62 protein-coding genes, 1 pseudogene and 1 riboswitch (1 of these 64 running past the window's edge) are annotated in these 53,093 nt (G+C 64.3%); of the genes and pseudogenes, 24 read left to right on the top strand and 39 right to left on the bottom strand.

Annotated elements, in window-relative coordinates; genetic code table 11:
- Positions 1 to 362, bottom strand: the 5' portion of a protein-coding gene (locus I6F35_RS24110) for a bifunctional riboflavin kinase/FAD synthetase (protein ID WP_225120146.1). It extends 610 nt beyond the left edge of the window; 362 of the gene's 972 nt are visible here — the first part of the coding sequence; its start codon is at positions 360 to 362; the stop codon falls past the left edge of the window.
- Positions 363 to 694: 332 nt separating this feature from the next.
- On the opposite strand from I6F35_RS24110, the gene I6F35_RS24105 reads away from it, so the two are divergent.
- Positions 695 to 1,090: a response regulator gene (locus tag I6F35_RS24105; protein WP_016844467.1), complete on the top strand. Its 396-nt coding sequence runs from the start codon at positions 695 to 697 to the stop codon at positions 1,088 to 1,090.
- Between the two features lie 157 nt (positions 1,091 to 1,247).
- Here I6F35_RS24105 and I6F35_RS24100 read toward each other — a convergent pair whose 3' ends face one another.
- The 10 genes from I6F35_RS24100 to uvrC all read right to left on the bottom strand — a co-directional run bounded on the left by I6F35_RS24100 (position 1,248) and on the right by uvrC (position 11,668).
- On the bottom strand, positions 1,248 to 2,102 hold the full coding sequence (locus I6F35_RS24100; RefSeq protein ID WP_225120145.1) for a TIGR01459 family HAD-type hydrolase: 855 nt from the start codon (positions 2,100 to 2,102) through the stop codon (positions 1,248 to 1,250).
- Positions 2,103 to 2,117: 15 nt separating this feature from the next.
- Positions 2,118 to 3,617, bottom strand: a complete 1,500-nt coding sequence (locus I6F35_RS24095) for an EAL domain-containing protein (RefSeq protein WP_225120144.1) — start codon at positions 3,615 to 3,617, stop codon at positions 2,118 to 2,120.
- Between the two features lie 248 nt (positions 3,618 to 3,865).
- Positions 3,866 to 4,972 carry a YihY/virulence factor BrkB family protein gene (locus I6F35_RS24090; protein ID WP_225120143.1) on the bottom strand — a complete coding sequence of 369 codons (1,107 nt, stop codon included), beginning with the start codon at positions 4,970 to 4,972 and terminating at the stop codon, positions 3,866 to 3,868.
- Position 4,973: 1 nt separating this feature from the next.
- Positions 4,974 to 5,570: a phage holin family protein gene (locus I6F35_RS24085; protein WP_225120142.1), complete on the bottom strand. Its 597-nt coding sequence runs from the start codon at positions 5,568 to 5,570 to the stop codon at positions 4,974 to 4,976.
- 130 nt (positions 5,571 to 5,700) lie between these two features.
- On the bottom strand, positions 5,701 to 7,047 hold the full coding sequence (locus tag I6F35_RS24080; protein ID WP_225120141.1) for an aspartate aminotransferase family protein: 1,347 nt from the start codon (positions 7,045 to 7,047) through the stop codon (positions 5,701 to 5,703).
- A 140-nt stretch (positions 7,048 to 7,187) separates the two neighbouring features.
- On the bottom strand, positions 7,188 to 8,159 hold the full coding sequence (gene prmB / locus I6F35_RS24075; RefSeq protein WP_225120140.1) for a 50S ribosomal protein L3 N(5)-glutamine methyltransferase: 972 nt from the start codon (positions 8,157 to 8,159) through the stop codon (positions 7,188 to 7,190).
- Positions 8,159 to 8,626 (bottom strand): molybdenum cofactor biosynthesis protein MoaE, encoded by a 468-nt coding sequence (locus I6F35_RS24070; protein WP_225120139.1) that lies wholly within the window; start codon positions 8,624 to 8,626, stop codon positions 8,159 to 8,161. Before I6F35_RS24070 ends, prmB begins: the two co-directional genes overlap by 1 nt.
- A 7-nt stretch (positions 8,627 to 8,633) precedes the next feature.
- Complete coding sequence (gene moaD / locus I6F35_RS24065) at positions 8,634 to 8,885, bottom strand: molybdopterin converting factor subunit 1 (RefSeq protein ID WP_225120138.1); 252 nt, start codon at positions 8,883 to 8,885, stop codon at positions 8,634 to 8,636.
- Positions 8,882 to 9,496, bottom strand: coding sequence for a CDP-diacylglycerol--glycerol-3-phosphate 3-phosphatidyltransferase (gene pgsA, locus I6F35_RS24060; RefSeq protein ID WP_225120137.1), 615 nt, complete (start codon positions 9,494 to 9,496; stop codon positions 8,882 to 8,884). The genes moaD and pgsA overlap by 4 nt, the downstream gene beginning before the upstream one ends.
- A gap of 90 nt (positions 9,497 to 9,586) precedes the next feature.
- A complete protein-coding gene (uvrC, locus tag I6F35_RS24055; RefSeq protein WP_225120136.1) occupies positions 9,587 to 11,668 on the bottom strand; it encodes an excinuclease ABC subunit UvrC in 2,082 nt (693 codons plus the stop codon).
- A gap of 225 nt (positions 11,669 to 11,893) precedes the next feature.
- Between uvrC and I6F35_RS24050 the strand changes: the two genes are divergently transcribed.
- The gene (locus I6F35_RS24050) at positions 11,894 to 12,514 is read left to right on the top strand and encodes an outer membrane protein (RefSeq protein WP_225120135.1); all 621 of its coding nucleotides are present in this window, start codon (positions 11,894 to 11,896) and stop codon (positions 12,512 to 12,514) included.
- Between the two features lie 173 nt (positions 12,515 to 12,687).
- Here I6F35_RS24050 and I6F35_RS24045 read toward each other — a convergent pair whose 3' ends face one another.
- The 4 genes from I6F35_RS24045 to I6F35_RS24030 form a co-directional block, all read right to left on the bottom strand.
- Positions 12,688 to 12,903, bottom strand: a complete 216-nt coding sequence (locus I6F35_RS24045) for a cold-shock protein (protein ID WP_027581161.1) — start codon at positions 12,901 to 12,903, stop codon at positions 12,688 to 12,690.
- 259 nt (positions 12,904 to 13,162) lie between these two features.
- On the bottom strand, positions 13,163 to 14,023 hold the full coding sequence (rlmJ, locus tag I6F35_RS24040) for a 23S rRNA (adenine(2030)-N(6))-methyltransferase RlmJ (RefSeq protein WP_225120134.1): 861 nt from the start codon (positions 14,021 to 14,023) through the stop codon (positions 13,163 to 13,165).
- 172 nt (positions 14,024 to 14,195) lie between these two features.
- The gene (locus I6F35_RS24035) at positions 14,196 to 14,879 is read right to left on the bottom strand and encodes a ribonuclease T2 (RefSeq protein ID WP_225120133.1); all 684 of its coding nucleotides are present in this window, start codon (positions 14,877 to 14,879) and stop codon (positions 14,196 to 14,198) included.
- A gap of 110 nt (positions 14,880 to 14,989) precedes the next feature.
- On the bottom strand, positions 14,990 to 15,460 hold the full coding sequence (locus tag I6F35_RS24030; RefSeq protein ID WP_225120132.1) for a hypothetical protein: 471 nt from the start codon (positions 15,458 to 15,460) through the stop codon (positions 14,990 to 14,992).
- A 171-nt stretch (positions 15,461 to 15,631) separates the two neighbouring features.
- Between I6F35_RS24030 and I6F35_RS24025 the strand changes: the two genes are divergently transcribed.
- Positions 15,632 to 15,922 carry a hypothetical protein gene (locus I6F35_RS24025; RefSeq protein ID WP_027581157.1) on the top strand — a complete coding sequence of 97 codons (291 nt, stop codon included), beginning with the start codon at positions 15,632 to 15,634 and terminating at the stop codon, positions 15,920 to 15,922.
- 25 nt (positions 15,923 to 15,947) lie between these two features.
- A complete protein-coding gene (locus I6F35_RS24020; protein ID WP_225120131.1) occupies positions 15,948 to 16,487 on the top strand; it encodes a DUF3617 family protein in 540 nt (179 codons plus the stop codon).
- Positions 16,488 to 16,718: 231 nt separating this feature from the next.
- On the opposite strand, the gene I6F35_RS24015 is transcribed toward I6F35_RS24020, so the two are convergent.
- From I6F35_RS24015 to I6F35_RS24005, 3 genes are read right to left on the bottom strand one after another with little or no spacing between them, the layout of a single operon-like run.
- Complete coding sequence (locus I6F35_RS24015) at positions 16,719 to 18,104, bottom strand: ATP-binding protein (RefSeq protein WP_225120130.1); 1,386 nt, start codon at positions 18,102 to 18,104, stop codon at positions 16,719 to 16,721.
- 11 nt (positions 18,105 to 18,115) lie between these two features.
- Entirely contained in the window at positions 18,116 to 18,811 is a 696-nt protein-coding gene (locus I6F35_RS24010) for a response regulator transcription factor (RefSeq protein WP_225120225.1), read from the bottom strand.
- Between the two features lie 41 nt (positions 18,812 to 18,852).
- Positions 18,853 to 19,407: a MarR family winged helix-turn-helix transcriptional regulator gene (locus tag I6F35_RS24005; protein WP_225120129.1), complete on the bottom strand. Its 555-nt coding sequence runs from the start codon at positions 19,405 to 19,407 to the stop codon at positions 18,853 to 18,855.
- 100 nt (positions 19,408 to 19,507) lie between these two features.
- On the opposite strand from I6F35_RS24005, the gene I6F35_RS24000 reads away from it, so the two are divergent.
- From I6F35_RS24000 to I6F35_RS23980, 5 genes are all read left to right on the top strand, one after another.
- A complete protein-coding gene (locus I6F35_RS24000; RefSeq protein WP_225120128.1) occupies positions 19,508 to 19,678 on the top strand; it encodes a hypothetical protein in 171 nt (56 codons plus the stop codon).
- Positions 19,679 to 19,733: 55 nt separating this feature from the next.
- Complete coding sequence (locus I6F35_RS23995) at positions 19,734 to 20,813, top strand: branched-chain amino acid aminotransferase (protein ID WP_225120127.1); 1,080 nt, start codon at positions 19,734 to 19,736, stop codon at positions 20,811 to 20,813.
- Between the two features lie 73 nt (positions 20,814 to 20,886).
- Positions 20,887 to 22,386, top strand: coding sequence for a histidine--tRNA ligase (gene hisS / locus I6F35_RS23990; RefSeq protein ID WP_225120126.1), 1,500 nt, complete (start codon positions 20,887 to 20,889; stop codon positions 22,384 to 22,386).
- A 114-nt stretch (positions 22,387 to 22,500) separates the two neighbouring features.
- Positions 22,501 to 22,704 (top strand): tautomerase family protein, encoded by a 204-nt coding sequence (locus I6F35_RS23985; protein WP_225120125.1) that lies wholly within the window; start codon positions 22,501 to 22,503, stop codon positions 22,702 to 22,704.
- Positions 22,705 to 22,759: 55 nt separating this feature from the next.
- Positions 22,760 to 23,155 (top strand): hotdog domain-containing protein, encoded by a 396-nt coding sequence (locus tag I6F35_RS23980; RefSeq protein ID WP_225120124.1) that lies wholly within the window; start codon positions 22,760 to 22,762, stop codon positions 23,153 to 23,155.
- A 12-nt stretch (positions 23,156 to 23,167) separates the two neighbouring features.
- On the opposite strand, the gene proC is transcribed toward I6F35_RS23980, so the two are convergent.
- Together proC and I6F35_RS23970 are read right to left on the bottom strand one after the other, a co-directional pair.
- Positions 23,168 to 23,989, bottom strand: a complete 822-nt coding sequence (gene proC / locus I6F35_RS23975) for a pyrroline-5-carboxylate reductase (protein ID WP_225120123.1) — start codon at positions 23,987 to 23,989, stop codon at positions 23,168 to 23,170.
- A 172-nt stretch (positions 23,990 to 24,161) separates the two neighbouring features.
- On the bottom strand, positions 24,162 to 24,659 hold the full coding sequence (locus I6F35_RS23970; RefSeq protein WP_225120122.1) for a YbjN domain-containing protein: 498 nt from the start codon (positions 24,657 to 24,659) through the stop codon (positions 24,162 to 24,164).
- 453 nt (positions 24,660 to 25,112) lie between these two features.
- Positions 25,113 to 25,264: riboswitch (FMN riboswitch) on the top strand.
- Between the two features lie 75 nt (positions 25,265 to 25,339).
- On the opposite strand from I6F35_RS23970, the gene I6F35_RS23965 reads away from it, so the two are divergent.
- Entirely contained in the window at positions 25,340 to 25,927 is a 588-nt protein-coding gene (locus I6F35_RS23965) for a 6,7-dimethyl-8-ribityllumazine synthase (protein WP_225120121.1), read from the top strand.
- 127 nt (positions 25,928 to 26,054) lie between these two features.
- Here I6F35_RS23965 and I6F35_RS23960 read toward each other — a convergent pair whose 3' ends face one another.
- The 6 genes from I6F35_RS23960 to I6F35_RS23935 form a co-directional block, all read right to left on the bottom strand.
- Positions 26,055 to 27,008 (bottom strand): ribose-phosphate pyrophosphokinase, encoded by a 954-nt coding sequence (locus I6F35_RS23960; RefSeq protein WP_225120120.1) that lies wholly within the window; start codon positions 27,006 to 27,008, stop codon positions 26,055 to 26,057.
- A gap of 167 nt (positions 27,009 to 27,175) precedes the next feature.
- A complete protein-coding gene (locus I6F35_RS23955) occupies positions 27,176 to 27,781 on the bottom strand; it encodes a hypothetical protein (protein WP_225120119.1) in 606 nt (201 codons plus the stop codon).
- A 123-nt stretch (positions 27,782 to 27,904) separates the two neighbouring features.
- The gene (gene pgeF / locus I6F35_RS23950) at positions 27,905 to 28,672 is read right to left on the bottom strand and encodes a peptidoglycan editing factor PgeF (protein ID WP_225120118.1); all 768 of its coding nucleotides are present in this window, start codon (positions 28,670 to 28,672) and stop codon (positions 27,905 to 27,907) included.
- Entirely contained in the window at positions 28,669 to 29,730 is a 1,062-nt protein-coding gene (locus tag I6F35_RS23945; protein WP_225120224.1) for an SAM-dependent methyltransferase, read from the bottom strand. Before I6F35_RS23945 ends, pgeF begins: the two co-directional genes overlap by 4 nt.
- 68 nt (positions 29,731 to 29,798) lie before the next feature.
- On the bottom strand, positions 29,799 to 30,641 hold the full coding sequence (gene lgt / locus I6F35_RS23940; RefSeq protein ID WP_225120117.1) for a prolipoprotein diacylglyceryl transferase: 843 nt from the start codon (positions 30,639 to 30,641) through the stop codon (positions 29,799 to 29,801).
- Between the two features lie 11 nt (positions 30,642 to 30,652).
- Entirely contained in the window at positions 30,653 to 31,387 is a 735-nt protein-coding gene (locus I6F35_RS23935) for a dienelactone hydrolase family protein (protein WP_225120116.1), read from the bottom strand.
- 177 nt (positions 31,388 to 31,564) lie between these two features.
- Here I6F35_RS23935 and I6F35_RS23930 point away from each other — a divergent pair, with 177 nt between their 5' ends.
- The 4 genes from I6F35_RS23930 (at position 31,565) to ychF (ending at position 34,570) form a co-directional block, all read left to right on the top strand.
- A complete protein-coding gene (locus I6F35_RS23930) occupies positions 31,565 to 31,819 on the top strand; it encodes an accessory factor UbiK family protein (protein ID WP_130583256.1) in 255 nt (84 codons plus the stop codon).
- Between the two features lie 249 nt (positions 31,820 to 32,068).
- Complete coding sequence (locus tag I6F35_RS23925) at positions 32,069 to 32,776, top strand: 50S ribosomal protein L25/general stress protein Ctc (protein WP_225120115.1); 708 nt, start codon at positions 32,069 to 32,071, stop codon at positions 32,774 to 32,776.
- Between the two features lie 21 nt (positions 32,777 to 32,797).
- Entirely contained in the window at positions 32,798 to 33,403 is a 606-nt protein-coding gene (pth, locus tag I6F35_RS23920; RefSeq protein ID WP_225120114.1) for an aminoacyl-tRNA hydrolase, read from the top strand.
- Positions 33,404 to 33,472: 69 nt separating this feature from the next.
- A complete protein-coding gene (ychF, locus tag I6F35_RS23915) occupies positions 33,473 to 34,570 on the top strand; it encodes a redox-regulated ATPase YchF (RefSeq protein ID WP_225120113.1) in 1,098 nt (365 codons plus the stop codon).
- Here the strand turns inward: ychF and I6F35_RS23910 are convergent, their stop codons facing one another.
- Positions 34,571 to 34,864 (bottom strand): DUF4282 domain-containing protein, encoded by a 294-nt coding sequence (locus I6F35_RS23910; RefSeq protein WP_225120112.1) that lies wholly within the window; start codon positions 34,862 to 34,864, stop codon positions 34,571 to 34,573.
- 206 nt (positions 34,865 to 35,070) lie between these two features.
- On the opposite strand from I6F35_RS23910, the gene I6F35_RS23905 reads away from it, so the two are divergent.
- The 3 genes from I6F35_RS23905 to I6F35_RS23895 all read left to right on the top strand — a co-directional run bounded on the left by I6F35_RS23905 (position 35,071) and on the right by I6F35_RS23895 (position 36,302).
- Positions 35,071 to 35,532 carry a MaoC family dehydratase gene (locus I6F35_RS23905; RefSeq protein WP_225120111.1) on the top strand — a complete coding sequence of 154 codons (462 nt, stop codon included), beginning with the start codon at positions 35,071 to 35,073 and terminating at the stop codon, positions 35,530 to 35,532.
- 5 nt (positions 35,533 to 35,537) lie between these two features.
- On the top strand, positions 35,538 to 36,017 hold the full coding sequence (locus I6F35_RS23900) for a MaoC family dehydratase (RefSeq protein ID WP_225120110.1): 480 nt from the start codon (positions 35,538 to 35,540) through the stop codon (positions 36,015 to 36,017).
- Positions 36,018 to 36,158: 141 nt separating this feature from the next.
- Positions 36,159 to 36,302: a hypothetical protein gene (locus I6F35_RS23895; protein ID WP_225120109.1), complete on the top strand. Its 144-nt coding sequence runs from the start codon at positions 36,159 to 36,161 to the stop codon at positions 36,300 to 36,302.
- A 58-nt stretch (positions 36,303 to 36,360) separates the two neighbouring features.
- On the opposite strand, the gene I6F35_RS23890 is transcribed toward I6F35_RS23895, so the two are convergent.
- From I6F35_RS23890 to I6F35_RS23845, 10 genes are all read right to left on the bottom strand, one after another.
- Positions 36,361 to 36,498: a hypothetical protein gene (locus tag I6F35_RS23890; RefSeq protein WP_165435628.1), complete on the bottom strand. Its 138-nt coding sequence runs from the start codon at positions 36,496 to 36,498 to the stop codon at positions 36,361 to 36,363.
- 234 nt (positions 36,499 to 36,732) lie between these two features.
- Positions 36,733 to 37,155, bottom strand: a complete 423-nt coding sequence (locus I6F35_RS23885) for a hypothetical protein (protein WP_225120108.1) — start codon at positions 37,153 to 37,155, stop codon at positions 36,733 to 36,735.
- Positions 37,156 to 37,309: 154 nt separating this feature from the next.
- Entirely contained in the window at positions 37,310 to 38,248 is a 939-nt protein-coding gene (locus tag I6F35_RS23880) for a hypothetical protein (protein WP_225120107.1), read from the bottom strand.
- A gap of 254 nt (positions 38,249 to 38,502) precedes the next feature.
- Complete coding sequence (locus I6F35_RS23875; RefSeq protein WP_225120106.1) at positions 38,503 to 38,943, bottom strand: nuclear transport factor 2 family protein; 441 nt, start codon at positions 38,941 to 38,943, stop codon at positions 38,503 to 38,505.
- 186 nt (positions 38,944 to 39,129) lie between these two features.
- Positions 39,130 to 39,396, bottom strand: a complete 267-nt coding sequence (locus I6F35_RS23870; RefSeq protein WP_225120105.1) for a hypothetical protein — start codon at positions 39,394 to 39,396, stop codon at positions 39,130 to 39,132.
- A 1,023-nt stretch (positions 39,397 to 40,419) separates the two neighbouring features.
- Positions 40,420 to 40,635, bottom strand: a complete 216-nt coding sequence (locus I6F35_RS23865) for a hypothetical protein (RefSeq protein ID WP_225120104.1) — start codon at positions 40,633 to 40,635, stop codon at positions 40,420 to 40,422.
- Positions 40,636 to 40,908: 273 nt separating this feature from the next.
- Entirely contained in the window at positions 40,909 to 41,115 is a 207-nt protein-coding gene (locus I6F35_RS23860) for a pyridoxamine 5'-phosphate oxidase family protein (protein WP_225120223.1), read from the bottom strand.
- A 2-nt stretch (positions 41,116 to 41,117) separates the two neighbouring features.
- The gene (gene uvrB / locus I6F35_RS23855) at positions 41,118 to 44,048 is read right to left on the bottom strand and encodes an excinuclease ABC subunit UvrB (RefSeq protein ID WP_225120103.1); all 2,931 of its coding nucleotides are present in this window, start codon (positions 44,046 to 44,048) and stop codon (positions 41,118 to 41,120) included.
- Between the two features lie 543 nt (positions 44,049 to 44,591).
- Complete coding sequence (locus I6F35_RS23850) at positions 44,592 to 44,831, bottom strand: hypothetical protein (RefSeq protein ID WP_225120102.1); 240 nt, start codon at positions 44,829 to 44,831, stop codon at positions 44,592 to 44,594.
- A gap of 121 nt (positions 44,832 to 44,952) precedes the next feature.
- A complete protein-coding gene (locus I6F35_RS23845; protein WP_225120101.1) occupies positions 44,953 to 45,864 on the bottom strand; it encodes a LysR substrate-binding domain-containing protein in 912 nt (303 codons plus the stop codon).
- 172 nt (positions 45,865 to 46,036) lie between these two features.
- Between I6F35_RS23845 and I6F35_RS23840 the strand changes: the two genes are divergently transcribed.
- The 4 genes from I6F35_RS23840 (at position 46,037) to I6F35_RS23825 (ending at position 48,832) form a co-directional block, all read left to right on the top strand.
- The gene (locus I6F35_RS23840; protein WP_225120100.1) at positions 46,037 to 46,798 is read left to right on the top strand and encodes a sulfite exporter TauE/SafE family protein; all 762 of its coding nucleotides are present in this window, start codon (positions 46,037 to 46,039) and stop codon (positions 46,796 to 46,798) included.
- 11 nt (positions 46,799 to 46,809) lie between these two features.
- Complete coding sequence (locus I6F35_RS23835) at positions 46,810 to 47,043, top strand: hypothetical protein (protein ID WP_225120099.1); 234 nt, start codon at positions 46,810 to 46,812, stop codon at positions 47,041 to 47,043.
- Between the two features lie 149 nt (positions 47,044 to 47,192).
- Positions 47,193 to 47,900: a glutathione binding-like protein gene (locus I6F35_RS23830; RefSeq protein ID WP_225120098.1), complete on the top strand. Its 708-nt coding sequence runs from the start codon at positions 47,193 to 47,195 to the stop codon at positions 47,898 to 47,900.
- Positions 47,901 to 48,136: 236 nt separating this feature from the next.
- Positions 48,137 to 48,832, top strand: a complete 696-nt coding sequence (locus I6F35_RS23825; RefSeq protein WP_225120097.1) for a glutathione S-transferase family protein — start codon at positions 48,137 to 48,139, stop codon at positions 48,830 to 48,832.
- Here the strand turns inward: I6F35_RS23825 and I6F35_RS23820 are convergent, their stop codons facing one another.
- Positions 48,833 to 49,507: an HAD family phosphatase gene (locus tag I6F35_RS23820; protein WP_225120096.1), complete on the bottom strand. Its 675-nt coding sequence runs from the start codon at positions 49,505 to 49,507 to the stop codon at positions 48,833 to 48,835.
- Positions 49,504 to 49,707 (bottom strand): hypothetical protein, encoded by a 204-nt coding sequence (locus I6F35_RS23815; protein ID WP_225120095.1) that lies wholly within the window; start codon positions 49,705 to 49,707, stop codon positions 49,504 to 49,506. Before I6F35_RS23815 ends, I6F35_RS23820 begins: the two co-directional genes overlap by 4 nt.
- Before the next feature lie 103 nt (positions 49,708 to 49,810).
- On the opposite strand from I6F35_RS23815, the gene I6F35_RS23810 reads away from it, so the two are divergent.
- The 3 genes and pseudogenes from I6F35_RS23810 to I6F35_RS23800 form a co-directional block, all read left to right on the top strand.
- Complete coding sequence (locus tag I6F35_RS23810; RefSeq protein ID WP_225120094.1) at positions 49,811 to 51,316, top strand: DUF1800 family protein; 1,506 nt, start codon at positions 49,811 to 49,813, stop codon at positions 51,314 to 51,316.
- A 3-nt stretch (positions 51,317 to 51,319) separates the two neighbouring features.
- Entirely contained in the window at positions 51,320 to 52,549 is a 1,230-nt protein-coding gene (locus I6F35_RS23805; protein WP_225120093.1) for a DUF1501 domain-containing protein, read from the top strand.
- Positions 52,550 to 52,622: 73 nt separating this feature from the next.
- A pseudogene (locus tag I6F35_RS23800) lies at positions 52,623 to 52,958 on the top strand (DUF559 domain-containing protein); the annotation flags it as partial.
- Positions 52,959 to 53,093 lie beyond the last annotated feature (135 nt).

Here is a 53,093-nt window from a genome sequence, read left to right as displayed (position 1 = left end):
ATCCCAAGCCGCCCGATCAGGTCGTGGTGGATGAAATCCTGCGCGCTGGTGCCGGCGCGGTTCTTGTCGAAGGTCATCACCACGGCGCCGGCAAGCCCGGTGCCTGCGAGCAAGCGCAGCTTGTTGGTTTCGTCGGTCAGGCGGAATTGCGGGCTGCTCGGGCTGAAAAAGCTGCGCGGATGCGGCTCGAAGGTCAGCGCCAGCGCGGGCTTCCCATGCGCCTTGCCCATTTGCAGCGCGGCCTCGATCACGGCGCGGTGTCCGAGATGGACACCGTCAAAATTGCCCATCGCCACCACGGCGCCCCTTGGGATCGCGCTTGCGGGGGTATTGTCACGAATAACGGTAAAACCGGTCGTCATTTTCTCTTGCGTTCTTGAGGAATTCTTAAGCGTCGACTAGAGCATGATCCGGAAAAGTGGCAACCGGTTTTCCGAAAAGATCATGCTCAAACAAGGAGATGAGATCATGATCCGGTCCCTTCCGATCAGATCATGATCGAGCGGCCGGACGGTGGCTTGCCTGCGCCACAGAAGTCAAGCGCGCGAAATCGCATCAAAACGGACGCAATCCGCCCCAAGCCGGTTAACGCGCTGTTTAACGCCTGATGCTACAGCTTCGACCGAGTAATGCGGGTCGCGCAGGCCTGTTGGTTTTTTCGTGCAAGCGTCAGTCGCGCGTGGGGGAAGAGAAGATGGCGGTTGATTTGTCCATGCCGGTTCTGGTGGTCGATGACTACAGCACCATGATCCGCATCATCCGGAATCTTCTGAAGCAGCTCGGTTTCGAGAACATCGACGATGCGTCCGATGGCTCCGCGGCGCTGAACAAGATGCGCGGCAAGAAATACGGTCTCGTGATCTCCGATTGGAACATGGAGCCGATGACCGGCTACGACCTGCTCAAGGAAGTCCGCGCCGATCCCAACCTCGCCACCACGCCCTTCATCATGATCACGGCAGAATCCAAGACCGAGAACGTGATCGCCGCAAAGAAGGCCGGCGTGAACAATTACATCGTCAAGCCCTTCAACGCGGCGACGCTGAAGACGAAGATCGAGGCGGTCTTCCCCGACATGGCGACGGCGTAAATTTCTACCTCGCCCCGCCCTTGCGGGGAGAGGTCGGCGCGCAGCGCCGGATGAGGGGACTCACCGCGAACTCACATCCATCCAATTTGCGGAGGCAGCCCCTCACCCCACCCTCTCCGCGCAAGAGCGGGGCGAGGGAGCATAGGGAGCCTCGCGCCTACCAGCGCAACTCCCGTATCAGCGCCTTCGGCGGGTGTCCGAACAGCTCCGTCACCGAGGCCGGGTCGAGCTGGTCGACGCCTTCGAATTGCTCGGAATGGATGCCGCGGGTCACGAACAGGCAGTCGATGCCAAAGCCCTTGGCGCCCGCGATGTCGGTGCGCACGGAGTCGCCGATCGCCAGCACGCGATTGAACTCGACCGGATAGCCGCGCCGCTCGGCGGCGAGCTGCATCGCGCGCTCGTAGATCGGCTGGTGCGGCTTGCCGTAGAAGATCGCTTCGCCGCCGAGCTCGCGATAGAGCTCGGCGATTGCACCCGCGCAATAGATCAGCCGGTCGCCGCGCTCGACCACGATGTCGGGATTGGCGCAAATCAGTGAAAGCTTGCGCTCACGCGCCTTCAACAGCATCGCGCGGTAATCTTCCGGAGTCTCGGTCTCGTCGTCGAACAGGCCGGTGCAGATGATGTAGTCGGCCTGCTCGAGCGGCGTCAGCGGCGCATCAAGGCCGCGGTGGATCGAGGAGTCGCGCTCCGGACCGACCCAGTGGATTTTCTTGCCGGGATGCTCGGCGACGAAATGCCGGGTCAGGTCGCCGGACGAGACGATCGCATCATAAGTCTCGTCGGCCACGCCCAATTTGCGCAATTGACGCTGCACCGACTCGGCCGGCCGCGGCGCGTTGGTGATGAGGATGACGGTGCCGCCCTGCTGGCGGAACGTATGCAGCGCCTCGCAGGCCTCCGGAAACGACTCGAGCCCGTTGTGCACCACGCCCCAGACGTCGGAGAGTACCACGTCGACATCGCCAACGACGTCGCGCAGTCCCTCGACAAAGTGAAGTGACGTCATGGCAGCGCGAGCCGCCTAGCCCGGGCCTGCAACGCGGCGCGCCAGCGCGGCATTGCCGGTGGCCCGTGGCGGCGGATCGATGGCGGGGCTGTTCTGGGGGGCGGGAGTGCTGGCGCCATTGGCTTCCTGAGGCTTGGGCGGAGAGGCCCCGGCGGTAGCAGATGCGCCCTCGGGCCGCAACGGCCGCGGCGGTGCGAACAGGAACCCCTGGCCGAACCGTACATCGTAGTCGAGCAGGTCGACGACGGCGCGCTCGCCCTCGATCTTCTCGGCGATCAGATCGATGCCGTAGCGACCGAGCAGGTCGGACAGGTCCGAGGGGTGAATATCCGAGGTCGAGCTCTGCTTGGGATCGAGCAGCAATGCCGCCGGCACCTTGATGAAGCGCACGCCGCGATCGGCGAGCTCGCGCGGCTCGAACCGGAGATCGCTGACATGGTCGATCGAGAAGCGGTAGCCGCGCTGCGACAGCGCGGCGAGATGCTCGCTTTCAGTCGGGCCAAGGTTGCGGAAGGTCGACTGCTTGAATTCGAGCACGAAGGACGGCGCCAGCGCGCGATTGGCTTCGAGGAAATCGAGGCACTGGGTGAAATTGCCGGTGTTGCCGAGCGTCGCTGCGGAGACGTTGCAGAACACGCCGACATCCTTGCTGCGGACCATCAGCCGGCGCAGCACCTGCACACAGCGCAGCATCACCATGTGGTCGATGCGCCCGATCAGGCCGCCGGCTTCCGCGGCGCCAATGAAATCGTCGGCGGCGACGATCTGGTCGCGCTCGTCGCGCAGCCGCGTCACCGCCTCGTAGTAGCGCACCTTGCGCTGTGGCAGCGTCACCATCGGCTGCAGGTAGATGTCGAGCCGGTTGCCGTCGATCGCATTCCTGATCGCGGCGACGAGCTGAACCTGGTCACGTAAGACCGCCACGGCCTCGGCCGGGGCGGGCGGCGCTGCGGGTACCGATGCCAGGGCCGCCGGCGCGGCGAAAACCTGCGGGGCCGTTGTCGCAGCGGCGGCGCTCCACACCGCGCCAGCCGCCGGAGCCGAGACGGGGCGCTCCGGTTCCGGCTCGATGGCGAGTCTGCTCGAAGGCACGTTCGCAGCCGACGCCGCAGTAGCCAGCATGTCTTCATGGCTGGCGACCGAGGCTGCGAGCTGCTTGACCAGGTTGCCGAGCTCGTTGATCTCGCCAACCACGGCCTGGAGGCGGTCGGCGCTGGCGGAATTCGCGGACACCAGGCGGCCCTCGACGGCGGCCAGCCTGCGGCCGAATTCGCCGACCTGGCGGGCGAGATCGGCGGTGCCGCGGGAGAGGTCCGCGATCTGGCCGCCGACATCGGAGCGGTCGCGCAGGCGCATCGATACGGCGTTGTAGAGGATCAGGAAGGTCAGCGCGGTTAGCGCCACGATCGCCGATTCGGTCCCGCTGATGCCCGCCACCGAATAGAGCACAAGGCCGAGCGAGGCCGCGACCAGAACCATGCAGATGGCGATGAAGATCGTCGAAATGCGAATCATGTCGCGCGTTGCGCCCTCAAGTTTGGCTGCCGACCTGTCCCACCCGGGAAAACACGGGCCTTTCACGCGGTCTTGTCTGCGGTCCCCCAAAACGGGACCACTGTACCATCAAGTTTGATTCGGCAGGCTAGAGCATTTTCGGTTCTGATTGAATCAGAACCGAAGCTCCAGATCCTTGCTTTGACGCGTTTTCTTCACGCGAACCGGTGTCCACTTCGCTCGAAGCCGCTCCGACGTTCCTTGGAGACTTACGAAACCGCTGGCCCAAGCGTGTCGGCCGCCGTGGCGTCGCGGCCCCCAAGCGGCTTGGGCCGGCCGACTGTCGTATCCTTTAGGGTCTGGCGCTCGACTTCCGAATTCAACTCTGCGCCCAGAAGCACGACGATGGCGGACATCCACATCCACATCATGAAGCCGATCGCGGCGCCGAGCGAGCCATAGGTCGCGGTGTAGTTTGCGAAATTGGAAAGATACCAGGACAATGCTGCCGAACCCGTGATCCAGAGCAGCACGGCAACCAATGTGCCGACGCCAAGCCATTCCCATTGCGGCGAACGCCGGCTCGGACCGAATCGGTAGAGCACGGCGAGCGCGATCACGAGAAGGATGAGCATCAGTGGCCATCGTGCGAGGCTGACGATGAGCTGGCTGACCGGCTGCAGCCCGAGACGGTCAAGCGCCAGCGGCAGCACCACAACGGCGTTGACCATCAGGACCAAGGCGATGATCGCCGCAATGGTCAGCGTCAATGAAATCATGTTCAGCTTCAGGAAGCCGCGCTTCTCCTTCTCGCCATAAGCGACGTTGAGGGCATCGATAACGGCCTTCATCCCCGCATTGGCGCTCCAGATCGCGAGCACGAGCCCGAACAGGAATGTCACGCCCAACTCGCCACTGCCCTTGGCGAGCACGCGCCCGATCTGGTCCTGCACGATCTGGAACGACCCTTCGGGAAGCATCAGCGATAGGCTCTGGAGATTCTGCGTGATGGTCGAAGGATCGGCAAACAGCCCGTAAAACGAGACCAGCGCGGTAATGGCCGGAAAGATTGCGAGCAGACCGAAGAACACCACACCCGCGGCGGTCGCCAGTAGGCGGTCATCGTTGCTGCGCTGATAGGTGCGCCACAGGATGTCCTTCCAGCCGGCCCATGGAATTTGCAGCGGATTGTCCGCGTGACGGCCGCGTCCTGGCTCCGCCACGGCGCGCGCTGCTTGGCCGGAGGTGTCTGGCATGTCAGTTCGCGCAGGCGCTGGGGTCACTTCGCTCCTGAGATAGCGTTCGGCCGCGAGAACAAAGATGGTGGTCGCTGCGATCAGGAGCAGGCTGTCAGTATGTCCGGATCGCGAGGACATCTCAGGCCGCGGTCGCTCGTCGGGCCAGCTGTGCCTGCTCGCGCCGTCGCAGGGCGACCCAGCCCAACAACAGGGCGGCCGCAACGAGACCGGCCTGTACGTTGCGGTCGATGCCGCCGCCCTGCCGGTCGGGCGCACTTTGCGGCTCGTCATAGGCATGGGCCGCGGTAGCTGCCCGTTCGGATGGGGGCTGGTCGTCCAATCGCTGCATCTGGCGCTGCACCGAACTGCCGACCAGGGCGACGCGGAGCCTGCTCCCGAGCGATGGGAACTCGGGCGCTGGCCGCTTGAGGTTGACGATAGCAAGACCGGCGCACACCGCCGCAATCAGCAACAAGAGGCCGCCGACCACGCCGAAGGCCGGGAACAGCCCGTAGTGCATCTCGACCCAGCGAAACAACGCGGTGACGCCGACGAGGCACGCGGCGATCAGGAAAATTCCGCCGACGGCAAACAAGCCGGCCGCGACGGCATAGGAGGTCACTGCGCCGGTCGCCTGATCGGTTCGATCGCGCACATAGGACCGCGTGGCGCGCTTGAGCTGGTTGAGTTTCAGCCCGATACCAGCGCGCAGCAGATGGCTCGAGGGCGCAAGCATGTGCTGTTTCCTCCGCAAGACCGGACGTGATCGTCCGCGCGGAGGCAACTGGAATGGGTTTTGAATGTTCCGAACGGCGGCAGCCGCCTCCCCTGAACTTTCAGGGCAGGGCTTCGTGGCGCGTCGGGCCCTACGCCACGGCGCGGATGATCTTGCCGACCTTGTCGATGATCTCGCCGATCTGGTCCTCGCTGACGATCAAGGGCGGCGTCAGGCACAGCGAGTCGCCGGCGATGCGCAGCATCAGGTCGTTGTCGTGGAAGGCGCTGTTGAGTGCGGCGAAGCCGCGCTTGCCGGGGCCGTCCGCGTTCGGGGCGAGGTCGATGCCGGCGGTGAGTCCCACGGTACGGATGTCGACCACGTTCGGCTCATTCCGCAGCGACATCACGGCATCGGCGAATTTCGGCTCGAGCTTGTTGGCGCGTTCGAACAGCTTCTCCTCGCGATAGATGTCGAACGTCGCAAGGCCCGCGGCGCAGGCCAGCGGGTGCGCCGAATAGGTGTAGCCATGGGTCAGCTCGACCACATGCTCGGGTCCGTTCATGAAGGCGTCGTGGATGGCGCCGCGCACGATCACGCCGCCCATTGGCGCAGCGCCGTTGGTGATGCCCTTTGCGAAGGTGATCATATCGGGCGTCACGCCATAGCGCTCCGCGGCAAAGGCAAAGCCGAGCCGGCCATAGCCAGTGATGACCTCGTCGAAGATCAGGAGGATGCCATGCTTCTCGGTGATCTCGCGCAGCCGCTTCAGATAACCCTTCGGGGCCGGCAGCACGCCGGTCGAGCCCGCCATCGGCTCGACGATGACGGCGGCGATGGTGTTGGCGCCGTGCAGGTTGACGAGACGCTCGAGCTCGTCGGCGAAATGCGCGCCATAGTCCGGCTCGCCCTTGGTGAAGGCCTGCTTGTCGCGGTCATAGGTTGCCGGCAGATGATCGACGCCGGTGAGCAGCGAGCCGAACAGCTTGCGGTTGCCGACGATGCCGCCGACCGAGGTGCCGCCGAAGCCAACGCCGTGATAGCCGCGCTCGCGGCCGATCAGGCGGATGCGGCTGCCCTGGCCGCTGATCTGGTGATAGGCGAGCGCGATCTTCAGCGCGGTGTCGGCCGCTTCGGATCCCGAATTGCAGAAGAACACGTTGTCGAGTCCTTCCGGCGCCAGGTCGGCGATGCGGCTGGCGAGCTCGAAGGATTGCGGGATGCCGAACTGGAACGGCGGCGCGTAGTCCATCGCCTCGGCCTGCTTGGCGATCGCTTCGGCAATCTGAGTGCGGCCATGGCCGGCATTGCAGCACCACATGCCGGCGGCCGCGTCGATGATCTTGCGGCCGTCGACGGTGAAATAGTGCATGTCCTTGGAGCCGGCGAGCAGCCGCGGCTGCTTCTTGAAGGCACGGTTGGCGGTGAACGGCATCCAATGCGCAGCGAAGTCGTTGGGAACGTTGACGGCGGCGGGGCGGGGGCTCTTGTCCAGCATGGGGGCCTCGTTGGCGGCGGTGAAACTGATTTGCCCTCGAAAGTATCAGCTTCGCTGCGCCACGTGAACGGCGCGAGCTGCGATATTTCCGCCGCGTTGCGCTGCGTCACGTGCTCGAACGAAGCGGATACCGGTTTGCGTCAAACCGACGAGAGATCGGTTGCACCGATCCAGAACACTTCGGCCTCGGAATCCTCGGTATCGAGCCAGAGCAACGGCAGCTGTGGATAAGCGGCTTCCAGGAGTTCGCGGCCACGGCCGATCTCGCAGAGCAGGCCGCCTTCCGGGCTCAGGTGCTGCGGCGCTTCGGCGAGGATGCGCCTGACAATGTCGAGCCCGTCGGCGCCGCCATCGAAGGCGAGTTTCGGCTCGGCGCGGCATTCCCGCGGCAGCGAGGCCATGCCGAGCGCATCGACATAGGGCGGATTGGAGATGATGAGGTCGTAACGCCTGCCCGCGAGCGGTTCGAACAGGTCGCCCTGGTGCAGCGTCAGGCGATCTTCCAGACCATAATCCCTGACGTTGCGCGCGGCGACCGCCAGCGCATCCTTCGAGATATCGACCGCATCGATGTCGGCATTCGGGAAACTGCGGCTGGCGAGGATCGCAAGGCAGCCGGAGCCGGTGCAGAGGTCGAGCACGGTCACGACCGAGGCGGGGTCGTCGATCAGCGAGCCGCCTTCCTCCTCGTCGCCGCCGAAATGCGAATCCAGGAGTTCGCCGATGAAGGAGCGCGGCACGATGGTGCGCTCGTCGACATAGAAGGGCAGGCCGCGCATGTAGATCTTGTTGACGAGATAGGCGGCCGGCTTTCGCGTCGCGATGCGGCGCTCGATCACATCGAGGATCTTGCCGCCTTCGCGCGCGGTGACGCGTGCGTCGGCAAAGTAGTCGAACTGATCGGGATGCAGATGCAGGGTTTCGCAGACCAGGAACGCAGCCTCCGCCACCGGATCGGTGGTGCCGTGCGCGAACACGAGCTTTGCCTCGGTGAAGCGGCTCACCGCGTAACGGACGAAATCGAGCAGGGTCTTGAGTTCGCCTGCTGCGACTTTCGGGGATTTCTCTGGAGAGCGGCCGCGCTTGGCGGCCGGCGTGGTACGCTTGGCCATCAGGATTTGGTCCAGCGCGCGGCCGCCGCGTCATCGTGGTCGCGGGCTTCGATCCAGCTCGATCCCCGTGCGCTTTCCTCGCGCTTCCAGAACGGCGCGCTGGTCTTCAGGTAGTCCATCAGGAATTCGGCAGCCTGGAATGCGGCCTGCCGGTGCTGTGATGCCGTCACGACCAGCACGATGTTCTCGCCCGGCGCGATGCGGCCGACGCGGTGAATGGCGGTAAGACCCGACAGCGGCCAGCGCGACATCGCTTCTTCGGCGTGGCGCCTGATCTCGGCCTCCGCCATGCCGGGATAATGCTCCAGCGTGAGCGCCGCGATCGGCTCGCCGTTCTCGCTGCCGCGGCAGACACCGGTGAAGCTGACGACGGCGCCGATATCGGTGCGGTCCCTGCTCATCGCGGCAATCTCCTGCGCGATATCGAAATCGGCTTCCTGGATGCGGATGGTCGCAATCGCGGTCATGTCGTGCTCAGCCGCCCGTCATCGGCGGGAAGAATGCGATCTCGCGCGCGCCTGAGATCGCGGCGTCCTGCCTGACATGGGCATGGTCGATCGCAGCGCGGATCACTTTCGGCTTCTCGAAGGCATAGGCGGAGGCCTCGTCACGCCCGGCGAGCCACTCGATCAGGTCGCCGACGGTGCGGATCTCGGCCGGCGGCTCGATGGTCTCTTCGGCCTTGCCGATGCGTTCGCGGACCCAGGCGAAATATTTCACCCTCATCCTTCATCCTCCTTGATCAGATGATGGATGCCGGCGCGGAAATAATCATAGCCGGTATAGATCGTGACGATGGCGGAGATCCACAGCAATGTCAGTCCGGTCAAGGTGACCACCGGAACCACCTGATCGCCCGCCTCGCCGGCCAGCAGGAAGCCGATTGCGACGAGTTGCACTGTCGTCTTCCATTTGGCGAGCTTGGTCACGGGCACGCTGACGCGCAGGCCAGCGAGATATTCGCGCAGGCCCGACACCAGGATCTCCCGGCACAGGATGACGATCGCGGCCCACAGCGTCCAGCCGTGGATGATGCCGTCCGCGGCCAGCATCAGCAGGCAGGAGGCGACCAGCAGCTTGTCGGCGATCGGGTCCAGCATCCGGCCGAACGCCGATTGCTGGTTCCAGATCCGCGCGTAGTAGCCGTCGAGGTAATCGGTGATGCCGGCCGCGATGAAGATCGCGACCGCCACCCAGCGCAGCCACAGCGGGCCGTCCAGGATCGCCTGCACATAAATGCAGCCGACCACCACCGGGATGGCGGCGATGCGGGCGTAGGTCAGGATATTCGGAAGGGACAGGGTCTTGGGCTGCCCCCGTGTGGTCGCCATGTTCATCCGTCTTACCAATACCGCTGAAGCGTCGAGGTCAACCGTGGGGCCCATAAGATGGTCCGCCGCCGGCGACGCCTTGATGACTCCATCCCTCTAGCTCCCCGGCTGGGCGTGGAAAAACTCGAAGATCTTCCGCGCACTCTCGGCGCTGACGCCGGGAACCTTGCCGAGGTCGGCGATCGAGGCGCGCTCGATCTCCTTCAACGTTCCGAAATGATGCAGCAGCGCGCGCTTGCGCGAGGGCCCGATGCCGGGAATTTCCTGCAGGCCGGCCTCGCGGATGTCTTTCTTGCGCAGCTTGCGGTGCGAGCCGATCACGAAACGGTGCGCCTCGTCGCGCAGCCGCTGGATGAAATACAGCACGGGATCGCGCGGCTCGAGCTTGATCGCCTCGCGGCCGGGCATGAACAGCGTTTCGCGGCCGGCGTCGCGCTCCGGTCCCTTTGCCACCGCCATCAGGGAGACCTGGCTCAGCCCAAGCTGGTCGAAAATCTCCTTCACCGCGTTCAATTGCCCCCGGCCGCCGTCGATGATGACGAGGTCGGGCCATTGCGGGAAGGAATCGTCGTCGGCCTTGACCTTGGCCGCGTCGCCTTCGGCCGGCTTCAAGAGCCGCTTGAAGCGCCGTTCCAGCACCTCGCGCATCATGGCGTAGTCGTCGCCCGGGGTCAGTCCCTCGGACTTGATGTTGAACTTGCGGTACTGGTTCTTCATGAACCCGTCGGGGCCCGCCACGATCATGGCGCCGACCGCGTTGGTGCCCTGGATGTGGCTGTTGTCGTAGACCTCGATGCGCTTCGGCACCCGGGGCAGGCCGAGCGTCGTGGCCATGCCTTCGAGCAGCCGGCCCTGGGTTGCGGTGTCCGCGAGCTTGCGGCCGAGCGCCTCGCGCGCATTGGTCAGCGCATGCGTGACCAGCTCTTTCTTCTCGCCGCGCTTGGGCGCGGAAACCTCGACCCTGCGCCCGGCCTTCACCGACAGCGCGTCGGCGAGCAGCGCCAGGTCCTCGACCTCGTGCGAGAGCAGGATGAGTCTTGGTGGCGGCTTGTCATCGTAGAACTGTGTGAGGAAGGAGGAGAGCACCTCCTCTGATGTGAACGACTTTTCCGCGCGCGGGAAATAGGCACGGTTGCCCCAGTTCTGGCCGGTGCGGAAGAAGAACACCTCGACGCAGGAATAGCCGCCCTCCTGATGGATGGCGAACACGTCGGCTTCCTCCACCGTGCGCGGGTTGATGCCCTGCTGGGACTGGATCGCCGACAGCGCGGCGAGGCGGTCGCGGTAGAGCGCGGCGGTCTCGAATTCGAGCTCGCCGGAGGCCTTCTCCATCTCGGCGGCAAGCTCCTGCTTCACCGCATGGCTGCGGCCGGACAGAAATTCGGTCGCCTCGCGCACCAGTTCGCTGTAGCCGGGGAAATCGATCTCGCTGGTGCAGGGGCCGGAGCAGCGGCGGATCTGGTAGAGCAGGCAGGGGCGGGTGCGGCTTTCGAAGAAGCCGTCGGTGCAGGAGCGGATCAGGAACGCGCGTTGTAGCGCCGTGATGGTGCGGTTGACGGCGCCGGCGGAGGCGAACGGGCCGAAATAGCGGCCGGGGCGCGTCTGCGCACCGCGATGTTTGAGGATCTGCGGCGCCCAATGGTCGCCGGTGATCAGGATATAAGGAAACGATTTGTCGTCGCGCAGTTGCACGTTGAAGCGCGGCCGGAGCTGCTTGATGAGGTTGGCCTCGAGCAGCAGCGCCTCGGTCTCGGTCGTGGTCGAGACGATCTCGACATTCACCGTCGCCGCAATCATGCGCAGGATGCGCGCCGGCAGCGGCGCGTTGGGCCGGGCATAGGAAGAAAGTCGCTTGCGGACGTTCTTGGCCTTGCCGACATAGAGCACGTCGTGGGCCGCATTGAGCATGCGGTAGACCCCCGGGGAGGTCGGGGCGAGCCGCACCGCATTCTCGATCGCGGCATGGCCGACCGCGAGCGTGCCCTCGCCGACGGCCTCAGCCGGTTCCTCGGGAACCTCGGGCAGCCGGGCGTCCTCGTCGTCATCCGTGGCCGACGTCGCCGGATCGACGTCGCCGGTGACGAGCGCGAGGTCCTGCGGCGGCAAATCTGGGTTTCGGCCGTGGCGCGTTCCCTTGGGTGCGGGCGCCTTCGGATGGTCGGTAGAATCGTGATCCATGGGCCTAAACTAGGCGTTACCGGCGGCCATCGCCAGCATCGGGCGTCGGGGAAAGCCCCGCGCCGGTAACACTCCATTAAGACTGATGGGTGGGCAACAGCCTCTCTTAACAGGCCTTTAACTTAAAACTTTCGATAAATCTTCCCGAAAAGTAAGTGAATTCCGTAACCACGCCGGCCTTCGCAACCGGCGGGCTGCGGCTGTTGCGTGTGGAGTGCGGTTGCGATGAAGCGGTTTGTCGTCTTGCGCCTGCTGGCGCTGTTCGTCGCGGGGTGGACGACGTCGTCAGCGGCGGCCGATTTCAATTATCGCGCGCCCTATACCGTCAACCAGCCGCTCAATGCCCTGAGCTGGGCGGGGCCTTATCTCGGCGGCAATCTCGGCTATTCCTGGGGTGGCGTGGACAACAACCCGGCCAAGCCGTCGGGTTTCACGGGCGGCGCACAGATCGGCTACAACTGGACCAACGGCCCGTGGGTGTTCGGCGCCGAAGGCGACATCCAGGCGACCGGCGCGGAAGAGACCTTTGCGCCATGGAAATTCTCCAACCCGTGGTTCGGCACCATCCGCGGCCGCGGCGGCTACGCGTTCCAGAACGTGCTGTTCTACGCCACCGCCGGCCTCGCGTTCGGCGAATTGCGCGCCGAGACCTTCGGCCTGTCGGAATCCCACACCAATGTCGGCTGGACCGCCGGCCTCGGCGCGGAAATGGGCTTCGCGCCGAACTGGAGCGCCAAGCTCGAATATCTCTATGTCGATCTCGCCAACAGCAACTTCATCATCACCGGCGCATCGAACGGCTACCATTTCGGCGTCATCCGTGCCGGCGTGAACTATCACTTCTAACCATCTTCCAAGAACAAGAAAACGATCGACGACAACCTTCCGGCCGTCGCAGGCGGCCGGAATTTTTTTCGCCGAGCTGCTGCGCAACATCACGCGCATATCCGTGCGAGCGGGACGCCGCCCGGCAAATCCTGACCGGAGAATTCAGTCCGCTTCAGCGTGAGCGCAAACGCTCACGATGAAATCACCAGATTGACCGCCTTGGGGCCTTTGCCCTTCTTGTCCGGTTCAACGTCGAACGTAATCCGTTGTCCTTCGGTCAAATCCTTCAACCCTGCGCGCTCGACAGCGGTGATGTGAACGAACACATCGCGGCCGCCGTCGTCAGGCTTGATGAAGCCGTAGCCGCGCTCTCCATTGAAGAACTTGACTGTACCAGTCATGGCCATCGGGAAACTCCTCCCCCGCATTGCACCGCCGCTACGCGTAACTCACGTAGCGGGCGACCGGACATTCGCTGCCGGAAGCTTGGCCACCTCAGCGGATCCGTGTCACGGCACCGATCCGCCTGGATTTTTCTTCGGCCTTGTCACTCCGCCGCAACCATTCGCGGAAGCGGAACGTAAAGCCAGTCCTAACGTGACAAGCATAATACGGTTCCGGGCAAGTTGCCTATGGTCGAGTGGGAGTTTTCAGCAACGGCTTTGGTCAAGGTTTGGGCGTCTCCAGCCTGAATCGGCCCGCGCCACCTTGGCCCAAGGGTTTTTCCAATTCGGGCAGGATCGTTTTGAGTTCGCCGGTCAGCGTCCAGGGCGGATTGACGATCAAGAGCCCGGTTGAGACCAAGCCGCTATCGGCTTCTCGGGGCGCGACGCTGAATTCGAGCCGCAGGCATTTGCCGGCTGGTTTGCTCTTGCCTGTCTCGGAAGCGACATGCCGCGCAAGATCGTCGGTCACGCGACGGCTTTTCGCCGGATACCACATCAGATAGCTGCCGGTCGGCCATTTCGCGAATGCCTCAGAAAAGCCTTGAGCGAGCCGCTCGAATTCGTCCTTGGCTTCAAAAGGCGGGTCGATCAGGACCATGCCGCGCCTTTCCTTTGGCGGCACGAAGGCCGGCAGCGCGGTCCAGCCATCGAGGTCAACCACCCGTGCCTGGGCGTCGCGTCGCAGCGCGTCGATCAGGTGTTTGCGTGCCGCAGGTTCGAGTTCGCAGGCGGTGAGGCGGTCCTGCGGCCTGAGCAGCGCCCGCGCGATCAAAGGCGAGCCCGGATAGGCCTTCAGTTCACCCGGCGGGCTGAAGGCCCTCACAATGTCGAGATAAGGCAGCACCAACGGCAGCGCTTCTTTCGAGAAGCGCGCCTGCATCAGCCGCGCAATTCCGGTCAGCCATTCGCCGCCGCGCCGCGCTTCGTCGGAGGTCAGATCATAGAGGCCGGCGCCGGCATGGGTATCGATGACGCGAAGCGCCGCCGGCTTTTCCTGCAGATAGAGCAGGATTCGCACCAGCACGATGTGCTTGATGACGTCGGCAAAACCGCCGGCGTGAAAGGCGTGACGATAGTTCATGCCTGATGGGTTACGACATCACGCAGATGAAAGTAACCCATGTCATGTCAGGCGAGGCGAGAGCGCTGACTCCGGATGCGTAGCTGCAGCTCAGAGCTTCTTGAGATTTCCTGATGCACAAATTGCACATTCGACGTCTGGCCCGCCGGACCATTCCGGAATGACGAGGATACTAACCACCGCGGATCGGCGGCATCACCACCTGATCGCGGCGGCAGGCACGGCGGTCGGTTTCTTCGCAGGCGCGGAATTGCATGTCCTTGCTCATGCAGATCCTGACCTCGCTCAGCCGCTTGCTGTCGCAGGTCACCGAGATTGCCGAACTGCTCAGGCCTGGATTGGCCTTGATGAAGGCTTCCTCGATCTCGGCGGGGACGACCGTCTTCGGCTCCGATAATTGCAGGAATTCCTCAGGGATCTTCACCGCGGCGCGGGCCTTGCGGATGCTTTCGAAATAGGCGCGTGCCGACAGACCCGAGCAGGTGCCGTGCTTGTCCCATTCGTTATAGATCAGCCCCGGCGCCGGCATCAGGTCGAGCATCGAGGTCATGACGTTGCGGGCCAGCCGAGGCGCGGGCCGCTGGCAATATTCCGGAAAGCCGCGCTCATATTGCGGCCAGAGCCCATGCACCACGAAGGAGTAGGGGCGTCCGCCGCATTGGACCTGCGCCCGCCCGCCATCGCCGCGTTCGGAGGCGGCCTCGCAGAAGGACGGCGACCAGGACAGCGCCAGGACGTAGAAATCGAACTCGCCCGGCGCGTTTTGCCGGCGGTCCTGGGCGCTGACCGCGCCGATCACGGCAAAAAAGGCAAGGATGGAAATCAGCAGCCGGGAAGCCAAGGCCAATCGAAACATGAAACACCCCTCACACGCGACTGCTTGCGAGCGTAGCAGGGAGAAGGAACATTTCAAGAACAAATTGTGATGCGGCGCATTGCTTGATCAGCAAGCGACGCGACGAGGGATCAGGGCCGGGCCGACTTGCAGGCGGGATTATAGGCCCAGTTGCGGTCCAGTCCGGTCACGCACCATTCGACGCCCTGACCGATGCTGGCAAATCCGCCATCCTCGATGATGGAGAAATGCACGGTGCGGACCTTGCCGTCACTCAGCACCACGTCACCGGAGCAATAGCGGCGCGGAACGTTGTCGGATTGCCAGGGCCGGAAGGTGGTCTCATGGATGCGGGAATAGGCGGTAATCACCAGCGGTGAATTCCAGTACTGGCTCTCTTTTTCCTGGAATTGAGACGCAATGGTCGGCAGCGCGGCCTCGCAAGGCGCCACCGCCCCGTCATATTTCGGCCCGGACAGCCAGAAGTTCAGCTCCAGCGGATTTGCCGCCTGCGCCGTCTGGCCGGACGCCAGCAGGCCCACCAGCAGGCCGAACGCGGCGCAGAGGCCAGTCTTGGTCGAGGAAAGAACAGTATTGCGCATGGGGAATCCGCCGGACAATCCAACGTGCGGGACGGTGCCGTGAAGCCCGGGCGAGGTCAAGTGCAGCGCGGCAACACTGGCGGAGAACTCCGCAAAACTCCGGCCCGCGATTCTTTTCACCGTCGCCGTCCCACTTTATGGTGCCGGCCAAGGATTTGAGGAGAGTCTGCAATGCGAAGGATTCTGGCCGCTGGCATGGTTGCCGCAGGCGCAATGCTGGCCGGTGCACCGGCACAGGCCGACTGGGTGCCCCCGTTCAAGGGCAACGATACCGGCGGCATCATCGCCTATTCCCTGGCGCGGCAGGCCGACGCCCGCCAGCTCGCGGTCGATCACTGCGCTTCTTACGGCAAGGTGGTGAAATTCCTCGCGGTGCAGCCCTATGAGGGCGGCTACGTCTCCTTCTCCTGCCGCTGGGTGCCTTGGGGCGCCGCCGAGCGGCCGCTGCGCACGCTTTATTGATCGGCGCTGTTACCGGCATCGCGGCATGACGCGACCTTTCGTGCTGCTCGGATCGGCTCTTGGCCTTGCCGCGTTGCTGCCGGGCACAGCGGGCGCCGTCGATCTTCCGGTCCGCAAGGCGGGCTTATGGGAGATGAAGATCGTGCGTACGGGCTCGGCCATGCCCGAAATGACGATGCAGCATTGCACCGATGAGACCACGGACAAGGACATGAGCACGGCGGTCTCGCCGATGGCAAAAGACATCTGCTCCAAGCAGGACATCCAGAAGACGGCGACCGGCTATGTCAGCGACTCCGTATGCGGCGTCGCCGGCGTCACCGTGACCTCGCATGCCGAGATCACCGGTGACTTCAACTCCGCCTACACAGTGAAGACGACGTCGCACGCCGAACACGGCAAAGCCGGCGCACCGCACGACACCACCGGCACCATCGAGGCCAAATGGCTTGGTGCCTGCAAGGCGGACCAGAAGCCGGGCGACATCATCATGGCCGGCGGCATGAGGATGAACATCAAGGACATGGAAAAGCTGAAGGGCCTGATCCCGAAGCTGCCGAAGTAGTCCTTGTCGTGGCCGGGCTGCGCTACAGCGTGCGTCCGAGCCAGCTCAGCCTTGAGATGCTAATTGCTGCGCCCTCTCCCCTTGTGGGAGAGGGCCGCTCATCCGTTGGCCACAAGTTCGTTTCGGTGAGGGGTTCTCTCCACACGCACAGGAGCTCGCCGAGACAACCCCTCATCCGGCGCGCATTGCATGCGCGCCACCTTCTCCCACAAGGGGAGAAGGGAAGAACGGTTACACCGGCACTCTCACTGTCGCCCGCAGGCCGCCCATCGGGCTATCGCCGAGCATGATGTCGCCGCCATGCGAGCGGGCGATGTCGCGGGCGATGGCGAGGCCCAGGCCGGTGCCGCCCTCGTCCTGGTTGCGGGCGTCGTCGAGCCGCAGGAACGGCTTGAACACTTCCTCGCGCATGGCGACCGGAATGCCCGGGCCGTCGTCATCGACGGTGACCGTGAGATAGCGGTGGTCGCGGTGGCCGGTGATCGAGATCGTGTTGGCATGCCGCGCCGCATTGGAGACGAGGTTGCCGAGGCAGCGCTTGAACGAGGCCGGCTTTACCGTCACGACCGGCAATCCGTGGAAGGCGACGGTCGCGGTATGGCCGTGGCGTTCGGCGTCGTTGCGCAATTCCTCGAGCGCCATCGCCATGTCGGTCGGCTGCGCGATCTCGCCGGAATCGCCGCGGGCAAAGGCGAGATAGTCCTCCAGCATCATCGACATCTCGTCGACGTCCTTGCGCATGGCGTCGATCTCGGGACCTTCGCCGAGCAGCGCGAGCTCCAGCTTGAAGCGGGTCAGGATCGTGCGCAGATCGTGCGAGACGCCGGCGAGCATCGCGGTGCGCTGCTCGATCGTGCGCTCGATGCGCGCCTTCATCTCCAGGAACGCCTGCGCCGCGCGCCGCACCTCGCGCGCGCCGCGCGGCCGGAAATTCGGTGCCTCGCGGCCCTTGCCGAAGCTCTCGGCGGCGTCCGCCAGACGCAGGATCGGTTTGATCTGGTTGCGCAGGAACAGCACCGCGACGATCAAGAGGATCGTCGATGTGCCGAGCATCCAGAAGATGAAGATCTCCGAATTCGACGCGTAGGCGGCGCTGCGCAGCGCGAAGATGCGCATGATCGCGTCGTCGAGCTGCACGCGGATCTCGACCAGGTTGGACCGGCCGACCGTGTCGATCCAGAACGGACGGCCGATCTGGCGACCGAGCTGCACCGACAGCGTCTGGTCGAGCAGCGAGAAGAACGGCTTTGGCCCGGGTGGCGGCATGTCGCCGGCGGGCAGGAAATCGACCACGAGCTGCAGCCGCTGCGCGATCCGGCGCACCTGCGCGCGGTCCTTGTCCTGCGGATAGGTCTTGTAGACGTCGATGAGGGCGGCGATGTCCTGCACGACAGCGGCGGAGAGGCGGCGCGTCACCGTGTTCCAGTGCCGCTCCATGAACACGAAGGCAACCACCGTCTGCAGCACCACCATCGGCACGATCATGATCAGCAGCGCACGGGCATAGAGGCCGGTCGGCATCCAGCTCTTGAACGCGTTTCCCATCCAGCCATTGGCCTTGGAGACGCGCTGCGAGGCGTTGCGGATCAGGCTCAGGCCCGTGTCGATCGTGCTCATGGCGAAGAGGTTTAAGGCGAGGCTACCAGGCGATAGCCGATGCCGCGTACCGCCTGAAGGAATAAAGGATTCGCAGGATCGCGCTCGATCTTGCGCCGCAGGCGATTGATCTGCACGTCGACCGCGCGCTCGTTGACGGTGCCGCCGCCGGTCAGTGCGCCGCGCGGCACGGTTTCGCCGGGGCTCGCGGCGAGGATGCGCAGCATCTCCCGCTCGCGGTCGGTCAGGTGGATGATCTCCTCGCCCTGGCGCAATTCGCCACGGTCGATATGGAAGACGTACGGGCCGAAGGCAATCTGCTCCAATGTCTGCGCCGGCGGCGGCGCGGAGCGCTTGAGGATGTTGCCGATCCGCAGCACCAGTTCGCGCGGCTCGAACGGCTTGGCCACATAGTCGTCGGCGCCGATCTGCAGACCCTCGATACGGGCTTCCGCCTCGTGCCGCGCGGTGAGCATGATGATCGGCACCGACGAGGATGAGCGGATGAAGCGCGCGAGATCAAAGCCGTTTTCGCCGGGCATCATCACGTCCAGGATCAGCAGGTCGAAATTGAGTCCCAGCAGTTTGGCGCGCGCGTCGCTGGCGCTCATGGCGGTCGTGACGCGGTAGCCTTCGCCACAGAGGAAGCGCGAGAGAAGATCGCGGATACGGCGATCGTCATCAACCAGCAGGAGGTGCGGCGCGTCGTCGGCCGGTTTGATCGGCATGCGTGTCGTCGCCGCCGCAATGGTTGCTCCCTGCGTCACGTTCACTCCCTCGTCTTCTTGGCCGCGCCGCCGAAGATCGTCTCCAGCACCTTGTCGGGATCGTCGCGGTCGATCATCGCGCGCAGGAACGCCCGCACGGTTTCGACGCCGGCCGGATCGAGGCCGGCGACCGCGCGGTTGATGCGGTCGGTCTGCAATCCTGCCAGCTTGGCCACCAGCGCTTCGCCCTTGGCGGTGGCGTAAAGCAGCCGCTGCCGCCGGTCGTTGCTGCCGGTCTTCTGCAGGATGTAGCCTTCGTCGAGCAATTGCTTCAGCACGCGGCCGAGCGATTGCTTGGTGATGCGCAGGACGTCGAGAAGGTCGGCGACCTTGAGCCCGGGATAGCGTGTGACGAAGTGCATCACCCGGTGATGGGCGCGGCCGAAGCCGAAGGCCTCCAGTTCCTGATCGGCATCGCCGACGAAGTCGCGATAAGCGAAGAACAGGAGCTCTATGATGTCCCAGCGCAAATCGCCCGTCCGCGGTCCCGGGCCGGATACGTCCGTCCCCGGGGAATCGGGCTGCGCTGCTGCCGTTGAGAAATTTATGTCAGCCATATTGACGTATCTTGGGTTCAATGTTACAAAACTGCCAGTCACGACGAAATTTTAGATCGTTTCGTCCCTGGCGATGTTTAGAACGGCCACGAGCAGACCAATGATGGAGGCTTGGGCCGCAAATTGGGACTACCGTGCGATTGTCGAGCGGCATTTCGACGAAAACATACTGGACTTCAGCATCCGGCAAAAGCATGTCCTTTCGGACATGACGGCGATGGAAACCAGCCGCAGGGCTGGTGGTGGAGCCCGGGCCGATTTAAGCCGATAGGCCGGAGAGGCTGGCGCCGGAAATCGCGCGGATTCCGACAGCGGGAAGCAAGGGAATGAGCTTGAAATTCGAAATCCAGCCTGCGGCGAATCCGACGTCCGACAAGGACCGAGCAGCAAGGCTCGTGGACCCGGGCTTCGGCCGGATTTTCACCGACCACATGGCTGTGGTCCGCTACAACCAGGCGAAAGGCTGGCATGGCGCGCGCATCGAAGCCCGCGCGAATTTCGGAATCGATCCGGCCTTGGCGGTCCTGCACTATGCGCAGGAAATCTTCGAAGGCCTCAAGGCCTATAGGCGCGACGACGGCGGCGTGAACCTGTTCCGTCCCGACGCCAATGCACGGCGCTTCTGCAATTCGGCCGAGCGCATGGCGATGCCGCCGCTGCCCGAGGCGGTGTTTATCGAAGCGGTCGAGCAACTCGTGCGCATCGACCGCGCCTGGATGCCGGGCGGTGAGGGCAGCCTTTATCTGCGGCCCTTCATGATCGCCAGCGAGGTCTTCCTCGGCGTGAAGCCGTCAGCGGAATACATCTTCGCCGTCATCGCTTCGCCGGTCGGCTCCTATTTCAAGGGCGGACCCGCGCCTGTCTCGATCTGGGTGTCGGAGCACTACACGCGCGCTGCGATCGGCGGCACCGGCGCCGTCAAATGCGGCGGCAATTACGCCGCGAGCCTGCGCGCGCAGGCCGAGGCCATCGAGCACGGCTGCGATCAGGTCGTTTTCCTCGATGCGGTCGAGCGTCGCTACGTCGAGGAACTCGGCGGCATGAACGTCTTCTTCGTGTTCGAGGACGGCTCGCTGTTGACGCCGCCGCTCGGCACGATCCTGCCGGGCATCACGAGGGATTCGATCATTGCGCTGGCGAAGGATTCCGGCACGCAGGTGCGCGAGGAAGCCTACACGATCGACCAGTGGCGCGCGGACGCCGCCAGCGGAAAACTGAAAGAGGCCTTCGCCTGTGGCACCGCGGCCGTCATCTCGCCGATCGGCAAGGTGTGTTCCACGAAGGGCGATTTCCTCATCAATGGCGGCAACGCCGGCGCTGTCGCGATGGGGCTGCGCAAGAAGCTGGTCGACATCCAGTACGGCCGCACCGCCGACCCGCACAACTGGATCAGAAAGGTGCTGTGACCGGCGGCGGAATCATTCCGCCGCTTTCGGCGTGACGGTTGCCGCATTCTCCATCCGCTGGTAAACGCGCGCCATGGCCGACAAACCCAAAAAACCGCAGAAGCTGAAGGCGCGGCTGCCGCGCGGGCTGGAAGATCGCGGGCCGACCGCGATCGCCGCGACGCGGCGGATGACCGAGACCATCCGCGAAGTGTTCGAGCGCTACGGGTTCGAGCCGGTGGAGACGCCGGCGATGGAATATACCGACGCGCTCGGCAAATTCCTGCCCGACCAGGACCGCCCCAACGAGGGCGTGTTCTCGTTCCAGGATGACGACGAGCAGTGGATCTCGCTGCGCTACGACCTCACCGCGCCGCTCGCCCGCTACGTCGCCGAGAATTTCGATCACCTGCCGAAGCCCTATCGCAGCTACCGCGCCGGCTACGTCTTCCGCAACGAGAAGCCCGGCCCCGGCCGCTTCCGCCAGTTCATGCAGTTCGACGCCGATACGGTGGGCTCAGGCTCGCCGGCCGCCGACGCCGAGATGTGCATGATGGCAGCGGACACCATGGAGGCGCTGGGCGTTCCGCGTGGCAGCTATGTGGTGAAGGTGAACAACCGCAAGGTGCTGGATGGGGTGCTGGAAGCAATTGGCCTCGGCGGTCCCGAAAACGCCGGGCGAAGGCTGACTGTTTTGCGCGCGATCGACAAATTTGATCGGCTGGGCGAAGACGGAGTGCGCGCTCTGCTCGGCGAAGGTCGTAAGGATGAAAGCGGTGACTTCACCAAAGGTGCCGGTTTGGAGGAGACTGCGATCACCCGTGTGCTCGCTTCTACTTGTCCCGAAACGGGTACTAATGAAGAAATTATCACGAAGCTTACGCTCGTATCGGGCTCAGTGATTGGCGAGGAGGGGATCAGCGAGCTTGCGAATATTTCGCAGCTAGTTGCCACTTCTGACTACAGCGATCGCATCCGCATCGATCCTTCCGTTGTCCGCGGTCTCGAATACTACACCGGCCCGGTCTACGAAGTGGAACTCCTCCTCGACACCAAGGACGAAAAAGGCCGCCCCGTGCGCTTCGGCTCCGTCGGCGGCGGTGGTCGCTACGACGGCCTCGTTTCACGCTTCCGCGGCGAGCCGGTGCCGGCGACAGGGTTCTCGATCGGCGTGTCGCGGCTGCAGGCGGCGCTGACGCTGCTCGGCAAGCTCGATACGCGGCCGCAATTTGGGCCGGTGGTCGTTACTGTGTTCGATCGCGAGCGGGTCGCGGATTATCAAAAAATGGTCGCGCAATTGCGTAGCGCCAACATCCGCGCCGAGCTCTACCTTGGCAACCCCAAGAACATGGGCAACCAGCTCAAATATGCCGATCGCCGCAACTCGCCTTGCGTCATCATCCAGGGCTCGGATGAAAGGTCGCGCGGCGAGGTGCAGATCAAGGACCTGATCGAGGGCGCGAAGGCTGCGGCTGCGATCGCTTCGAACCAGGAATGGCGCGAAACACGTCCGGCGCAGTTCTCCTGCGCGGAGGCCGATCTCGTCGCGAAAGTTCGCGAAGTGCTGGCGCGGCATGACGTGACGTGGGGATAGCCATTCGCTCGGGACGTTGCGTCCGGCCTTGTGTCTGATATCCGCGTCTTGTTTGATACGAGAGGTCACTGATGGCCGCCCGGCCATGACGGACGCGAAAAGGGAGAGACAGAGATGCCTGAGATCACCGTGAGCATGGCCGCCGGCCGCACCGACGAACAGAAGGCCGGCATGATGCGCGACATCACTCAGGCGCTGGTCAAGAATCTCGGCGTCGACGCCGAAGCCGTTGTGATCCAGATCAACGAAGCGCCGCTCACCCACAAGATGAAGGGCGGCAAGACCTTCGTTGAGCGCGCCGCCGCGGCGAAGAAGTAGTTCTCTGTCGTCCCCGGCTCAGGGCCGGGGCGACGGCGTTATATTGAAGGCCTTCATGGACGCCCGCGACGCCATCAAGATCGGCATGAGCGCCGAGCGCATCCTCGTGGTGCGGCCCGAGCGCACCGTCGGGCATTTCGTGCCCGGCATGCCGATGGTCTACGCCACGCCGATGATGATCCTGGAGGTGGAGATGGCCTCCGGTGACGCCATCCGAAGTTGTCTTCAACCCGGCTGGGTCACTCTCGGCACCGAAGTCGACATCCGCCATCTCCGGGCTGCGCCGGTCGGCGCATCGATACGAACGACGGCAAGGGTCATCGCGGTCGAGCGCCGCGTGATTCGCTTCGAGGTCGAAGCCTTTCACGGCGAGCGCAAGATCGGCGATGGCCGCCACGCCCGCGGCCTCGTCAATGTCGAGAATTTTACCAGGCGGCTGGCGGGGCAGTAGGCGCGTCGGTCGCTACTTCGCCAATTCCTTTGATCGCTTGGTCGCGGCCGCAATCGCGCGGATCATCAGCGGGCGCAGGCCGTCGGCGGCCATCAGCACCTCCAGCGCTGCGGCGGTGGTACCGCCCGGCGAGGTGACGTTCTGCCGCAGGGTCGCCGCCGGCAAGTCCGAGCGGTGCAGCAATTCGCCGGAGCCCGCGACGGTCGCGCGCGCCAGCCTCGCGGCGAGTTCTTCCGGCAAACCGGCCTCGATGCCGGCGCGCGCGAGCTCTTCGGCGAGCAGGAAAATATAGGCTGGACCGGAGCCCGAGACCGCGGTCACGGCATCCATCAGGTCCTCGTCGTCGACCCATTCCACCGCGCCAGTGGCGCGCAACAGCGCATCCGCGGTCGCGCGCTGTGTTGCGCTGACTTTGTTCGCCGCAACCGCGACCGTGATGCCGCGACCGATCGAGGCCGGCGTGTTCGGCATCGCGCGCACCAGCGCGCCGCCACAGACTTCTTCGAGCGAGGCGATCGTCGTTCCGGCCATGATCGAGACCACAAGCGTCGAAGGCGCGACAAGCGATTTCAGCGCCGCACCGGCGCTGCGGAACGATTGCGGCTTGACCGCGACCACCAGCGTGTCGACATGGCCTTCATCCTTGGGATTGAGACGGACGCCTTGCGTCGCGAGCGCACTGATCTCCGCCGATGGCTGCGGGTCGATCACAATGACGCGCCCGGCATCGAGGCCTCCGGCGAGCCAGCCGGTCAGCATTGCTCCACCCATCTTGCCTGCGCCGGCAAGCGCGATGGTGCCGGTGATCTGCTGCAAAACGCTGTCGTTGCTCAAGGGCGTCACCACCACTCTCGTCGTCCCGGGCTTGACCCGGGACCCATAACCACCGGTGGTTCTAGTAAGGCGTTGAACCCGCGACAAGCATTTTAGCTGAATGCGGGCGTCACACGGTATGGGTCCCAGCTCAAGGCCGGACGACAGCGGGTCCGCGGATGCGGCGTGTTCCCTAAGCCTCGCCCTCGGTCTCGAACATCGCGGCGTTCATCGCTTCCGCCGCGGTCTTGCCGGCCCACACCACGAACTGGAATGCCGGGTAGTAGCGCTCGCAGGCATGGATCGCGCCGACCAGCATGCTCTCGCATTGCGCGGTCGATGCGTTCAGCCCGCCGGGCAGCACCAGCGCCTGGCGGTGCATGATCATGCCGGTATGGGTCCATAGATCGAAATGGCCGATCCACAATTGCTCGTTGATGGCGGCGATCAGCCGCTGCGCCTCGGGGCGGCGCGCCGGCGGAATCTTCATGTCGAAAGCGCAGGCGAGATGCAGCGCCTCGATCTCGCTCATCCAGGTGAAGGAGAGCTGATAGTCGGTCCAGTCGCCCTTGGAGACGATCGTGACTTCGTCGCCGGCGCGCTCGAACGCCCAGTTGTTATCGGCCGCAATATCCTCGACCACCGCGAGCGGATGGTTCTCGGAATCGATTATGCCTTCGAGGAGGGACATGCCGTCTCGACCCTTGTTCTTCTGAGTTTGTTGGTACGCACGCGGAAGGCCGGCCTGCACCAGATAACGCATGGTTGCCGACTGCAGGCCCCTCCATCGCCTTCCCGATCGCTCCGAGGCTTGCCAGGATGAAGTGATGTGATTTGCGGAATCTGCGCAACCGGGCCCCGAGTCCGTCCACAGCCAAAGGCGCGCTCGTCCACAGCTCAAAGCAGCCATAATTATTAACGCGAGAACAAACCGGAATCGGATTTGCGCATTCGTCGCAATCGTTAACGCGTTCGGCTCGGGCGAGGGCACGTGGGAGTCGCCAAGAGGGGCGCAAGAGACCGTCAAGGGGTCACCAAGGCTCGCGTCGGGCACATGGGGAACATGCCGATTCGCCATGCCAAGGCGCTTGCCGCGCGCCGGGGTTTGGCAATAGCTTTGGGAAGGTCGTCCATTCCGGGCGGTCGATGTTCTCAGGGCGGGGTGAAAGTCCCCACCGGCGGTAAGGGCCTGATGGCCCAAGCCCGCGAGCGCCTTTCTCCTCCAGGGAGGAAGGGTCAGCAGATTCGGTGCAACTCCGAAGCCGACGGTCAAAGTCCGGATGAAAGAGAACGGTTGCGGCAGCCTCGCCATCGCGCGTGGCTACAGTCGTTTTCCGTATGCCCTGATTCTGGTCCTGAAAGAGGAAAGCCATGAATCAGATGTTGCAAGAAGCCGAAGTCCAAACTCCCGAAGCCGAAGAAGTCCAGTCGCCCGCGGCCGCCGCGCCGACAACATCAGAGCTGCCGCCGGCGCCCACCTATCCGCGTTTCGTCAAGCCGCAGCGGGTTGCGTTCGTGCAATCGTCCTGGCATCGCGACGTGGTGGAGGAATGCCGCATCGCCTTCCTCGCCGAGATGGAGGCGCGCCACGTCACCAATATCGACGTGTTCGAGGTGCCCGGCTCGTTCGAGATTCCGCTGCATGCGCAGATCCTCGCCAAGACGCGCCGCTACACGGCGATCGTCGCCGCGGGCCTCGTCGTCGATGGCGGCATCTACCGCCACGAATTCGTCGCCGACACCGTGATCAAGGCGCTGATGGACGTGCAGTTGCGCACGGAGGTGCCGGTGTTCTCGGCCGTGCTGACGCCGCAGCAGTTCCATGAGACCGAGGTGCATTACGATTTCTTCCGCAAGCATTTCGCCATCAAGGGCGTCGAAGTCGCGGAAGCCTGCGCCAACACGCTGCACAGCCTCGAGCGCCTGCGTGGCCAGGTCGCCGCGGGGATCGTGGGGTAACAGACGCCGTCATTCCGGGATGCGTGCGAAGCACGCAGGCCCGGAATCCATTGAGCACGTCTTCCGTGGTCAAATGGATTCCGGGCTCGCGCTGACGCGCGCCCCGGAATGACGGGGCTTGGGATGTTTAGTCGAACAAACTCGACACCGACTCTTCCGCAGCGGTGCGGGCGATCGCCTCGGAGATCAGGCCGGCGATCGAGAGGGTGCGGATGTTGGCGGAATTCCTCACCGCCTCGGTCGGCAGGATCGAGTCGGTGATGACGAGCTCTTTCAGCTTGGACGAGGCGATGCGCGCTGCGGCGCCGCCGGACAAGACGCCATGGGTGATATAGGCGAACACTTCCTTGGCGCCGTTGGCGATCAGGGCGTCGGCCGCGTTCACCAGCGTGCCGCCGGAATCCACGATGTCATCGACGAGGATGCAGGTGTAGCCGGCGACATCGCCGATCACGTTCATCACTTCCGATTCGCCCGGCCGCTCACGACGCTTGTCGATGATGGCCAGCGGCGTGTTGATGCGTTTGGCGAGGCCGCGCGCGCGGACCACGCCGCCGACGTCGGGCGACACCACCATCACATTGCTCAGCGCGAAGCGGTCGCGGATATCGCGGACCATCACCGGCGAGGCGTAGAGATTGTCGGTCGGGATATCGAAGAAACCCTGGATCTGGCCGGCATGCAGATCGAGCGTCATCACGCGGTCGGCGCCGGCATGGGTGATCAGGTTGGCGACCAGCTTCGCCGAGATTGGGGTACGCGAGCCCGATTTGCGGTCCTGCCGCGCATAGCCGAAATAGGGCACGACCGCCGTGATGCGGCGCGCGGAAGCCCGGCGCAGCGCGTCGGTGATGATCAGGAGTTCCATCAGATGGTCGTTGGCCGGAAACGACGTCGACTGCAGGATGAAGACATCGGAGCCGCGGACGTTTTCCTGGATCTCGACGAAGATCTCCATATCAGCGAAGCGCCGGACCACCGCCTTGGTCAGGGACATCCCAAGCCCGTCGGCGATCTGCTGCGCCAGCACAGGGTTGGAATTGCCAGCTACCAGCTTGATTGCGCCGTTCTTGGCCGACATGGACGCTTCTCCCCGGGGTTTGCTCGATACCATGTCCAACATCTCAAGTACCTACAGAACCGGCGGGTTTCGATGGGCGACGAGATATCAGGGGGATGACGCAGCGGCAACCCGTCACACCCGTTATCCCGGCCAAAAAATGACAGCTTTTTGACTATCCCGAACGTTTAGTTAGCGCTGTAGCCGAGAGCTACCGCCCCGGATTCTTCGGGTGCGGGAGCGCTCGCGACCGCAGGTCCCTGCCGGCTGGGTGCCGAGGCGGGTGGCCGCGCGTCAGTCGGGCCGCCATTGATCATATTGCTGAGACCGCTCAAGCCCGCTTGTGCGATCTTGCGCAGGACAAGGTCGTCGGCGGAAGCCCATGCGTCACGGCCCGACTTGCCGGCCGCTTCTTCGCCGGAGAGACGCAGCGCGCGCTGCTGGTTGGCGTCATAGACGTCCCAGACCCAGGCGATGACAGTCTTGCCGCGCACGACCTGCGCCGAGAGATAGCTGCGCACGCGGTAGGCGGCCGTACCTTCGCGCGAGACGATCGCGAGATCGCGGAGTTTCGATTCGCTGTCCAGCACGCCCACCATGCGGTCGAACACCTGCGGCGGCGGGCCGTCGATCGATTCGAACGCGACCGTCGAACCGCTCGCGCCGGCCATCGCATAGGAATTGCTCGCCGCGCCACTGTTGGCGCAACCGCCGAGCGCGCAGGCCGCGAGCAGCAACGTTGCGGCCATCGCGGCGCGCGTAATTCGGGACAGGGTGACGATGGTGTCGCTCATCATCCCCCGGATATCGTTAAAATACGTTAAGGTCTAGGGCGTCGCGGCCACAGCGCTTATTCGGCAGATTCCGGACATTGATCGAAATTTTCGTTGAAGTTTAAGCACTTGCGCTGGCTGCAGTCATTTTTCCAGGGCGATGGCGTGAACGTGGCGGCCATAATCGCCTTCCTTCCGATGCACCGAGCGGCGGTAGCTGTAGAAGCGCTCGTCCGAATAGGTGTCGATGCCGGTGTCGTCAATCATCAGGATACCGGCGTTCTCCAGCCGCATCCGAATGTAACCGCCGAGGTCGAACATGGCATGCCCTTCGCGTTCGCCGGGCAGGAAGAACAGGGCGTTGTCCGCATCGGCCTCCAGAAAGCGCGCAACGAATTCGGGCCCCACTTCATAGGAGGGCTGGCGGATCAGGGGCCCGATCGCGGCGACGATGCTACCGCGGTCGGCACCTAGCCTTTCCATCGCCTTGACGGTGGATTCCAACACGCCGGTGAGCGCGCCCTTCCAGCCGGCATGGGCCGCGCCGATCACGCGCGCATTCGGATCGACAAACAGGATCGGCCCGCAGTCGGCCGCGGTGACGCCGATCGCAAGGTTCTCATTGCGGGTGACAATGGCGTCGGCCTTCGGCCGCGCATTGCTCGCCCATGGCGTGGTTGCGACCACGACATCGGGCGAATGCACCTGATAGAGCGTGAGCAGGCGATCGGGTTGAACGCCCATGCGCTCGGCCATGCGCCGGCGGTTTTCCGCGACGTTGTTGGCATCGTCATTGGAGCCGATGCCGCCGTTGAGGCCGGCATAGATCCCTTCGGACACGCCGCCTTCGCGCGAGAAGAAGGCGTGGCGCAGGCCGGGAACGGCTGAGAGCAGCGGGGAAGCCAGGGTCATGAACGTGCCGCATCCTGTGGGTAGTCGCTCAGGCCCGCGATCGAGGCGAGCTCCGGGTCGGAGATCGCCATGGCCTTGAACATCGAGCCCATGCCGCCGCGGCCGCTGTCGGTCAATCGTCTCAGTGCGCCGGCGATCTCGGAGGCGACTTCGGGCGTGGCCTTGGCCATCAATCCCGCAGCGCGCGCCTCGATGCCGAGGCGCTTCAAGAATTCGCCCTGCGTCACCGGACCGTGGACGCGTGCGCCGACATCTTCGGCGGCGCGTGCCAGCGCCTGGAAATCGACATGGGCGGTGACGTCGGCCTGGCCCGGATTCTTCAGGGGATCGGAAAAACTGTGGCGGGCGATGGCCTGGAAGGTGTCGCCGGCGTCGCTGCGCATGTGGCCGTAGTCGATGATCAGCGCCGCGCCGTCCTGGTCGCGCACGCGGCTGGCGAGCTTCATGATCTCGGTGTCGGGCCGCCATTCGAACACCGCACCTAAGGGCGCGGCGCGCACCAGCGGCGGCAGCAGCACCTCGAAGCGCGGCATCGGCTCGGGCGCGGCGCCGAATGCGAGGTTGCCATTGCTGTCGAGCTGGATCACGCGTTCGTGCCAGCCGTTCTCGCGCCTCACCACCTGGTGGATCGGCAGCACGTCGAAATACTCATTGGCGAGGATCACCGCCGGGCCGTCGGGCACATCGTCGATGCTCGCGTGCCAGGTGATGTCGCCGACATTGCCCAAGGTCGCGCGTTGCTTCTCGCGCAGCACCGGATTGATCTCGACCAGATGCACGCTGAGCGCCTGATAGAGCGGCGGCAGCACCCGCAGCGCCCGCAGCGCATCCGCCATCATGGTGCCGCGGCCGGGGCCGATCTCGACCAGCCGCAGCAAGTCAGGCGAACCGATCGCACGCCAGATCGAGGCGGACCACAGACCGAGGAGCTCGCCGAACATCTGGCTGACCTCGGGCGCGGTGGTGAAATCGCCTTCACGGCCCAGCGGGTCGCGCGACACGTAATAGCCGTGCTCCGGATGCATCAGGCATAGTTCCATGTAGCGCCAGACCGGCATCGGGCCGGATGATTTGATGAGCTTCTTGATCTCGGACAGCAGGGGCGAAACTTTGGTCACATCCAGCCTTAAATCGAACTCGGTACCGGCTGCGGCGCCCTGCGGCGCCAAGCCATCACGACCATGATAATGCCGACAATAACCATCGGCACCGACAACAGCATTCCCATGGTTAGCCCGCGCCACAGGAATCCGAGCTGCGGGTCGGGCTCGCGGAAGTGTTCGCCGATGATGCGGCCGATGCCGTAGATCAAGATGAAGCTGCCGAGCACCAGGCCGGGCCGCTTCAATGCACCCATTCGGATCATCACCGCCAGTATCGTGAACAGCAGGATGCCCTCGAGCCCCGCTTCATAGAGCTGGCTCGGATGCCGCGGCAATGGCCCGCCATTGGGAAACACCATAGCCCAGGGCAGACTTGGATCGGCGGGCCGGCCCCACAATTCGCTGTTGATGAAGTTGGCGAGCCGGCCGAGGAACAAGCCGATCGGCGCGACCGCGGTGGTCATGTCGCCGAGCGACAGGATCGGGACGTGGTTCCGGCGTGCAAACCACATCACTGCGACCACGCAGCCGAGGAAGCCGCCATGGAAAGACATGCCGCCCTTCCACAGTTCGAAGATCTCGGCGGGATGCTGGACGAAAAAGGGCAGGTTGTAGAACAGCACATAGCCGGTACGGCCGCCGACGATGATGCCGAGCGTGACCCAGAGGATGAAATCGTCCATCTGGACGAGCGTGATCGGCGCCGGGCCGCCCCACAATTTCTCGTTCTTGATCATCGCCCGCGCATAGATCCAGCCGAGCACGATGCCGCAGATGTAGGCGAGCGCGTACCAGCGGATCGCGATCGGTCCGATCGAGATGGCGACCGGATCGAACACGGGGAAATCGATCAAGAGGAAGGGCATCGCACCTCAGGCTATGCGGATAGATTGCGGCGATAGAGCGCCAATAGCCGCTCCCAGTGCTGCTCGGCTGCATCACGATGATAGACCGGACGTTTCGGGAAGGCGAAGCCGTGATGGGTGGCGGGATAGATCTCGACCTCGTTGTTCGATCCCTTCATGCCGGCCTGCACTTTTTCGATGATCTCCATCGGTGCGTAGATGTCGGTTTCGGCGCAGGCGAAATAGAGCTCGGCCTTGGTCTTCCCGGCCGCCAGGTGCGGACTGTCGGGCTGATCGGTCGCCAGATGCGTGCCGTAGACCGAGGCGGCGGCCTTGACGCGATCGGTGAAATGCGTCGCCGCATTGATGGCGTAGCGCCCGCTCATGCAATAGCCGACGGTGCCGACGAGGCGCGTGTTCGCGGCGGCCTGGCCCTCGGCATAGGCGAGCAGAGCCCTGGTGTCTTCCATCACCATGGGGATGTTGATCGAGTGCATCAATTCGAACATGCGCTTGCGCTCGGGCGATTCCGGATCGGGATTGATCGGCCCGAGCTCCATCACGCCGGCGCGGTAATAGAGGTTCGGCAGCATCACGTAATAGCCTGACGTGCCGAGCCGGCGCGCCATGTCGCGCAGCTCTTCGCGGATCGCCGGCGCGTCCATATAAAAGATGATCACGGGGAATGGGCCGCCGCGTTCGGGATGGGTGATGAAAGTGGTGGTCCTGCCGTCCTTGGTGGGGATATCGATCTGCTGGTCGATCATGGGCGTTTCTTTGGTTCGTGATTCTTCGTCCTTGGGCGTTGAATACGATTGCAAGGAAACCGGAGCATGACAAGGCAAGCGCCATCATGGGTCGTTTGCGGTCTTGAACCACGCGCTTTTGATTGCCATTGTCTTGATCGCCCAAGCTTGATCGCCCACGGGAGCGCGGAGCGCCAGATGACCCAGACCACGAACCGGTTTTTCGACGAGATCGGCCGCCTCATGAATGACGCCGCCGGCGCCGCCCAGGGCGTCAAGCGCGAAGTCGACTCGGTCATGCGCAACCAGGCCGAACGCGTCCTGCGCGACCTCGACGTCGTGCGGCGCGAGGAGTTCGAAGCGGTGAAGGACATGGCCCGCCTGGCGCGCGAGGAGAACGAGGCGCTGAAGGCGCGGATCGCAGCGCTGGAGGCCAAGCTCGGAGGGACCTGATCCCGTCCGCAGCCCGGGTGGAGCGCAGCGCAACCCGGAACCGTCGCCAGACCTAGTTTCCCCGGGTCACGCTTGCTCCACCCGGACTACGGATTCCCTTCGGCTCGCCCATTCTCCTTGTCATTTCGGCCCTTTGGGGCTAAAAGCCCGCCACGTCCGCAGCCCCCGCACCCCTGGAGGCTTGCTGCGGCGCGCGAAACGGGGCCGCGATGCGGCCTTTAACTTTTTGCAAAACAAGGACTTAGACTGATGGCGACCGTCAAGGAATTGAAGGCGACCGCACGTCCGAAGAGCGGCAAGGGGGCCGCCCGGGCTGAGCGTCGCGCCGGGAGAGTTCCCGGAGTGATCTATGGTGACAACAAGCCCCCGCTGCCGATCTCGGTGGATGATCGCGAGCTGCGCCAGCGCATCCTCGCAGGCCGGTTCCTGACGACGCTGTTCGACATCGATCTCGAGGGCAAGAAGCACCGCGTGATTCCGCGCGACTATCACCTCGACCCGGTGAAGGACTTCCCGCTTCATGTCGATTTCATGCGGCTCGGCGAAGGCGCGACCATCCGCGTCAGCGTCCCCCTGCATGTCATCAACGCGGAAACGGCGCCCGGCGTGAAGCGCGGCGGCACCGTCAACATCGTCACCCACACGATCGACCTCGAATGCTCGGTCGAAAACATTCCGCAGTACATCGACGCCGATGTCGGCGCGCTGGAAATCAGCTACTCGCTGCATCTGTCCGACATCAAGCTGCCGAAGGGCGTGAAGGCGCTGTCGCGCGAGGACGCCACGCTGGTGACCATCGTGCCGCCGTCCGGCTATGCCGAAGAACAGAAGGCGGCTGCCGCAGGTGCGGCCCCGGCGGCAGGCGCTGCGGCTCCGGCCGCGGCTGCTCCGGCGGCGGGTGCTGCGGCTCCGGCGGCGGGTGCTGCCAAGGCGCCGGCCGGCGACAAGAAGAAGTAAGCGGACGCGGGATGCCGCGTCATGCGACTCTTTGTTGGCCTCGGTAATCCTGGCGCGAAATACGCTGACAACCGGCACAACATCGGGTTCATGGCCGTCGATGAGATTGCGCGGCGTCATGGTTTTGCACCATGGCGCCGTCGCTTTCAGGGCGAGGCATCCGACGGCGTGCTCGGCCATGAGAAGGTGGTGCTGCTGAAGCCGACCACCTACATGAACGAGTCCGGGCGCGCGGTGCAGGAAGCGCAGAATTTCTTCAAGCTTTCGGCCGCCGACATCACCGTGTTCCAGGACGAGCTCGAGCTGCCGCCGGCGAAGGTGCGCGTGAAGATCGGCGGCGGCATCGCCGGGCATAACGGCTTGCGCTCGATCTCAGCCCATATCGGCAATGAGTATCGCCGCGTCCGGCTCGGGATCGGTCATCCCGGGATCAAGGAACTCGTGCACAGCCACGTGCTGTCGGACTTCGCCAAGAGCGACCGGCCGTGGGTCGAGGCGCTCTGCGAGGCGATCGCCGACAATGCTGGCCTGCTCGCGGCGGGGCAGGACTCGTCGTTCCAGAACAAGGTACACCTGACTTTGCAGGCGAAGGGGTTTTTCGACAGCAAGGAAGAGGGCGGAAAGTAACGCTCGTCATCGAGGGCGACCTCAGTCAATTCAGCCGCTGCACATTCGCGCGGGAGATCGGAAAGTACGATGGGATTCAAATGCGGGATCGTCGGGTTGCCCAATGTCGGCAAGTCGACGCTGTTCAATGCGCTGACGGAAACGGCTGCGGCGCAAGCGGCGAACTATCCGTTCTGCACCATTGAGCCAAATGTCGGCGAAGTCGCTGTTCCTGATCCGCGGCTCGACAGGCTCGCAGCGGTGGCAAAGTCGGCGCAGATCATTCCGACCCGGCTGACCTTCGTCGACATCGCCGGCCTGGTCCGCGGCGCTTCCAAGGGGGAAGGGCTCGGAAACCAGTTCCTCGCCAATATCCGTGAGGTCGATGCGGTCGCGCATGTGGTGCGCTGCTTCGAGGATTCCGACATCACCCATGTCGAGGGCAAGATCGCGCCGCTGGCCGACATCGAGACCATCGAAACCGAATTGATGCTGGCCGATCTCGACAGCCTCGAGAAGCGCGTCGACAATCTCACCAAGAAAGCCAAGGGCAACGACAAGGAGGCCAAGGAGCAGCTCGACCTCGTCAACCGCACCCTGGTGCTGCTGCGCGAAGGGAAGCCCGCGCGCGCTCTCGAGCGCAAGCCGGAGGAGGAGCGCGCCTTCCGCATGCTGGGGCTTCTGAGTTCCAAGCCGGTGCTTTATGTCTGCAATGTCGAGGAAGCTTCCGCGAAGGATGGCAACAGCTTTTCCAAGCAGGTGTTCGAGCACGCGAAGAAGGAGGGCGCGGTCGCCGTCGTGATCTCCGCCAAGATCGAATCCGAGATCGCAACGCTGTCACGCGAGGAGCGCACCGAATTCCTGGAGACGCTCGGGCTCGAGGAGGCCGGCCTGGACCGGCTGATCCGCGCCGGCTACGAACTGCTCCATCTCATCACCTATTTCACCGTGGGCCCAAAGGAGGCGCGGGCCTGGACCATCGACCGCGGCACCAAGGCGCCGCAGGCGGCCGGCGTGATCCATACCGATTTCGAGAAGGGCTTCATCCGAGCCGAGACCATCGCCTATGACGACTACGTCGCGCTCGGCGGCGAAGCCGGCGCCCGCGATGCCGGCAAGCTGCGGCTCGAGGGCAAGGACTATGTCGTCGCCGATGGCGACGTGATGCATTTCAGGTTCAATACCTGATCATCGCATCCCGCCCTGGTCGCGGATCGCGCCGAGATGCTCATTGATGCGGAACACGATCAGGATGAATTCGGCGACGATGCGCGAGAGCACGATGCCGACCACGATGCTGGTGAGCGAGGCGAGCAGCAGGATGAAGCCGCCGAACGGGCTGATCGCCATGGCGGCGAGGCTCCAGAGGATTCCGTAAATGCCGAACAGCACGATCACGCCGATGACCAGCCAGTAGAACGTCTTGATGATCGTGGGGGTAATGAAGCGGTCCCACTGGAACAGGTCTTGAAAATCGAACATCGGTGATTCTCCCGGCCAATCGATTTCGAATCGCGCCGAAGCAGGGCTAGCTCCGAACCTGTGTCCGGGCAAGTCGGGGAGCGGTACGCGGGGCCGGTACTCCCCCGCTATGGTGGTCTTCCTTGAAAGCAAGCCATGTGGGCGGGCGGGTTGAGATTGTCGTAAATAACGGCCACAATCAGCCCCTCCCTTCAGAAATCCCCAGCATGACGACGCTTACTTTCGAAGATTTCAAGATAGGCCATTTTGGCACCTTCGGTCCCCGCCACGTTACGCGCGAGGAGATTCTGGCCTTTGCCGCCGAGTTCGATCCACAGCCGATGCATCTGGACGAAGAGGCGGCGAAACGATCGATGCTCAAGGGCCTGTCCGGCTCGGGCTGGCATCTCGGTTCGCTGACGATGCGGATGCTGGCGGACGGCTTTATCTGCCGCACGGCCTCGCTCGGCTCACCCGGCGTCAACGAGATGCGCTGGCTGTCGCCGCTGCGCCCCGGCGACGATTTGACGCTGGATGTCGACGTGGTCGACGCGCGGGTCTCGCGCAGCCGGCCTTCGACCGGCATCGTCACCTTCAAGTGCACCGTGCGCAACGCGGCCGGCGTGGTGTTGTGCGAGATGGAATCGCCGATCATCGTCGGCCGGCGAGCCGAAGCGGCGGCGGGGTAGCATCGATGCGCTTCTTTGAGGATATCGAGATCGGCACGCGGCGCGAGCTCGGCTCGTTCACCTTCACCGCCGAGGACATCAAGCGGTTCGCGGCGCAGTTCGATCCGCAGCGCTTTCATCTCGACGAGGAGGAGGGACGGAAGTCGCTGTTCGGCGGCCTGGCGGCGTCGGGCTGGCATGTCGCCTCCGTCTGCATGAAGCTCCTGGTCGCCGACGGCAAGCGTCTGGCGCAGCAGATGGCTGCGCGCGGAGAAGAGGTCCCCGTGTGGGGACCGTCGCCCGGCTTTCGCGAGCTGCGCTGGATCAAGCCGGTGCTGGCCGGCGACACCATCAGCTACGCCAATGTGGTCGAGACCAAGCGCACCTCCGAGAAGCGCCCCGAATGGGGCATTCTGCAGGGCCGCAACACCGGCACCAACCAGCGCGGTGAACTCGTATTCTCGTTCCTCGCCACCGCCTTCGTTCCGCGCCGGAAGGCGGACTGAACGCGGATTGCATGGTTTAAGGGAACCGTTGCGTTCTTAACCGTATCCGACGAATTCCGGAAACGATCTATTTGCTAACCCATTTTGAACTTTCTGCCGGCCATATCAGACCCAGGGAAAGCACCACCGTAGGGAACGACAATGGCAGATCGTGTCGCGCTGAAAGTTCTGGGCGCTATTTTCGCGACCGTAACGATTGCGGTGATGCTGACCACCGGCATGGTGGTGAAGGGCTATGCCGACGGCGCCTTCACGCTCGAGAGCAGCGCCATCGTCCGGCGCTGATTTTCAGCATCTGCTAACCATGAGCGGCCAGGCCGTCGGGCGACCCGCCTGTGCGGCCTCAGCGGCTCCAGATCAACACCATCACCACGGTGGCCGCGATCAATAGTCCGACGAAGCGCAGCATGATGGTGCCGACACTGTGCGGCGACTGCCGCAGCGGAATGGGATCGGTGTTGTCAGGCCGAACGCTCTGCATCAGTGCTGGTTTCCCCCAGGAACGGCCTGCCGGGCGGCATCCGTCGTGGCGTGATCCGGATGGAGACGATCACGCTCAAAAAATCATCGCGCTCTTTGCTTGAGCATGATCGCTTCGGATCATGCCTCGTCGCGCGCTGCGCTTTTTATCGTTCAAATCATTTTAGTCAAATAGAAACCGCCGCATCCTCCGCACGGGTGATGCGGCGGTCTGAATTTATTGCAATCGCCGAGATCAGCTATTGCGCAGGCCGTCGGCGGCGCGTTTCCACTGCGTGACGTTGTCGGCGATCATGCGGGTCGACTTCATCGCGGCCTGGCTGAGCTGTGCGTAGCCCGAGATCTCGCGCTGGACGCGCTGGCCTTCGGCATGCAGGAGGTCGCGCAGGCTTTCGAGCTCGGAGATCAACTTCTCGATCTCCGCGAGCGACGTGCCGGCGACGCGCTGGATCAGCGAGTTGACATTGTTCACGGTGGCCTCGGTGTTCGGCTCGAGTGGTTCCGTGCTCACCTGCGGCGGCCGGCGCAGATACGCGATATCGTTGCGCACGAATTCGCGGATGCCGGCCTCGACGTCCGAGACGGCGGCGAGGTTGTTGTCGATTTCCGTCTCTTCTACTTCCGTTTCAACTTGCTCGGAACGATTGGTGGCGTTCATCGGCTATTCCTCTGTTACGCAATGACGCGAGCGCGGAAGGCCCCCGCCGCACGACGACGTGAAGAGCAACTATGGGCGTCCGATTTTGACCGCATCTAGGCCAAGTTGCGGCAATGGTTCGATCATTCCTTAAGGGATTGCGACCGCGGCCGGCTCACCAGGAGCGCTTGAACCCGGCCGTCAGGCTCCTGTTGACGGGGCCCTGTGCGGTTTCGCCGATCGAGCCGGAGATGGTGATGCCATCGAACAGCTTCTGCTCGGCGCCGATCCGGTGCAGCCATTTGTCCTCGCCGGTGGCGAGCGTCTGGCCGGCGATGAAGCTGGTTCCCAGATCGTTAATGCTCAGCCTGGCCGATTGATCGGCCTCGTAGCTACGCGAGGGATGGCTGACGATGCCGGGGACGGGCACCACGCCCTGCTGGATCAGATTGTAGCCGTTCTGTAGTGTCAGCGAATACTGGTCGGCGAGCGGCACCGACTTGCTGAGCGAGGTCCCGAACCTGGTCTGGTCACTGCCGGGATCGACGCGGGCCTCGACCGAGGTCTTGTCCCAGATCGAAGCGACGCCCGGCGCTGTCACCGCGGCCCAGGCGGTGCCGGAGGATTGCGGAAGGCTGCCGCCATTGGCGAGCCGTTCCGACAGCAGTTCGGAATTGGTCAGCGTGCCCGTGCCCTGCCGCGCGATCGTCATGTCGGCGCCGATCCGCGTGTCCCAGAACGGCGAGATCGATTGCTTGACCGAGACCGCGGAGGTGCCGTTGGCGTTGTTGTTCTCCGACCATGCCGCATCACTGCTATCAGCCTTCTTCGGCGCGGCGGCTTTCCTCGACGTCAGCACGGTATCGGAGGACGAGGCATCGGCGCTGAGCAGGCTCCAGTCGAGCTTGTCGACGTCGACGTCCTTCATCACGTCGGCGTCGCTGGATTCGGATTCGGGCGCGGCTTCCGCGGCAGCCGGTGTCGGGTTGTCGATACCGCTCCAAGGGGAAATCTGCGCGGAGGTCTGCGCCGCTGCCGGCAGCACCATCGCGAAACCAAAGCCCGCAGCCAGTACCGGCAACCACGCCCAGCCAGATCGTCGTTTGGAAGTCATTCCCGCAGCCCGCATTCCAGCCGCAACGATACGCCTTATCCTAGCGCAAAATTGTGACGCAACGTTCTCATCGCGCGACAGCATGTAACACGAATCGGATCGTCATGGCCGGGCACAAGAGCGTGAAACGCGTTCAGCTCGTGTCCCGGCCATCCGCGCCTTCCCGGGGCTGGCAAGAGGAAGGCATTTGGATACCCGGGAAACGCCCGGGTACGACGAAACTAGTCCAGCGAATGATGACGATGGCGAGGTGCTTATTGCGCCACTGCGATCCGCGGCAGATGGATCGGGTAGCCGACCGTCTGCTCGACCAGGTCGAAGCTGTCGACCAGGACGCGGAAGCGGGTCAAAAGGCCGCCGCGGAATTGCGCGAAATGCGCGATCCGCACCGAAATCGGCTTGCTCGAATCGAGCGAGGTCAGCGAGTAGCGCATCATCGAGGCCGCGGAATCGACGCCCAGCATGATGGACTCGCGATCGAAGCGGCGGACACGGAAGTTCTCGGCCATCTGCCTGATCACCTCGAGCACGGCATCCTTGCCCTGGCGTGCGCCGAAGAAGGAAAACAGGTCGATCGGTCCGTAAATCGCCCATTCGACGTCATCGTCGATCAGGGCGGCAACATCCGCTATCTGGCGTTCGTTGATCGCGCGATGAAACGCGCGCGAAAAACGCCAGAGACTATGCTCTGTCATTTATCGTCTTCCCGAATCTGGATTGCAAAACAGCAATGGCGAAAGGGCGTCCGCACCGACGCCGCGCCAGATTGCTGCACTTCAAATTTCAGCGCTTCAAATAGAGTGGTTGCGCCAGAACGCAATTGTTATTTTTGCATTGCACAAATGCAGACTTTTTTCGCGATTCCCGCCTTTTGCGGTCCGTCAGCGGTCGAGACGCGGGACCGGTTCGGGCTCGATCGCGGTTTCAGCGTCGCGGATCGCGATCACGGCGAACAGCAGCGCGCCGCCGATGCCGCCGATCACGGCTCCCAGCGGCATGAAAGTGAAGAACACCAGCATGCCGCTATAGCCTTCAAAATTCGAGGTTTTGAAGATCTGGATCCAGGCAAGCCCGGCGCTGATGCCGAGCGCGGCGCCGCTCAGCGCACCGAATGCCAGGCCCAAAAGCGCCAGCAACGCGATTCTCATGGTGTGTCGTCAGCCCCCGTCGTCCACAACATCCCGGGTAGTTGGTCACACAAGCGGCGGTGAGGTTCAACCTGGCGGCGAATTATTGGGGAGATGTTGTTCCGTGCTTGGTGGATAGGCTGCGGGACGGAGACCGTCATTGAGCGAAGTGAAGCAATCCATTTCTCGGCTTGTGGAGGCATGGATTGCTTCGTCGCTTCGCTCCTCGCAATGACGGGCGGCGAGTTTCTGATTCAAATGTCAAACAGCTCTCCACTGTCATCGTCCGCCACCGGGTCGGCGCTAAGCGCCGCCCGATGACAGGCTCCGGCGGAGATCCAGTATTCCAGAGACGTCAGTGCTTATGCCGAGAGGCCGCGGGATACTGGATGCCCGCCTTCGCGGGCATGACGGTGGAGTGAGGATGTAAGTTCTCGCGGCGCGTTGCGTCCGAGTCTTGCTTCACTTTCCACCCTCTCATCGAAGTGAGGGCGCAGGGAAAGCCGGGTGCCGGTTGCACCCGTGGGCCCCGTGCAACAAAAAGCACGGGGGTAGGACCACAGATCAACCGAAGCAACTCCGGCTTTCCCTGCGCGATGGTTTACAGGCTTACTTCGTGCTCTCCCCGGTGACCGGGCTTTCTTGCCACCGTCGCCCGCAGATTATCTCCGCGAACTTAGCGCCAGCGTCGGGGCGCCAGAACCACACGACTTCGCCGTCCGTGATGCCTGTGCTCGTCAGTCACGTGCTCCACGTCCACCGCATCCCACCGCAACGTTCGTGACGATCGCGATCCGCCCCTCATCTGGGTGAGACGCGCGGAGTTAAATCACTGATTTGCCCGACGACGAAAGCGGAATGTTTTTTGTATGAGGGATGGACAGACTTTTGGTGATTTGCCCGTCGGGTTACTTTGTCGCGCCTGCTTGATGCGGATTGCGCTTGCGTGCGCAGCGAAGCAGTTCAAATCCGCGCGGGCGAATGCATGGATTTCGGACAGCCGCTAACGCGGCTTCCGGAATGACCACAATCCACCGGCGCACTTTATTGCAAGCCGTGCTTATGCAGAGCGATGATCAGGACACGAATGATGCACTCCGAGATCGTTTCCTCTTGTAGCCGCACCTGCTGCAGCCGCTCCCACGTTGCCTCGTTGACCGGTATCAGCCAGTTGCCGTTTGGCAAGCGCCGTCCGATCGGGGGCTCGACCGCGCTCTCGATCAGGGCGCGGCACTCCTCAGTGATCTCAATAACCGGCATTGCCTTGATGGAAGTCCTCGCGCGCGGGAAGCGCCCGGTGTTGGCCCGAGCTGGAAAAATCCACCAGTTAAATCGCGGCAATGCTTGCCGTGCGTGACAAATCCTTAATTGGTGTCGCAAACGAGACGCTGCTAACGACGCCTGCGCTCCGACGCGGCACGTGGCGCGGCGGGAGCGCCAACCAAGGAAAAAGTTGTCGCCGCTTGACTGCTGCGCGTCACTGCCCCCGACGCGCGGCTTTTCTCTTCACAGCGGCCGATCGCGGCTTTGTGGTCATCGCCGAACGTCGCTGGCCGCGACGCGCGGGTCGGCGCGAAGGTTGGCGTATTTGCGCGAAGTTGCGAGCGTGTCGAAGATGATTTCAAGCGCATCGGTGACGGTGATACCGACCACGGCCGCCTGCGGCGATGCGGCTCCGATCGTGGAGACCACCGCGAGCCGATGCTTCCGCAGGAAGGCGTGAAGCTCGGCGCGCGTCATGCTCACCGCCTCTTCCACCCACCCCGTTTCCCCGGCGTGCCGCCGCTCGACCGCGGCGCTGGCCCGAACTCCGGCCCTGACTGCCGCGAGTCCGTTGGCTGGATGATCCGGCTTGTGCTGCCGAACGGTTTTGCCGGTTTGGCACCGGGGTTCGGGCGATAGGGCAGGGATTCCGGGCCGTGCATCTCGTCGAGATGGGGCTTGTGGACTTTCGAGCCGGAACTGCCGCCGGCCCCGATCGCCGAGGTCACGCTCTTCTTCTTCATCGCGCTCACCGGCACGTTCGCGGCGTCGCCGTATTTCCTGGTGCCGGCATAGGCGCCGGCCTTACCCTGCACGGTGCGTTGCTTGACGGTGGGATCGTCGACGACGGCCATCTCGGTGGCGCGCAGGCGTTTGACCTCGTCGCGCAGGCGGGCCGCTTCCTCGAAGTTCAGATCGGCGGCGGCTTCGCGCATGCGCGTCTCGAGATCGGCGAGCACGGCTTCGAAATTGTGGCCGATCGAGATCACGTCGTCGGTCATGTCGTGGCCGCCGACTTCGACCAGCACGTGGTCGCGCTCGTAGACGGAATTGAGGATGTCGCCGATCGACTTCTTCACGCTCTCCGGCGTGATGCCGTTGGCGGCATTGTATTCCATCTGCTTTTCGCGGCGGCGGTTGGTCTCGGCGATCGCGCGCTCCATCGAGCCGGTCATGCTGTCGGCGTAGAGGATCACCTTGCCGTCGACGTTACGCGCGGCGCGGCCGATGGTCTGGATCAGCGAGGTCTCGCTGCGCAGGAAGCCTTCCTTGTCGGCATCGAGGATCGCGACCAGCGCGCATTCGGGAATGTCGAGGCCCTCGCGCAGCAGGTTGATGCCGACCAGCGCGTCGAACGCGCCGAGGCGGAGGTCGCGGATGATCTCGATGCGCTCGATGGTGTCGATGTCACTGTGCATGTAGCGCACGCGGATGCCCTGCTCATGCAGATATTCGGTGAGGTCCTCCGCCATCCGTTTCGTGAGAACCGTGATCAGCGAACGATAGCCTGCGGCTGCGGTCGCGCGCACCTCGCCGACGAGGTCGTCAACCTGGGTGCGGGCCGGACGGATGTCGACGGGAGGATCAATAAGTCCGGTCGGGCGGATCACCTGCTCGACGAACACGCCGCCGCTCTCGTTCAGTTCCCAGCCGCCCGGCGTGGCCGAAACCGCGACCGTCTGCGGCCGCATCATGTCCCATTCCTCGAACCGCAGCGGACGGTTGTCCATGCAGGAGGGCAGGCGGAAGCCATATTCGGCGAGCGTCGCCTTGCGGCGGAAGTCGCCACGGAACATGCCGCCGATCTGCGGGATGCTGACATGGCTCTCGTCCGCGAAGACCAGCGCGTTGTCGGGCACATATTCGAACAGCGTCGGCGGCGGTTCGCCGGGGCGGCGCCCAGTGAGGTAGCGCGAATAGTTCTCGATGCCGGCGCAGCTTCCGGTCGCTTCCATCATCTCGAGATCGAAGGTGGTGCGCTGCTCAAGCCGCTGCGCTTCGAGCAGCCGACCCTGGTCGTTGAGCTGGTCCAGCCGCATCTTCAGCTCGCTCTTGATCGACTTGATGGCCTGTACCAGCGTCGGGCGCGGCGTCACATAGTGCGAGTTGGCGTAGATCTTGATGAATTCGAGCTCGTCCTGCTTGTGGCCGGTGAGCGGATCGAACTCCTCGATGTTCTCGACGACGTCGCCGAACAGGTTCACGCGCCAGGCGCGGTCCTCATAGTGCGCCGGGAAGATGTCGATGACGTCGCCGCGGACGCGGAAGGTACCGCGGGTGAAATCCGCCGAGGTGCGCTTGTACTGCAGGGCGACGAGGTCGGCGATCAATTGCCGCTGGTCGATGCGCTCGCCCTTCTTCAGCGCGAACGTCATCGCGGTATAGGTCTCGACCGAGCCGATACCGTAGATGCAGGAGACCGAGGCGACGATGATGACGTCGTCGCGCTCGAGCAGCGCGCGCGTCGCCGCGTGGCGCATGCGGTCGATCTGCTCGTTGATCGAAGAGTCTTTCTCTATGTACGTGTCAGTGCGCGGTACGTAGGCTTCCGGCTGATAATAGTCGTAATAGCTGACAAAATATTCGACCGCGTTATCAGGGAAGAAGTTCTTGAACTCGCCATAGAGCTGCGCGGCCAGCGTCTTGTTCGGCGCCAGGATCAGGGCAGGGCGCTGGGTGGCCTCGATCACCTTGGCCATGGTGTAGGTCTTGCCGGAGCCGGTGACGCCGAGCAGCACCTGGGTGCGGTCGTTACGCTCGATGCCCTCGACCAGCTCGGCGATTGCGGTCGGCTGATCGCCCTTGGGCTGGTAGTCGGACTTGATCTCGAAGCGGACGCCGCCTTCGCTCTTTTCCGGACGCGGCGGGCGGTGTGGCGTCCATACCCGCATCGAGCCGTCGTCTTTGCGGAACTCGGGACGGCCCTCGCGGATCAGCGTCTCCAGCGCATCCGCCGTGGCCTTGACGCCGAGCGCTTCGGTCTTGCTGCGCGGCGGGCGGGCCAGCGCCTCCTCGTCGTCCTCAGCGGTGGGCAGGCCGAGCTGCCGCGCCAACTCCGGATCGAGCATCGGCACCGTCGCGGCGGTGCCGTAATTGGCCTGGGGCGCTTCGTCGAAGCTGCCCCGACCCTGGTTCTCCGCCGTTCGCGGGGGAGAGGCGGGAGAGGGAAATTCCTTCGGCGTCGAGGCCCGCGCGCGATGCGCCGCGGCCTCGCCGCCGGCACGGCGGTCGCGCGAATTGTCCGGCGGCGGCTGCAGGCCCGTGGACGAGCCGACGCCGCTTTCGCCGCGGTTGATGGCGGGGTTCAAAAGTTCGGCGAGCGCCGGCGCAATCGGGAGGACTTCGGGCCGGTGTGCTTTGGATCTGGGGGATTTGCCGGGCTTTTTGGGAGTGTCAGGTTTCTTCGCCATGGGGCGAATATGGGACGAGTCCTGCCGGCATGAAAGGGCGAATGCACGGGGCGTACCTGCGATGTCAGCAGGTGTCAGCAGCCGCGGAACTGCCCGGGATTTGGTGCGAGCGCGGCGCGACTTCTTCGCCTCTCCCGCTCGCGAGAGAGGCCGGATTTGGAGCGCAGCCACAAATCCGGGTGAGGGCTGTCTCCGCTTGCTCGGACCAATGCCGTGCGGCTGCGTCGGCGCCCCGTTGTCGGTCACCGCATTCGCGGAGGCGCCCCTCACCCGGCGCTTCGCGCCGACCTCTCCCCGCAAGGGCGGGGCGAGGTAAAGCAACACGTCAGCAGGCGGAGGAGGTGGTGTCCTCGACGATATTGAGGTGGATCCCGCCGCAGCCGGTGCAGCGCATCGCCCAGTATTCGGCGGCGCGGCCGGGGATGACGCGGAGCAGGGCGAGCTCGGCGTCGCATTCCGGGCAGTTGTTCAGGAACGGCGGCGCGGGCGGAAGTGCCGGCGCGGCTTCGCATGGCGGTGCCGCGGCAGCGAGGGCGCTGCCGACTACCGCGAGGTCGGCGACGGTTCGGTTGAGGTCACCCCATAGCGCCGGCCGTAGCGGTCGATCTGCGCCTTCGCGTGGGCGATCGCCGCATCCGGATCGGACCACGCAAAGCCGAGTTCGAGTGTCGGAAACGAGATGCCATCGATGACGACCGGCTCGCGATCGGCTCGTTGAATCCTGGCGTGCCATAGCCCCTTCCCTGCCTCGAATGAGTTGATCTCAAAGGCGCCGTAAATCATGCCCGCGATCCGATCCCAAGTCTTTTCCCAATTGGGACCAAAGCACGCCCTTGGCGCGGCACTTTGTGAACTGGTTCACACTTGGCGGGGAAACTTTCGTCGCAGGCGTGCGGGTGCGGCCTCACGCCGCGCCGCGCTGGCCCTTGCCGCGTGTGGCGGGTTCGGCCGCGGCGCGGATGACCCAGCGATGGAAGGCGGCAAAATCGCGCTGGCCGGTGCGGAAGCCGTGATAGACGAGGTACCAGCGCATGCCCTTCGGCACACTGAGCTCGAATGGCGCGACCAGCCGCCCCGCGGCGAGATCGTCGTCGATATAGGGCCGGATTCCCATCGCGACGCCAAGGCCGTCGACGGCCGCCTGCAGCGCCTGGCCGTAAAACTGGAACTCGGGCCCGCGTGCCGTGATCCTGGCAACGCCGGCGGCCTTCAGCCAGGTCGGCCAGTCGTCCGGCGAGTGCGCCACGCGGAGCAGGCTTCTGCCCTTCAGGTCGCCCGCGCGCCTGAGCTGGCTTGCCAGCCGCGGCGCGCAGACCGGCAACAGATCGGCGGCAAACAGCGGCTCGGCCACCAGCCCCGGCCAATCGCCGTCGCCAAGCTTGATGCCGCAGCTCCAGTCGTCGCTGAACGGCTCCGGCGCGGCGGCGCCGCCGGTGGCGACGCGAACCTCGATCTCGGGCTCCTGCTTCTGGAAATCGGCGAGCCGCGGGATCAGCCATTTCATTGCAAAGGTCGGTCCGACGCCGATGGTCAGAACACGGACGCTCGCCGGCGCGGTGACCTGCGCCGTGAGGCTCGCCAGCGCATCGAAGATCGGCGTCAAGCCGTTCTGGTAGAAGCGGCCGGCCGCGGTGGTGACGAGACGGTTGGCCTTGCGCTCGAACAACGCCACCCCGATCCGCTCTTCCAATAGATGCACCATCCGGCTGATCGCGGCGGCCGAGACATTGAGCTCGGCGCCCGCGGCGGCAAAGCTGCCGGTGCGCGCCGCCGCCTCGAATGCCTTGATGCCGTTGAGAAAGAGCAGCCGCCGCAAACCATTACCCTCAGGAAAGCTGATGCCAGGACGAGATAACTCAGTTTGCGCGACGCGTGCAAGCAGGGCAGAACATTGAATGCAAGACCTGAGGTTGAATTGGTGGCGGCGCGCTTCACCTCTCCCCGTAAGAACGGGGCGAGGGGGCGTAGGCAGTTCGCAGGAGATTCTCGTGAGCCCGCTTCTGATTGCAGCCCTTGGCGTGCTGATGGTCGCGACTGCGTTCCTGTCGGGGCTGTTCGGCATGGCCGGCGGGCTGATCCTGATCGGCGTGCTGCTCACCATCCTGCCGCTGCCGCCCGCGATGGTGCTGCACGCGATCACGCAGATGGCTTCAAATGGCTGGCGCGCCTTGCTGTGGCGGGCGCATATCCGCTGGCGGCCGGTTATGGTCTACATGATCGGCTGCGGCGTGGCGCTGGCGATCTGGTCGGTGACGCGCTACGTGCCGGATACGCCGATCGCGCTGCTGCTGCTCGGCATCACGCCGTTCATGGCGCGGCTGACGCCGAAGGGGATCAAGCCGAACCCCGATTCGGTCTGGCAGGGCACGTTCTACGGCTCGGTCTGCATGGGGCTGATGCTGATGACCGGCGTCTCCGGCCCGCTGATGGACACGTTCTTCCTCGGCGGCAATTTCGGCCGCCGCGAGGTGGTCGCGACCAAGGCGACCTGCCAGGTCGCGAGCCACTTCACCAAGCTGATCTATTTCGGCGGCATCATCGAGCAGGCCGCGACGCTCGATCCGGTGCTGGCGGGCGTGGCGGTGGCGGCCTCGATGCTCGGCACCACGCTGGCGCGGCGGATCCTGGAAGCGATGAGCGATGCGCAGTTTCGCACCTGGGCGAACCGGCTGATCACGACGGTCGCGGGTTATTACATCATTTATGGCGGCTGGCTGCTCGTGGCGCGCAACAGCGCAATGGCGCATTGAGGGAGGTCCGGATGCGTCAATCCGCGGACGCCCTCGTACTGGATCTCGTCGAATGGATTGCGCGCGAGCCGCGGCCTTATGCTGAGGTGATCGAGACCTGGCGTACCTCGTGCCCGCGCCTGACGATCTGGGAGGACGCCATCGACTTGGGCTATGTCGTGCGCCGCCCGACGATCGAGGGCTTACGGGTGATGGTCACGGAAAGTGGTGAACGATTCCTGCGCGAGCACGGCCGCATCGACTGATTGCCTCTCACCTGCGCGCCATGCAGGCCGCGCAGGGCCACTATCGTTTCGTGGCGATGCCATTGACTTGCACGAGTGAGCCGATCAAAATTCATGCAATCGCATCTTTCTTCGATGCGCGTTCCCTCCCAGCCGCAGGATCATGCCCAATGATCGACCTCCATTACTGGACCACGCCGAACGGCCACAAGATCACGATGTTCCTCGAGGAGACCGGGCTCGACTACAGGATCATCCCGGTCAACATCGGCAAGGGCGAGCAGTTCACGGCGGAATTTTTGGCGATCGCGCCCAACAACCGGATTCCCGCGATCGTCGATCATGCGCCGAAGGGCGGCAGCAAGCCGCTTTCACTGTTTGAGTCCGGCGCGATCCTGCTCTATCTCGCGGAGAAGACCGGTAAGTTCCTGCCCGCTGATCTCTATGGCCGCTATGACGCGATCCAGTGGACGTTCTGGCAGATGGCCGGCCTTGGCCCGATGGCGGGGCAGAACCATCACTTCCGCAACTATGCGCAGGAGAAGCTGCAATACGCCATCGACCGTTATGTGAACGAGACCAACCGGCTCTATGGCGTGCTCAACAAGCGCCTCGCCGACCGCGAATTCGTCGCCGGCGACTATTCGATCGCCGATATGGCGAGCTATCCCTGGGTCGTCGGCCACAAGAACCAGGGCCAGAACATCGACGATTTCCCGCATCTGAAGCGCTGGCTGCAAACGATCGAGGCGCGGCCCGCCACGGTGCGCGCCTATGCCAAGGCGAAAGAGGTCAATCCGAATTTCGGCCAGCCCGCGATCCGCACCGAGGAGGAACGCAAGATCCTGTTCGGCCAGACCGCGGCGGTGGTGCGGTAGCGCTGCTGTCGCGTCCCATGCTCCCTCTCATCATCCGCCGCCGGGTCGGCGCAAAGCGCCGCCCGATGACAGGCTCCGGCGGATGATCCAGTAACCACTGGCGGTCGCGTATCCATGTAGCCGCCGCGGTGTACTGGATGCCCCGCCTTCGCGGGGCATGACAGCTCTCTGGCTTCATCGCTTGCGCTCCTCGCAATGACGCTTAGTCTGTCTGCCGACATCAGCGAGATTGATCCATGGCGATGAAACTGTTCGAACTCGTCGGCACCGACGCCTCCCGTCCGTTCAGCCCGTATTGCTGGCGCACGCGGATGGCGCTGGCGCATAAGGGGCTCGGCGCCGAGTCGATCCCTTGGTGCTTCACCGAGAAGGAAGCGATCGCCCCGCATAAATCCGACAAGGTGCCGGTGCTGCTCGACGGCGATACCACGGTGACCGATTCTTGGGCGATCGCCAACTATCTCGAGGACACCTATCCCGACCGGCCCTCGCTGTTCGGCGGCGAAGGTGGCCGCGCGATGGGGCGCATGCTGAACTGGTGGGGCGATGTCACGGTGATCGGCGGCATCTTCCCGCTGATCGTCGCCGACATCCCCGCGCATCTTGCGCCCGATGATGTCGCCTATTTCCGCAAGACGCGCGAAGCACGGCTTGGCAAGCCGCTGGAAGAGGTCGCCGCCACCCGCGATCGCGCGGTCGAGGGCTTTCGCAAGAGCCTCGATCCGCTGCGGCTGACGCTGAAGACGCAGCCCTATCTCGGCGGCGACAGGCCGAACTATGCCGACTACATCGTGTTCGGCGGCTTCCAATGGGCGCGCGTCGTGAGCCCGTTCAAGCTGCTGGTCGAGAGCGATCCGGTCTACGCCTGGCGTGAGCGCCTGCTCGATGCGTTTGACGGCATGGCGCGGAAGTCACCCGGATACGAGGTGTAGCTACAGCGCACCGCGCTCGCGCAGCATCGCCAGCGCCGCGTTGAGGTCCGGCAGCACCGCGGCGCATTTGGCGCGCGTTTCCTCGGTCGGCGCGATCATGTCCGGCACCATCAGCGTGATGGCGCCGGCGGCGTGCGCCGCGGTCACGCCATGGTTGGAATCCTCGATCGCGATGCAGGCCTGCGGCTTCACGCGGAGCCGTTGCGCGGCCAGCAGATAGAGATCCGGGCTCGGCTTGCAGTGCACGACATCGTCACGGGTCAGGATGGTATCAAAGCGCGCGCGGATTCCGGCGAGAGTCAGATGCTGGTCGGCCGAGCGTCGCGAGGAGGAGGTCACGATCGCCATCGGATAGTCCGCAGATCGAAGCGCATCGAGCAGTTCGATGGCGCCGGCCTTCAGCGGCAGGCCTGCGCGAAGGATCTCGTCCCGGTTGGCGGCGAAAGCCCGGTTGATCTCGGCGAGCGGAAAGTCGTCGCCGTAGCGTTTCACCAGCATCAGCTCGCATTCCGGCCCGGGAAGGCCGATCATGGCGTGGCACAGGGCGACGACATCGTCGGTATAGCCACGCGCATTCAGCGCCGCGACCAGGCTGTCGAAATAGACCTTCTCGGTGTCGAGCAGCGTTCCGTCCATGTCGAGCAGGACGGCGCTGATGTCCCAGGGATCAGTCATGTCGCGGCCGCACCGGTTTGCTCGGCGACGAGCTTGCGCAGGCAATCCGGGCAAAGACAGTCGCCACCATCATGCGCCGGCATCGGCAGGCGATAAGGTTCCGCCGCACACCAGCACTGGCCCGAAGGATTGCAGGTGAACGCAGTGCCGCAGCGGGCGCAGGAAAGCCGGCGCGCGGTGCTTTCTGTCCGATTTGTCATGTAATCGGCTGCTCTCCTTTCGCGGAATTAATCCGGGGTTCATCCGGATGCACGCTATGATGTTGCAAATCATAAACCGAGGACGCCTCCGAAGGGAAATCCGATGGCCCGCGATTCGCAAGCAGCCCTTGTTGCGCTCAATCGCTTCGGGTTCGGCGCCCGCGGCGGCGCTTCCGGCGATTTCATCAATGCGGCCTCCGATCCGTGCGGCTTCGTCAAAGCCGAACTCAATCGCGCCAATGTTGCGCTCCTGGAGATGCCGGGGCTCTCCTCGACGCCGGCGCTCGGCAAGGCGCTGTTCGACTACCAGTTCGAGATCCAGCAGGCGCGCAATGCCGCCACCAAATCTACGGCGACGGAAGCACCGCCGGAACCGAATGTGCCGCACCGCAATCCGTCGCTCGCCTCGATCGCGAAGGAGATGGCGGCCAAGGAGACGATGGCGACATCCGACGCGATGCAGCCCAATCCACCGAAGCCGCCGCCGCCACCGGCCAACGTCATCCAGAAGACGTTTCGCGCCGAGGCGCTGGCGCGCATTCAGCGCGCGAGTTTTGCTGAATGCGGTTTCGTCGAGCGCCTCGTCGTGTTCTGGTCGAACCATTTCTGCATCTCCGCCAACAAGGGCGGGCTGGCGCGGATCTGGGCCGGCTCGTTCGAGCGCGAGGCGATCCGGCCGCATGTGCTCGGCCGCTTCGGTGACATGCTGAAGGCGGTCGAGCAGCATCCGGCGATGCTGTTCTTTCTCGACAACCAGCAGTCGCTCGGTCCGGACTCGCGCGCCGGCCTCAACCGCAACCGCGGCCTCAACGAAAACCTCGCCCGCGAGATCATGGAATTGCACACGCTCGGCGTCGGCGGCGGCTACACCCAGGACGACGTCACCTCGCTCGCGCGCGTCATCACGGGGTGGACCTTTGCCGGCCGGCAGGGCCAGCTCGGTCCGCCCGGGACTTTCGTGTTCAACGCCAATGCGCATCAGCCCGGTCCGCAGCGCGTGATGGGCAAGGTGTATGAACCCAATGGCGTGGCGCAGGGCGAGGCGGTGCTTGCCGACATCGCGCGCCATCCCTCGACGGCAAAATTCATCGCCACCAAATTCGCGCGCCATTTCGTGGCCGACGATCCGCCACTGGGCCTGGTGGCGCGGCTGCAGGATGTTTTCACCCGAACCGACGGCGATCTGAAGGCGCTCGCGACCGCGCTGCTCGATTCCGGCGAGGCGTGGGATGCGCCATTGACCAAGATGCGCTCGCCTTACGAATTCCTGATCGCCTCCGGCCGGCTGCTCGGGCGCAATCCCGAAGATCCCTCCCGCTATCTGGGCGGCCTCAACGTGCTCGGTCAGCCGCTGTGGTCGCCGGCCGGCCCGAACGGTTTTCCCGATACCAGCGCAGCCTGGGCCGCGCCCGAAGGCATGAAGCTGCGGCTCGATATCTCGGCGCAGATCGCCTCGCGGCTTGGCGATGGCGTCGATCCGCGCGAGCTGCTCGATCTGGTCGCCGCCGATGCCGCCTCGCCGGACACGCGGCGCACGATAGAGCGCGCGGAATCGCGCCAGCAGGCGCTGGCACTCTTGTTGATGTCGCCGGAATTCCAGAGGAGGTGACCGATGCAATGCTTTGAAGGCCTGCGCTCGCAAGCCACTTCGCGCCGCTCCTTGCTGCTCGGCGGCGCCGCCTTTGCCGCCTGGGCCTACTTGCCGAAATTCGCACGCGCAGCCGATGGCCGCGATCCGCGGCTCGTGGTGGTGATCCTGCGCGGCGCGCTCGATGGTCTTGCGACAGTAGCGCCGATCGGCGACCCCGAATACGCCGGCCTGCATGGCTCGATCGCGCTCCGGTCCGACGGGCCGAATGCGGCCGTGATGCTCGACTCCTTCTTCGGCCTGCATCCGGCGATGCCGGAATTCGCGCGGATGTATCGCGCCAGGCAGGCCGCCGTGATCCACGCGGTCGCGACCTCCTATCGCGAGCGCTCGCATTTCGATGGCCAGGACGTGCTCGAAAGCGGCTTTGCCGGTCCGGGCAGGGTGCAATCGGGTTGGCTCAACCGCGCGCTCGAAGCGCTGCCGAAAGGCGAGCGGGTGACGCGCGCGCTCGCGGTCGGCCCCACGACGCCGCTGGTGCTGCGCGGCGCGGCGCCGACCGTCGGCTGGGCGCCGGTCGCGCTGCCGCAGGCCGATGACGACACCGCGATGCGCCTGCTCGAGCTCTATCAGCATCGCGACGGCGCGCTCGCATCCGCGCTCACGCAAGGCCTGCAACTGGAGAAGGTCGCGCAGGGCGACGAGATGAAGCCGAAGTCCGGCACCAACGGCGTCGGTGCGATGCGGCTGGTGGCGCGCGGCGCGGCGAAATTGATGGCGGCCGATGACGGTCCGCGGATCGGCGCGCTCGCCTTCGACGGCTGGGATACCCATGCCAAGGAGGGCGGACCGGTCGGCCGTCTCGCGCAACTGCTCGGCGGCCTCGATGGCGCGCTGGCGGAATTCGAAAGCGGGCTCGGCGAACGCTGGCGCGACACCGTGATCGTGGTCGCCACCGAATTCGGCCGCACCGCGCGCATCAACGGCACCGAAGGCACCGATCACGGCACCGGCACCGTCGCACTGCTCGCCGGCGGCGCGGTGAAAGGCGGTCGCGTGATTGCCGATTGGCCCGGCCTGAAGCCCGCCAATCTCTATCAGGGCCGCGACCTCGCGCCGACCACCGATTTGCGTGCGGTGATGAAGGGCGTGCTGCACGACCAGTTCGGCCTCGCCGACCGCGTGCTGGCGGAATCGGTATTCCCCGATAGCCGCGCCGCCAAGCCGATGCAGGGGTTGGTGGCGGTGGTATAAACCTCTCCCCGCTCTTTTGCGGGGAGAGGTCGGAGGCGGCGCGCAGCGTCGGCTCCGGGTGAGGGGCAGGGCGATGCGTGGCCGCAATGAAAAAATGATCCGAATCGCGCGAAAGTTACGCGCAAACCAAACGGATGCAGAGACAGTCCTCTGGAATCGTATTCGGAGTCGTCAGATCGACGGGCATAAATTTGTCCGGCAGCAACCGATAAGCGGTTACGTCTGCGACTTTGTTTGCCGCGAAAGGCTTTTGATCATCGAAGTGGACGGCGGGCAGCACAGCGAGTCGGCGTCCGATGCAACACGTGATCGTCGCCTGACTGAGGAAGATTACAAAGTGCTCCGCTTCTGGAACAACGATGTGCTCGGCAACCTCGAAGGCGTTCTCAGTACAATTCAGGCTGAACTTCGCGGAGGGAGCCCCTTGTATCTGCTCGGACATGATTTGTGCGATGGAAGCGACTTGCGCTTTGGCCGGTGGCCACCGGCCAAAGCGCGTGGCGATGTCGCCCGTTTCCCCCTCCGGCTACAACCGTGGGTGAGC

This window comes from Bradyrhizobium sp. BRP22 (genome assembly GCF_020194175.1).
Taxonomy (GTDB): domain Bacteria; phylum Pseudomonadota; class Alphaproteobacteria; order Rhizobiales; family Xanthobacteraceae; genus Bradyrhizobium.
Note: the sequence above shows the minus strand (reverse complement) of the source record. Positions and strands in the feature narration are given on the sequence as shown.

Bases quoted from the DNA above. Each gene is read 5' to 3' on its own strand.
- I6F35_RS24090 (WP_225120143.1), bottom strand. From the start codon at position 4,972: ATGTCCTCGCGATCCGGACATACTGACAGCCTGCTCCTGATCGCAGCG.
- I6F35_RS24030 (WP_225120132.1), bottom strand. From the start codon at position 15,460: ATGCGCAATACTGTTCTTTCCTCGACCAAGACTGGCCTCTGCGCCGCG.
- I6F35_RS23820 (WP_225120096.1), bottom strand. From the start codon at position 49,507: ATGACTGATCCCTGGGACATCAGCGCCGTCCTGCTCGACATGGACGGA.
- I6F35_RS23995 (WP_225120127.1), top strand. From the start codon at position 19,734: ATGAGCTTGAAATTCGAAATCCAGCCTGCGGCGAATCCGACGTCCGAC.
- I6F35_RS23930 (WP_130583256.1), top strand. From the start codon at position 31,565: ATGACCCAGACCACGAACCGGTTTTTCGACGAGATCGGCCGCCTCATG.
- I6F35_RS23960 (WP_225120120.1), bottom strand. From the start codon at position 27,008: ATGTCGGCCAAGAACGGCGCAATCAAGCTGGTAGCTGGCAATTCCAAC.
- I6F35_RS23810 (WP_225120094.1), top strand. From the start codon at position 49,811: ATGGCCCGCGATTCGCAAGCAGCCCTTGTTGCGCTCAATCGCTTCGGG.
- I6F35_RS23805 (WP_225120093.1), top strand. From the start codon at position 51,320: ATGCAATGCTTTGAAGGCCTGCGCTCGCAAGCCACTTCGCGCCGCTCC.
- I6F35_RS24045 (WP_027581161.1), bottom strand. From the start codon at position 12,903: ATGGCCATGACTGGTACAGTCAAGTTCTTCAATGGAGAGCGCGGCTAC.
- I6F35_RS24105 (WP_016844467.1), top strand. From the start codon at position 695: ATGGCGGTTGATTTGTCCATGCCGGTTCTGGTGGTCGATGACTACAGC.
- I6F35_RS24085 (WP_225120142.1), bottom strand. From the start codon at position 5,570: ATGCTTGCGCCCTCGAGCCATCTGCTGCGCGCTGGTATCGGGCTGAAA.
- I6F35_RS23890 (WP_165435628.1), bottom strand. From the start codon at position 36,498: ATGCAGAGCGTTCGGCCTGACAACACCGATCCCATTCCGCTGCGGCAG.
- I6F35_RS23955 (WP_225120119.1), bottom strand. From the start codon at position 27,781: ATGAGCGACACCATCGTCACCCTGTCCCGAATTACGCGCGCCGCGATG.
- lgt (WP_225120117.1), bottom strand. From the start codon at position 30,641: ATGCCCTTCCTCTTGATCGATTTCCCCGTGTTCGATCCGGTCGCCATC.
- I6F35_RS24025 (WP_027581157.1), top strand. From the start codon at position 15,632: ATGCGAAGGATTCTGGCCGCTGGCATGGTTGCCGCAGGCGCAATGCTG.
- I6F35_RS23970 (WP_225120122.1), bottom strand. From the start codon at position 24,659: ATGTCCCTCCTCGAAGGCATAATCGATTCCGAGAACCATCCGCTCGCG.
- uvrB (WP_225120103.1), bottom strand. From the start codon at position 44,048: ATGGCGAAGAAACCTGACACTCCCAAAAAGCCCGGCAAATCCCCCAGA.
- I6F35_RS23825 (WP_225120097.1), top strand. From the start codon at position 48,137: ATGGCGATGAAACTGTTCGAACTCGTCGGCACCGACGCCTCCCGTCCG.
- I6F35_RS23945 (WP_225120224.1), bottom strand. From the start codon at position 29,730: ATGCCGGTCTGGCGCTACATGGAACTATGCCTGATGCATCCGGAGCAC.
- I6F35_RS23900 (WP_225120110.1), top strand. From the start codon at position 35,538: ATGCGCTTCTTTGAGGATATCGAGATCGGCACGCGGCGCGAGCTCGGC.
- I6F35_RS24100 (WP_225120145.1), bottom strand. From the start codon at position 2,102: ATGACGTCACTTCACTTTGTCGAGGGACTGCGCGACGTCGTTGGCGAT.
- I6F35_RS23865 (WP_225120104.1), bottom strand. From the start codon at position 40,635: ATGCCGGTTATTGAGATCACTGAGGAGTGCCGCGCCCTGATCGAGAGC.
- pth (WP_225120114.1), top strand. From the start codon at position 32,798: ATGCGACTCTTTGTTGGCCTCGGTAATCCTGGCGCGAAATACGCTGAC.
- I6F35_RS23935 (WP_225120116.1), bottom strand. From the start codon at position 31,387: ATGATCGACCAGCAGATCGATATCCCCACCAAGGACGGCAGGACCACC.
- moaD (WP_225120138.1), bottom strand. From the start codon at position 8,885: ATGAGGGTGAAATATTTCGCCTGGGTCCGCGAACGCATCGGCAAGGCC.
- I6F35_RS23815 (WP_225120095.1), bottom strand. From the start codon at position 49,707: ATGACAAATCGGACAGAAAGCACCGCGCGCCGGCTTTCCTGCGCCCGC.
- I6F35_RS23925 (WP_225120115.1), top strand. From the start codon at position 32,069: ATGGCGACCGTCAAGGAATTGAAGGCGACCGCACGTCCGAAGAGCGGC.
- I6F35_RS24000 (WP_225120128.1), top strand. From the start codon at position 19,508: ATGATGGAGGCTTGGGCCGCAAATTGGGACTACCGTGCGATTGTCGAG.
- I6F35_RS24005 (WP_225120129.1), bottom strand. From the start codon at position 19,407: ATGGCTGACATAAATTTCTCAACGGCAGCAGCGCAGCCCGATTCCCCG.
- hisS (WP_225120126.1), top strand. From the start codon at position 20,887: ATGGCCGACAAACCCAAAAAACCGCAGAAGCTGAAGGCGCGGCTGCCG.
- ychF (WP_225120113.1), top strand. From the start codon at position 33,473: ATGGGATTCAAATGCGGGATCGTCGGGTTGCCCAATGTCGGCAAGTCG.
- I6F35_RS24015 (WP_225120130.1), bottom strand. From the start codon at position 18,104: ATGAGCACGATCGACACGGGCCTGAGCCTGATCCGCAACGCCTCGCAG.
- I6F35_RS24020 (WP_225120131.1), top strand. From the start codon at position 15,948: ATGACGCGACCTTTCGTGCTGCTCGGATCGGCTCTTGGCCTTGCCGCG.
- I6F35_RS23965 (WP_225120121.1), top strand. From the start codon at position 25,340: ATGAATCAGATGTTGCAAGAAGCCGAAGTCCAAACTCCCGAAGCCGAA.
- I6F35_RS24050 (WP_225120135.1), top strand. From the start codon at position 11,894: ATGAAGCGGTTTGTCGTCTTGCGCCTGCTGGCGCTGTTCGTCGCGGGG.
- I6F35_RS24035 (WP_225120133.1), bottom strand. From the start codon at position 14,879: ATGTTTCGATTGGCCTTGGCTTCCCGGCTGCTGATTTCCATCCTTGCC.
- I6F35_RS23895 (WP_225120109.1), top strand. From the start codon at position 36,159: ATGGCAGATCGTGTCGCGCTGAAAGTTCTGGGCGCTATTTTCGCGACC.
- I6F35_RS23905 (WP_225120111.1), top strand. From the start codon at position 35,071: ATGACGACGCTTACTTTCGAAGATTTCAAGATAGGCCATTTTGGCACC.
- I6F35_RS23980 (WP_225120124.1), top strand. From the start codon at position 22,760: ATGGACGCCCGCGACGCCATCAAGATCGGCATGAGCGCCGAGCGCATC.
- I6F35_RS23880 (WP_225120107.1), bottom strand. From the start codon at position 38,248: ATGACTTCCAAACGACGATCTGGCTGGGCGTGGTTGCCGGTACTGGCT.
- pgeF (WP_225120118.1), bottom strand. From the start codon at position 28,672: ATGACCCTGGCTTCCCCGCTGCTCTCAGCCGTTCCCGGCCTGCGCCAC.
- rlmJ (WP_225120134.1), bottom strand. From the start codon at position 14,023: ATGAACTATCGTCACGCCTTTCACGCCGGCGGTTTTGCCGACGTCATC.
- I6F35_RS23835 (WP_225120099.1), top strand. From the start codon at position 46,810: ATGCGTCAATCCGCGGACGCCCTCGTACTGGATCTCGTCGAATGGATT.
- uvrC (WP_225120136.1), bottom strand. From the start codon at position 11,668: ATGGATCACGATTCTACCGACCATCCGAAGGCGCCCGCACCCAAGGGA.
- I6F35_RS23985 (WP_225120125.1), top strand. From the start codon at position 22,501: ATGCCTGAGATCACCGTGAGCATGGCCGCCGGCCGCACCGACGAACAG.
- I6F35_RS24095 (WP_225120144.1), bottom strand. From the start codon at position 3,617: ATGATTCGCATTTCGACGATCTTCATCGCCATCTGCATGGTTCTGGTC.
- I6F35_RS23875 (WP_225120106.1), bottom strand. From the start codon at position 38,943: ATGACAGAGCATAGTCTCTGGCGTTTTTCGCGCGCGTTTCATCGCGCG.
- I6F35_RS23870 (WP_225120105.1), bottom strand. From the start codon at position 39,396: ATGAGAATCGCGTTGCTGGCGCTTTTGGGCCTGGCATTCGGTGCGCTG.
- I6F35_RS23860 (WP_225120223.1), bottom strand. From the start codon at position 41,115: ATGACGCGCGCCGAGCTTCACGCCTTCCTGCGGAAGCATCGGCTCGCG.
- pgsA (WP_225120137.1), bottom strand. From the start codon at position 9,496: ATGAACATGGCGACCACACGGGGGCAGCCCAAGACCCTGTCCCTTCCG.
- I6F35_RS23910 (WP_225120112.1), bottom strand. From the start codon at position 34,864: ATGTTCGATTTTCAAGACCTGTTCCAGTGGGACCGCTTCATTACCCCC.
- I6F35_RS23830 (WP_225120098.1), top strand. From the start codon at position 47,193: ATGATCGACCTCCATTACTGGACCACGCCGAACGGCCACAAGATCACG.
- I6F35_RS23885 (WP_225120108.1), bottom strand. From the start codon at position 37,155: ATGAACGCCACCAATCGTTCCGAGCAAGTTGAAACGGAAGTAGAAGAG.
- prmB (WP_225120140.1), bottom strand. From the start codon at position 8,159: ATGGCCAAGCGTACCACGCCGGCCGCCAAGCGCGGCCGCTCTCCAGAG.
- I6F35_RS23850 (WP_225120102.1), bottom strand. From the start codon at position 44,831: ATGATTTACGGCGCCTTTGAGATCAACTCATTCGAGGCAGGGAAGGGG.
- I6F35_RS24070 (WP_225120139.1), bottom strand. From the start codon at position 8,626: ATGACCGCGATTGCGACCATCCGCATCCAGGAAGCCGATTTCGATATC.
- I6F35_RS24080 (WP_225120141.1), bottom strand. From the start codon at position 7,047: ATGCTGGACAAGAGCCCCCGCCCCGCCGCCGTCAACGTTCCCAACGAC.
- I6F35_RS24010 (WP_225120225.1), bottom strand. From the start codon at position 18,811: ATGCCGATCAAACCGGCCGACGACGCGCCGCACCTCCTGCTGGTTGAT.